The organism is Aquabacter sp. DMC10 (assembly GCF_056314145.1).
Genome location: NZ_JBQUYX010000001.1, coordinates 695,408 through 745,342 on the forward strand (window position 1 = coordinate 695,408; position 49,935 = coordinate 745,342).

A 49,935-nucleotide genomic window follows, 5' to 3' on the forward strand; every position below is an offset into this window, starting at 1 on the left:
ACATCTTCGACGGCTCGGTGGAAATCGCCCGCAAGGTGGAAGAGCTGAAGGAAGAGGCGCGTGCCGAGCTTGCGCGCATCGAGGCCATGGGCGGGGCCGTGGCGGCGGTGGAAAATTCCTACATGAAGCAGGCGCTGGTGGAATCCAACACCCGGCGCCTTGAGGCCATCGAGCGCGGCGACCAGGTGGTGGTGGGCGTCAATCGCTGGACCGAGACCGAGCCCTCCCCGCTCACCACCGGCGAAGGCGCCATCCTCACGGTGCCCGAACATGTGGAGCCCGAGCAGATCGAGCGCCTCAAGGCCTGGCGCGCGGCGCGCGACGGCGCGGCGGTGGACAAGGCCCTGGCGGACCTGAAGAGCGCGGCCCAGGAAGGCCGCAACATCATGGAGCCCTCCATCGCCTGCGCCAAGGCGGGCGTCACCACCGGCGAGTGGGGCACCTGCCTGCGCGAGGTGTTCGGCGAATATCGCGCACCCACCGGCGTCGGCCGCGCCGCCCGCACGGAGACGCAGGGCCTCGACGAGGTTCGCAAGAATGTGGAAGCGGTGTCCGCCAAGCTCGGCCGGCGCATCAAGTTCCTGGTGGGCAAGCCGGGCCTCGACGGCCATTCCAATGGCGCCGAGCAGATCGCCGTGCGCGCCCGCGATTGCGGCATGGAAGTGGTCTATGAGGGCATCCGCCTGACCCCGGCCGAGATCGTCAACGCCGCCCTTGAGGAAAGCGTCCATGTGATCGGACTGTCCATCCTGTCCGGCTCCCATGTGCCCCTCGTGCGCGACGTGATGGAGCGCCTGCGGGCGGAGGGGCTGGACGACGTGCCGGTGGTGGTTGGCGGCATCATTCCGCCGGAGGATGAGATCCAGCTGAAGGGCTTCGGGGTTGCGGCGGTCTATACGCCGAAGAATTTCGAGCTGAACCGCATCATGGCGGACATCGTGTCCATCGTGGACCGGGAAGCCCAGAAGGCGGCCTGAGCCGCCCTCGCTCATTCCCGCAACCAGAACCATGCAAAGTCCGGGCGCCCGAACGCCCGGATTTTTTCGTTTCGCGCCGGACGCTGCCTATTTCCGCACGATGATATAGCCGCGCGACTTGTGCACGGACCCGTCTTCCGTGTTCATGGCCGCAAACAGGCGCTCGGCGGGGATCCAGCTGGGCGGCAGCTTGTAGCGCGCAACATCCAGGAACAGGAAGGCATCGGCCTGCGCATTATAGGCGGCGATGGGCGAGAAGTGCCCGCCGCCATCCTGGCCGAGCGTCTGCCGGAAGACATTCACCAGCAGCACCGCAGTCTCGTCCGCCAGCACCTTGCGCGCGGCGGCCCGGAAGGCGGCGAGATCGGTGTCCTGGGCGTGCACGGCCTCCACTTTGGCGCCGCTGGCCGCCAGCAGGCGGGCCAGTTCATCAAGGGTCAGCCCCTCCGACTGCACGCCGATCACCGGCTTCACCTCCAGCGCGGCGCGGGTGAAGATGTTGTCCTGGTCCCAATAGGCGTAGGGGTACCATGCGGGCGAGAGCGGCGGCGGCACGCGCAGCGCGTTGAGCGCCATGACGGCGCTGGCGACGCCGCAATAGGCCTGGTTCCGCTCGGTCACGAAGGCCGACATCAAGGACCAGAAGCCGGCCTTCTCGCTCGCGGTGTCGAACAGGCGGGCGCTCGGCGCCGAGGGAACATAGACCAGCGGCTCCGCCGCGCCCACAGGTCCCGCCAGAAGCAGGGCCAGGACGGCGACACATATGCGAAGACAGGACTTCATGATCTCCCGCGCCTCATTCTGCCGCGCCCCGTTCTGCAGCGCGTCTTGGACGGGCGGGCCGGGATGGTCCGGGCCTCAGGCCATCGCACCCGCCCCCTCCCGGCTCCGATGCCCCTGTCATAGGGTTCGCTCGGGCAAAGCGGCAACGGCACAAAAGCGCTACGCGGCCGGCGGAGGGCCCACAGCCTCCCGCGCAGGACAAGGCCGGCCGGGTTTCCCACCCGGCCGGCGCCACATCAGAACTTCAGTTCGGGCGGCGGCATCTCGTTCGTCGGCGGCGCCAGATTGTCGAACTGCTGCTGCACGGCGTTCTGATCGAGCTGCACGCCGCCGCTCTTATAGTGTGTGACCATGCCCGGGAACACGATCACCAGCGCCACCATGATGAGCTGGATGCCCACGAACGGCACCGCGCCCCAATAGATCTGGCCCGTGGTCACCGGCTCCATGCGCTTGCCGGTGATCTTGTCCAGATAAGGCACCTTGGGGGCCACCGAGCGCAGGAAGAACAGGGCGAAGCCGAAGGGCGGATGCATGAACGAGGTCTGCATGTTCACCGCCAGGATGACACCGAACCAGATCAGGTCGATGCCCAGCTTGTCGGCAGCAGGTCCCAGCAGCGGGATGATGATGAAGGCCAGCTCGAAATAATCGAGGAAGAAGGCGAGGACGAACACCAGGGCGTTCACCACCACCAGGAAGCCCACCTGACCACCGGGCAGGGAGACCAGCAGTTCTTCCACCCATTTGTGGCCGTCCACGCCATAGAAGGTCAGCGAGAAGACGCGGGCGCCGAGCAGGATGAACAGCACGAAGGCGGACAGCTTGGCGGTGGAATAGGTGGCCTGCCGCAACAGGTCGAACTTCAGCCGACCGCGGCCCAGCGCCAGCAGCAGCGCGCCCACCGAGCCCATGGCGCCGCCTTCGGTCGGCGTGGCGACGCCGATGAAGATGGTGCCCAGCACGAGGAAGATCAGCGCCAGCGGCGGCACCATCACGAAGATGACCTGCTCGGCGAGGCGCGAGAGCAGGTTGAGGCGCAGCACCTTGTTGATGATCGCCACCACGAAGGCGAGGCCCACCGTGATGGACATGGCCAGCACCACATAGTCGGCGCCGAACTTCACCGACGTGCGGTTCATCAGCACGATGGAGGCGGCAATGGCCAGCGCCAGGGCGATGAACAGCGAGGCGGTGAGCAGCCGCGCCGCACCCGCCAGGATGAAGAATAGCAGCACGAAGGAGACCACCGCCCACACGGCCAAGTTCGCCACCCCGGGAATGAACCCGGCGGTGAGACCCGGCAGCGAGCCGGTGACGATCAGGAAGGCGAAGCCTGCCGCCGCAATGGCGCCCAGCACCCGCGTGGGCAGATGGCTCTGCTCGGGATCGCGCAGGGTCTGCGCCTCCAGCGGCAGGCCGGGCGCCACGCTCGGGAAGAAGGTGGAGACGAGGAAGATGTAGCCCGCGTAGAGGCCCGCCAGCAACAGGCCGGGGATGAAGGCGCCCGTATACATGTCGCCCACCGAGCGGTTCAGCTGGTCCGCCATGACGATGAGCACGAGGGAGGGCGGGATGATCTGCGCCAGCGTGCCGGAGGCGGCGATGACGCCGGAGGCAACGCGCCGGTCATAGCCGTAGCGCAGCATGATGGGCAGCGAGATGAGGCCCATGGAGATGACCGAGGCCGCCACCACGCCGGTGGTGGCCGCCAGCAGCGCGCCCACGAAGATCACCGCATAGGCAAGGCCGCCGCGGATGGAGCCGAAGACCTGGCCGATGGTGTCCAGCAGGTCTTCCGCCATGCCGGACCGTTCCAGGATGAGGCCCATGAAGGTGAAGAAGGGCACCGCCAGGAGCACTTCATTGTTCATGGTGCCATAGACGCGCTCGGGCAGCGCCTGGAGGAAGTCCGGACGGAACAGGCCAAGCTCGATGCCGATGAGGCCGAAGAGCAGGCCATTGGCGGCGAGCGCGAAGGCGACCGGGTAGCCCAGCAGCAGGAACACCACCAGCATGACGAACATGATGGGGGCCATGTTGTGGGTGAACCAGCCGCGGAAGCCGGGCTCGGCCGCGAAGGCAAGATCGCTCGACACGGTAAAGAGCAGGAGGGCGGCGGCGAGGATCGCGCCGATCTTGAAAATGCGGTTCATGAAGGGCCTCCCGCTCAGGACTTAGAGGTGGTGGCGGGGGTGACGCCGGTGCCGTCGATGGTGGGAGCATCCGCCAGGAGCCGGTCCACCTCGGCCGCCAGCGTGGCGTGGGTGCCGGCATCCTCGTGCGGGTCTTCCATCTTGCCGGTGAGGATGGCGATGCGCTTGATGAGCTCGGAAATGGCCTGGATGAACAGCAGCAGGAAACCGAGCGGCACCAGCATCTTGGCGGGCCACTGGGGCAGGCCGCCAGCGTTCAGCGACTGCTCGTTGATGCGGTAGGAATTCAGGAAGAACGGCCAGGACGTATAGAGCATCACCAGCGTGAAGGGCAGCAGGAAGAAGACGTGGCCGAAAATGTCGATGCCATCGCGCACCTTCTTGGGCAGGCGGAAGCTGATGATGTCGATGCGGATGTGCTCATTGTCCATCAATGTCCAGGGCGAGCAGCACAGGAACACCGCGGCGAACAGCACCCATTGCAGCTCCAGCCAGGAATTGGAGCTGGCATCGAACAGCTTGCGGATGATGGCATTGAGGGCGGACACCAGCACCGCGACAACAATGAGCCAGGCGACCGAGCGGCCGATGCGCGCATTCACGGCATCGATCGCGCGGCTGAGCGCGAGCAGAACATTCATGACGCAACCCCTCGGCGCGGTTTCCATACGGCACGGCGGCCTCATTGGATGGGCCGCCATTGGCCGGGCAACATACGTGCCCGGCCCACGCATTCAAGTGCGAAACGGCGCGGGGACTGGATTTACCGCTGTTTCCACCCCTCCCCTACGCCTTTCGTCTAAGGCCGGAAGGCCCCCTGACGCACCTGCGGCGGCAGAGGGCCGGCGAGAACGCCGGCCGCGGCGGAAGGGACTGCATTTTCCGGCGGCCCCGCAGCCATTTTCCTCAAGCCCTGCGGAATTTGCGTAACGAGAGTGAGAATATTCCAGGCTAGACTTTGCTCGAATCGCCTCCCTTCGGCCTGTCCGGGGCGAGAAGGCGTGCACAGTCGAGGACCCCGCCCATGATGTCCCTGCCCTTCTTCGGCATGTGTCTCGCGTTCATCCTCGTGATGGCGGGACGGCGCCTTGCCTCCATCACGGTGTTTGTCTTTTCCTTTGCGGCGCTGCTGGTGCTCTTCCGCCTGCACGCCACCGACGCGCTCAATCTCAATCTGTGAGCGCGCCATGACCCCGGAGATCTCCCGCACCCTGAATGCGCTCGGCCTCATCGCCGTCTGCGCGGTTCTCGGCTTTGCCTTCGCCGACCAGTTCCTGAAGAACGACCTGCCCTGCCCGCTCTGCCTGCTGCAGCGGGCCGGCTTTGTGCTGGCCGGCTTCGGCCTCGCCCTCAATGTCAAGTTCGGCCCCCGCCCCAGCCATTACGCCATGATGATCCTGGCCTCCTTCGGCGGAGGCGGGGTGGCCACGCGCCAGGTGCTGCTGCACATCCTGCCGGGCTCCGGCAGCTATGGCGACGCCTTCGCGGGTCTGCATTTCTACACCTGGGCGGACATCGTCTTCATCCTGATCGGGGTCGGCGGCGCCATCATGCTGCTGTTCGACCGCCAGTTCGAGGAGGGGGAGGCGCCGGTCTCCCGCGTCACCGGCCTTGGGCTTCTCGCCCTTGCCCTGGCGGTGCTGATGGCCTTCGCCAATGGGGTATCCACGGTGGCGGAATGCGCGGGCGGCCTGTGCCCGGACAATCCCACCTCCTATCAATTGCTCTCCCCGCCGGCCCCTGCGGCCCGCTGAGCCCCCCGTTCCCTGCCGGCGGCCGGCCTCTTGCCCGGCCGCCCCTGAAATCCCGTGATGGAAGGGGTGAGACCACGCCCCGCGCCCGGCTGCCGGGCGTTCCGTGCGGGACACCCGGATTCGCCATGCCTTCCTTGCCCCCCTCTGCCCCGCCGCCCTCCTCCTCGCTCCTGTCGCGCCTGTTCCGGCGCCTGTTCGACGCGCCCTATCTCCTTCTCTCTGCCACGGCCTTCCTGTGGGCGGCGAACATGGTGCTGGGGCGCTACGTGGCCGGGCACATTCCGCCCATCGCCCTGTCCACGCTACGCTGGACGGGCGCGACGCTGATCCTCCTGCCCTTTGCCTGGCGGCAATTGGTGGCGGACGCGCCGGTGATCCGGCGCTCGCTGCCCACCCTCATCCTGCTGTCGGCGGCGGGCATCGCCTCCTACAACGCGCTGTCCTATTACGGCCTGCAATATACGGAGGCGCTCCACGGCGTCCTGCTGCAATCCATCTCGCCGCTGCTGATCGCGCTCTGGAGCCTGATGCTGTTCGGCGATCGGATCACGCGCGGCCAGGGCATCGGCATCCTCGTGTCGTTCGTGGGCGTCATCATCATCATCAGCCGCGGCGACCTGGACGTGCTGTTGCACCTCCATCCCAATGTGGGAGACCTGTGGATCATCTTCGCTCTGGTGATCTACGCGCTCTATGCGGCCATCCTGCGCCTGCGGCCCCCCATGCGCCAATTGTCCTTCCTGGCCACCATCATGGCGCTGGGATCGCTGATGCTGGTGCCGGTCTCCCTGTGGGAGGCGGCCTCGGGCCATCACCTCACCCTGGACGGGGTGACCATCTGGACCTTGCTGTTCGTGATGACCGGGCCTTCGCTGGTGGCCTATCTGTTCTTCAACCGGGGCGTGGAACTGGTGGGGGCCAATCGCGCGGCGCCCTTCTTCCATCTCATGCCGGTGTTCGGCTCGGCCCTGGCGGTGCTGTTCCTGGGCGAAGCCTTCGAGTGGTACCACGGCGTCGGCTACGCCCTCGTGCTCGCCGGCATCTTCACCGCCACCCGCTGGGCGGGAAAACGGGCACAGAAGGCGGCCCCCGCGCGGGCCGATTAGCCGAAACCGCGCCCGACCGCCACGGCCGTCCCGCGCGACCCCGCACGCCGGCGGGCGCCGTCACACGCCCCCCACCGGGCGCGTGGCGCGGTGTGACTTTTGAGCCGACCCCACCGCCCGCAAAATACGGTATTAAAATACGGAACACAGGCAACGGAACCTCCAACGTTGCCGAGGCGTTCTTGCGAGCGAGTGCGGGGAGATTCAGGATGGAAATGGCAAACCGGGCCCCAGACCCGTCACCTTTGCCGGTGACCATATTGATCGTCGAAGACGAGGCCCTGGTCCGCCTGGTGTTGTCCGAGGCCCTGCGCGATGCGGGCATGCGCGTGGTGGAGGCCGCCAGCGCCGAGGAGGCGGAGGCGGCGCTGAAGGCGGGGCTGCAGGTGGACCTGGTCTTCACCGATGTGCGGATGCCCGGCTCCTACGACGGTCTGGAGCTGGCGCGCCGGATCAAGCGCGAGCGCGCCGACCTTCCGGTGCTGGTCACCTCCGGGCATCTGGATGCGGCGAGCGTCCATCCAATCGCCGTCTTCCTGCCCAAGCCCTATGTCCTCGACGACGTGCTGGACACCATCTCATCGCTACTGAAAAGGAGCGCGAGCCTATGAGAGCTGACGACCCGCAAAAGGACGAGCGACCGGGCATCCTGATCGTGGATGCCGATGTGGTGGTGCGGCACGTGCTGGCGGAATATCTGCGCGGCTGCGGCTACCTGGTGGCCGAGGCGGTGAGCGCCGACGAGGCCCTCGACATCCTCGCCCATCAGGCGGAGCGCATGGAAACCGTCCTCATCGACATGGACGCGCCCGGTTCGCTCACCGGCTTTAGCTTCGTGCGGCACCTGCGCACGACCTATCCCGACCTGACGGTCATGACCGCCGCCAGCCCCGACAGGGCCGCGGACCAGGCCTCTGACTTATGCGAGGACGGCCCCATGCTGGCCCGCCCCTACCATCCCCAGCAGGTCATGGACGAGATTCGCCGCCTCATCGCCCAGCGTGAGCGCAGCCGCTAGCACGGGTCCGTTCGGATCGCGTCAGGCCGGTTCAAACCGACGACGTCCGGCGCCCCGCCCCCCCGCTGCCGAGGTCAGGCCGCAACCCGCCGCAGCGCGTCGATGACCTCGTCCACCACATTCTCCACCAGGTCGCGGTCGTCGCCCTCGCCCATCACCCGGATCACCGGCTCGGTGCCGGAGGGACGGATGAGAAGGCGGCCATGATTGGCAAGGCGGCGCTCCGCGTCGGCGATGGCCACCTGGACCTCTTCGTGCTCCAGGGGCGCGCCGGAGCGATAGCGCACATTCTTGAGGATCTGCGGCAGCGGCTCGAACCGGTGGCACACCTCGGAGACGGGCTTCTCCTGCCGGGCCACCACGGCCAGCACCTGGAGCGCGGCCAGGAGGCCGTCCCCGGTGGTGGAATAATCGGACAGGATGATGTGGCCGGATTGCTCGCCGCCCACATTGTAGCCGTCCGCCCGCATGCGCTCGAGCACATAGCGGTCGCCCACCGACGTGCGCGCCAGGGACAGGCCGACATCCTGGAGATAGCGCTCCAGGCCCAGGTTGGACATGACGGTGGCGACAATGCCGTTGCGCGACAGGCGCCCGTCTTCCTTGAAGCTCTCGGCCACCACCGCCATGATCTGGTCACCATCGACCACATGGCCCTTCTCGTCGATGATGAGCACGCGGTCCGCATCCCCGTCGAGGGCGATGCCGATGTCGGCGCGAACCTCATGCACCTTGGCCGCCAGCGCGGCCGGCGAGGTGGAGCCTACGTCGCGATTGATGTTCATGCCATCCGGCTCGGTGCCGATGGAGACCACCTCGGCGCCCAGCTCCCACAGCGCCTCGGGCGCCACGCGATAGGCCGCGCCATTGGCGCAGTCCACCACGACGCGGAGCCCCTCGAAGGACTGGTCGCGGGGCAAGGTGCGCTTGGCATATTCGATATAGCGGGCATGCACGCCTTCCAGGCGCTTGGCGCGGCCGATCTCGGCGGGCTTGGCGAGCTTGCGCGACAGGTCCTGGTCCACCAGCTCCTCGATCTCCTCCTCGATGGTGTCGGAGAGCTTGAAGCCGTCGGGCCCGAACAGCTTGATGCCGTTGTCGTCGAACGGATTGTGCGAAGCGGAGATCATCACGCCGAGATCCGCGCGCATGGAGCGCGTCAGCATGCCCACCGCCGGGGTGGGCACGGGGCCGAGCAGCAGCACATCCATGCCCACGGAGGTAAAGCCGGCCACCAGCGCATTTTCGATCATATAGCCGGACAGCCGCGTGTCCTTTCCGATCACCACCCGGTGGCGATAGTCGCCCCGCCGGAACGCAAGGCCCGCCGCCATTCCCACCCGTAGGGCGAGGTCCGCGGTCAGCGTGCCATTGGCGCGGCCGCGCACACCGTCGGTTCCGAAATACTTGCGTGCCATGCTTGCGATCCCTCAACGCAACCCCGCCGCGCGCGGCGGCTGGCGGCCCTTGCCGCCGGCAAGGACCCGTCAGCGGGCATAGAGCGGGCAGCACGGACCGCTTTTCAAGTGGAATTTCATCGCAGCGCCCGCGCACCACAATCGGACATTGCCCTGTGTGGGCTGCCGGTGGTACGGCCAGGGAAATGACTTTCGAGCCTTCCACAGGATAGAGCGCGCCCGTGACCGCAGATCCCCTCCACACCCTGACCATCGGCAATGCCATCGTCGACGTGCTCGCCCAGGCGGAGGAAGACTTCCTCGCGGCCCAGGGCTGCCCCAAGGGGTCGATGACTCTGATCGACGAGGCGCGGGCGGAAAGCCTGTACGGCGCCATGGGGCCGGGGATCGAGATTTCCGGCGGTTCGGCCGCCAATACGGCCGCCGGCATCGCCTCGCTGGGCGGCAAGGCGGGCTTCATCGGCCTGGTGAAGGGCGATGGGCTCGGCACGGTGTTCGCCCATGACATCCGCGCCGCCGGCGTCACCTTCCAGACCCCTGCGGCCGAGGACGGCCCGGCCACCGCGCGCTGCCTCATCCTGGTGACGCCCGATGGCGAGCGCACCATGAACACCTATCTGGGCGCGGCGCAGAACCTGACCCCCGCCGAGATCGACCGCGCCTTGGTGGAGCGGGCGCAGGTGACCTATCTGGAAGGCTATCTGTGGGACCCGCCCCCGGCCAAGGAAGCCTTCCTGGTGGCCGCCGAGATCGCCCATGGCGCCGGCCGCAAGGTGGCGCTCAGCCTCTCCGACGCCTTCTGCGTTGACCGCTATCGCGACGAATTCCTGCACCTGCTGCGCACCGGCACGGTGGACCTCGTCTTCTGCAATGAGAGCGAAGTGAAGTCGCTCTACCAGACCGCCGACTTCGACGCCGCCCTCGCCCAGCTGCGGGCGGATGCCAAGGAAGCGGTGGTGACCCGCTCCGAGCGCGGGGCGCTGCACGCCACCACCGGCGCGCTGGTCACCGTGCCCGCCCATCCGGTCAGCCAGATCGTTGACACCACCGGCGCGGGCGACCTGTTTGCGGCCGGCTTCCTGTTCGGCCTCACCCATGGCCGCGACCCGGCCACCAGCCTGCGCCTCGGCGCGCTGGCGGCGGCCGAGGTGATCTCCCACATCGGCGCCCGCCCCCAGCGCAAGCTGGTGGACCTGGCCCGCGAGGCCGGCCTCGTTTCGTGAGCGTTCCGGCGCAACGCAGCCTCGGCACCGCGGCAGCGCTGGACCATATGGAGGCTGGCGCCAGCGTCATCATGGTGCTGGGCGGCGCGGGGACGGGCAAGACCACCTTCCTGCACGAGTTGCGCAAGCATGCCCGTGGCCGCCAGGCTTTCCTGGCGCCCACGGGGGTCGCCTCCCTGCACCTGGGCGGCCAGACCATCCATTCCTTCTTCGGCATCCCCCCGCGCATCCTCAACCCGGACGAGGTGAAGCCTCGCGCCCAGGTGCGGCGGCTGCTGAAGAAGCTCGACCGCCTGGTGATCGACGAAATCTCCATGGTGCGCGCCGACCTGCTGGATGCGGTGGACCAGGCGCTGCGCCTGTCCCGCGACGATCCCCGGCCCTTCGGCGGCGTGCAGATGGTGCTGGTGGGCGACTTCTTGCAGCTTCCCCCCGTGGTGCCCATGGCGGAGCAGGAAATGCTCTCCTACATGGGCTATGAGGGCCCCTTCGCCTTCGACGCCAAGTGCCTGATGGACCAGGACGTGGCCGGCGTGCCCTTCACCACGGTGCACCGCCAGTCGGACCAGGACTTCGTGCGGGTGCTCGGCGACATCCGCCGGGGCGTGGGCCTCGCTGAGGCGGTGGAGATACTGAACGAGGCTTGCATGCGCCCCCACCGGGCAGGCGTGCTGCCGGTCATCCTCACGCCCACCAATGCGCGGGCGGAAGCCTATAACCAAAGGGGCCTTGCCGCGCTTTCCGGCGAGCCGCGGTCCTTCGAGGGCACGCTGAAGGGCGAGTTCGGCCTGGAAGGCGACCGCCTGCCCGTGCCCGAGCGCCTCGTGCTGAAGGCCGGCGCGCGGGTGATGGCCCTGCGCAACGATCCCGCCCGGCGCTGGGTGAACGGCTCGGTGGGAACCGTTCTTTCCATCGGCGCCCACAGTGCTTTGGTGCGGCTGGATTCGGGACCGGCAGTGGAGATCGAGAGCTTCACCTGGGAACGCATCCGCTATGCCTGGGACGAGCGCACCGGCCGCATCGAGGCGCAGGTGGTGGGAGCCTATACCCAATTGCCGCTGGTGCCCGCCTGGGCCATGACCATGCACAAGGCGCAGGGCCTGACCCTCGAGGATGTGCGCCTGGACTTCGACAGCGGCGCCTTCGCTGCGGGCCAGGCCTATGTGGCCCTGTCCCGTGCCCGCTCTCTGGAGGGGCTCTCGCTCGCCCGCCCGTTGCGCCGCTCCGACATCCGCCATGACCGTCGGGTCGCCCAGTTCATGGCCGCGTTCGAGCGGGACTATCGGATCGCCCCGCCCGACCCATCGGCCGCAGAGGGCCGAACCGGCTGAAGGCGCGGGGTTTTCCCGTTCACGGTTCACAGATGTCGGGGCGCGTCTTCGGCGCGAACCGATCTTTGAGGTCCTCAAGAGCGCTATGACAGCGTCGGCTTCTCGAAAGTAAAGCTCCGCCCATGCATCTCTTCTCCGTACATGTGGCCAAGGCGGGCGGAACCGCGCTGAGCGCCGCGCTCGCCGACGTATATGGCGAGGCGCTTCATCTTCAGTATGACGACGGCCCCATGAACCCCGTGTCCCTGCGCAACCTCGATCCGGCTCGGGGGCTGGCGGGTCAGTTCCGGCCACCGGAGGGCGCCGCCTGCACACATGGGCACTACCATCCGGGACGTTTCAGGATCGAAAGCGGGGACATTCTCTTCGCCCTGCTGCGCCCGCCGGTGGACAACATCATCTCCATCTATTTCTTCTGGAAGACATTCCCGAACGAGCGCAATCCGCTGAACGTCTACGTCAAGCGCGAAGCACTGACCATTCGGGACTTCGCCCGCCTGCCGCTGGTGCGCAACCTCTATTCCTTCGCCTATTTCGGCGGCTTCGACATGAGCCGGTTCGACATTCTGGGGGACTATCGCAACCGAACGGCAGGGATCGCACGGCTGTCGCAGATTATCGGCTATCCGCTCACCAGCGAAGAACGGGTGAACGTGACGCCGCTCTCGCTGCAACGGCAAGCCATGGAAGCGGACGCGACGCTGAAGGCGGACCTCCAGGACATCCTGATCGAGGATGTGCGTTTCTTCGAAAAATACGCCGAGGGGCGCTAACCGCCAAGCAGCGCCCACCCCACGCCCTGCCCAATGCGCAGGCGTTTTCCCGCCTCTGTGACGCCAAGCTGTGCAACGGCCCCTTGCATCGCCGCCCCAACGGGCCTATCCCCATTGACGGGACACCTCCCCCCAACGGGAGGCGCCCATCTGTAAGGATGGATCACATGACGACGCATGACGCCCCGGCCACCCGCCCGGAGAACCCCAATTTCTCGTCCGGCCCTTGCGCCAAGCGCCCCGGCTGGACCCTTGATGCGCTGCGCGACGCGCCGCTCGGCCGCTCCCACCGGGCCAAGGTGGGCAAGGTCAAGCTGAAGGAAGCCATCGACCTCACCCGCGACGTGCTGGACGTGCCCGCCGACTACCGCATCGGCATCGTGCCCGCCTCCGACACCGGCGCGGTGGAAATGGCGCTTTGGTCGCTGCTGGGCGAGCGCCCCGTCGACATGCTGGCCTGGGAATCCTTCGGCGAAGGCTGGGTGACGGACGTCGTCAAGCAGCTGAAGCTCGCCGATGCCCGCCTGCTGAATGCCCCCTATGGCGAGCTGCCCGACCTCTCCCAGGTCGATTTCAGCCATGACGTGGTCTTCACCTGGAACGGCACCACCTCCGGCGTCATGGTGCCGGATGCGGAGTGGATCCCGGCCGACCGCCAGGGCCTAACCATCTGCGACGCCACCTCGGCCGCTTTCGCCCAGGCGCTCGACTTCTCCAAGCTCGATGTGGTGACCTTCTCCTGGCAGAAGGTGCTCGGCGGCGAGGCCGCGCACGGCATGCTCATCCTCTCGCCCCGCGCCGTGGCGCGGCTTGAGAGCTATAAGCCCGCTTGGCCGCTGCCGAAGATCTTCCGCATGACCAAGGGCGGCAAGCTCATCGAAGGCATCTTCGAGGGCGAGACCATCAACACGCCCTCCATGCTGTGCGTGGAAGACTATATCGACGCCCTGCGCTGGGCCCAGTCGGTCGGCGGCCTTGCCGGCCTGAAGGAGCGGTCCAACCGCAATTTCGAGGCCATCGCCCAGTGGGTGCACCGCACGCCTTGGGTGGACTTCCTGGCCAAGGACCCGGTCACCCGCTCCAACACCTCGGTGTGCCTGAAGGTGGTGGATCCGGACGTGACCGCGCTGCCCGCCGACGCCCAGGCGGCCTTTGCCAAGGCCATCGCTTCCGGCCTGGAAAAGGGCGGCATCGCCTATGACATCGGCGCCTATCGCGACGCCCCTCCCGGCCTGCGCATCTGGTGCGGCGCCACGGTGGAAGCCTCGGATGTGGCTGCCCTCACCCATTGGCTCGACTGGGCCTATGGGGTGGCCAAGGCGTCCCTGACCAAGGCGGCCTGACGCCCGCTTGCGCAAGGCTCCCTCTCCCGCTTGCGGGGGAGGGCCGGGGAGGGAGCGTGCATATCCCTCAGACTCCCCTGCCCTTTCATTGCGTCCTTCCCCCTCCCAACCCTCCCCCGCAAGCGGGAGAGGGCTTTCACAGCCCGGCCTGCGCGCACGAGCGCTGCGGCCGCTCGTGCAATCCCATTCCGGAGCCCCACCATGGCCCCCCGTGTGCTCATTTCCGACAAGCTGTCCGACGCCGCCGTCCAGATCTTCAAGGATCGCGGCATCGAGGTCGACTTCCAGCCCGACCTCGGCAAGGACAAGGACAAGCTGGCCGAAGTCATCGGCAATTATGATGGCCTTGCCATCCGCTCGGCCACCAAGGTCACCCCGAAGATCCTGGAAAAGGCCACCCGCCTCAAGGTGATCGGCCGCGCCGGCATCGGCGTCGACAATGTGGACATCCCGGCCGCCACCGCCAAGGGCGTGATCGTGATGAACACGCCGTTCGGCAATTCCATCACCACCGCCGAGCACGCCATCGCCATGATGTTCGCGCTCGCCCGCCAGATCCCCGCCGCCGACGCCTCCACCCAGGCCGGCAAGTGGGAGAAGAACCGCTTCATGGGCGTCGAGCTGACGGGCAAGACGCTCGGCATCATCGGTTGCGGCAATATCGGCTCCATCGTCGCCGAGCGCGGCGTCGGCCTGAAGATGAAGGTGATCGCGTTCGATCCCTTCCTCTCCCCCGAGCGCGCCTTGGACCTCGGCGTCGAGAAGGTGGAGCTGGACGATTTGCTCGCCCGCGCCGATGTCATCACCCTGCACACCCCGCTCACCGAGAAGACCAAGAACATCCTCTCGGCCGAGAATCTCGCCCGCACCAAGAAGGGCGTGCGCATCATCAATTGCGCCCGTGGCGGCCTGGTGGACGAGGCGGCCCTGCGCGCGGCCCTCGATAGCGGCCATGTGGCCGGTGCCGCTTTCGACGTGTTCGTGGAAGAGCCGGCGGTCAACAATCCCCTGTTCGGCCATCCCAATGTGGTGTGCACGCCGCATCTGGGCGCCGCCACCACCGAGGCGCAGGAGAATGTGGCCCTCCAGGTGGCCGAGCAGATGAGCGACTATCTGCTCTCCGGCGCCATCTCCAATGCGGTGAACTTCCCCTCCATCACCGCCGAGGAAGCCCCCAAGCTGAAGCCCTTCGTGGAACTGGCGGAAAAGCTCGGCTCGTTCGCCGGCCAGCTCACCGAAACTGACATCAAGACCATCCGCATCACCTATGAGGGCGCGGTGGCCGACTTGAAGGTGAAGGCGCTGACCAGCGCGGCGGTGGCCGGCCTGCTGCGTCCGGCGCTGGCCGACGTGAACGTGGTCTCCGCGCCGTCCGTCGCCAAGGAGCGCGGCATCGTGGTGGAGGAAACCACCCGCGCCGCCGAGGGCGACTATGACAGTCTGATTACCCTGACCGTGGTGACCGACACCTATGAGCGCTCCGTGGCGGGCACGGTGTTCGCGGATGGCCATCCGCGCATCGTCAACATCAAGGGCATCAAGGTGGATGCGGGCTTCGCCCCGGCCATGATCTACGTGACCAATGCGGACAAGCCCGGCTTCATCGGCCGCTTCGCCAGCCTGCTCGGCGATGCCGGCGTGAACATCGCCACCTTCGCCCTCGGCCGCGACCATGAGGGAGGCGATGCCATCGCCCTCGTGGCGGTGGACGACGTGGTGCCGGCGGAGCTGATCGCCCAGGTGCAGGCGCTGCCGCACGTGAACCAGGTCAAGCAGGTCACCTTCTGACCGCTGCGCACCGAAAATGAGAGGCCGCCGGGTCACCCCCGGCGGCCTTTTTCATGTCAGGGGCGCAGCGGCGGCGGCCAGTCGAGGCCCGAGCGGCCGGCATCGGCGGGCGGCAGCGCGGCGGCGATGGCGTCCGCATCCAGGCCCGCTTCGGCCAGAACTTCCGCCGTCCGGTCGGTGAAGTCGGTGTCCCGCGCAACCGAGGGGGTGCGGGACAGGCGCGGCACAGCGGGCACCTTGTCCGCCGCGCTGTCGGGATGGCGCGCCTTCACCTGCGGGTCGGACCAGATCTCGCCGGGTTCAAGCACGGGGGTGACACAGGCATCCACCCCGGCGAACAGCGTCGCCCAATGGTCGCGCGGCTGGCTGGCGAAGGTGCGGGTGAGCGCCTCCTCGATGCCCGGCCAATTGGCGCGGGACATGTGATCGGGCACCTCGCCCAGGTCCAGCGTGCGCCAAAGCTGCTCGAAGAAGCCGCGCTCCAGCGCACCCACCGCCACATGACGCCCGTCGGCGCAGGCATAGGTGCGATAAAAGGGCTTGGAGCCGGCCAGCAGCCCCTCGCCGCGCGCCGGCATGTGGGGCGAGCCCCAGAGCGGCAGGTGCATGGCCATGAGGGAGAGCGAGCCGTCGATCATGGCCGCATCGATGAACTGCCCCTTGCCGGAAGCCCGCGCCTCATACAGCGCCGAGACGATGCCCAGCGCCGCCACCAGGCTGCCGCCGGCAAAGTCCGCCACCAGATTGAGCGGCACCAGAGGCGGGCGATCCACCGGGCCCATGGCGCCGAGCACACCGGTGAGGGAGACATAATTGATGTCGTGCCCCGCCTCCTGGGCGCGGGGACCGTCCTGGCCATAGCCGGTCAGGGCGCAATAGACGAGGCGGGGATTGAGGGCGGACAGGTCCTCATAGCCCGCCCCGAGCCGCGCCGCGACGCCGGGGCGGAAGCCTTCCACGAACACATCGGCGGTCTTCACCAGCGCCTGGAGCGCGGTGCGGCCGGCGGGGGTCTTCAGGTCCAGCGAAATGTGCCGCTTGCCGCGCGAGAAGACGGGGATGGCCACCCCCGCGCGCCCGCCGCCCACCACGATCACCTCGGCACCGAGATCGGCCAGGAGCATGGTGCAATAGGGGCCGGGCGCGAGGCGCGACATGTCCACCACCCGCACGCCGCTCAAAGGTCCGCGCGGCGCCTGTGCCTCCACCATGATGGTCTCCCCTCCCGATCGGACACCTGGTGTGCCCTGTTCTTGTCGCCCGCTCTCACAAGGAACGGGCGATGACGATGCGCTGCACGTCGCTGGTGCCCTCATAGATCTGGCACACCCGAACGTCGCGATAGATGCGCTCCACCGGGAAGTCGGCCAGATAGCCGTAGCCGCCATGGATCTGGATCGCCGCCGAGCAGACCGCCTCGGCGGTCTCGGAGGCCAGCAGCTTGGCCATGGAGGCTTCCGTCAGGCAGGGCCGGCCGGCCTCGCGCAGTTCCGCCGCATGGAGCACCATCTGGCGGGCGGCGGCGATCTTGGTCGCCATGTCCGCGAGGCGGAAGGCGATGGCCTGATGCTCGATGATGGGCTTGCCGAAGGTGACGCGCTGCCGGGCATAATCGCGCGCCGCCTCGAAGGCGGCCTGGGCCATGCCCACGGACTGCGCGGCGATGCCGATTCGCCCGCCCTCCAGGTTGGAAAGCGCGATCTTCAGCCCCTCCCCTTCCGCACCGAGGCGCAGGTCGGCGGGGATGCGCATGTCGGTGAAGGCGAGCTGGCAGGTGTCGGAGGCGTGCTGGCCGAGCTTCTCCTCCACCCGCACCACTTCATAGCCAGGCGTGTCGGTGGGCACGATGAAGGCGGAGATGCCCTTCTTGCCGGCGTCCGGATCGGTGACCGCGAACACGATCACCACCTGCCCGTTCTTGCCGGAGGTGATGAATTGCTTGGCGCCGTTCAGCACATAATGGTCGCCATCGCGGCGGGCGCGGGTGCGCAGATTGGCCGCGTCAGAGCCGGCCTGCGGCTCGGTGAGGGCAAAGCCCCCGATCCATTCGCCGCTGGCGAGCTTGGGCAGGAAACGCTCCTTCTGTGCGTCGGTGCCGAACTTCAGGATGGGCATGCAGCCCACCGAGCTGTGCACGCTCATGATGGTGGAGCAGGCGCCATCGCCGGCCGCGATCTCTTCCAGCGCCAGCGTATTGGCCAGCACGCCCGCATCAGAGCCGCCATAGGCTTCCGGCACCATCATGCCAAGGAAGCCCAGTTCGCCCATTTCCTTCAATTCGGCGGCGGGGAAGGCATGGGCCTTGTCCCGCGCGGCGGCGGTGGGAGCGAGGCGCTCGCGGGCAAAGGCACGGGCGGCGTCGCGGATCTGTTCCTGGGTCTCGTTCAGGATCATGATGGCGTCCTCAGGACAGGCGCTCGATGGCGACGGCGGTGGCCTCGCCGCCGCCGATGCACAAGGAGGCCATGCCGCGCTTGAGGCCATGGGTCTTCAGCGCCGCCAAGAGCGTCACCAGCACCCGCGCGCCGGAGGCACCGATGGGATGGCCGAGCGCGCAGGCCCCGCCATGCACGTTCACCTTGTCGTGGGGCAGATCGAGGTCATGCATGGCGGCCAGCGCCACCACGGCGAAGGCCTCGTTCACCTCGAACAGGTCCACGTCCTTCAGGTCCCAGCCGGTGCGCTCGGAGAGCTTGCGCAGGGCGCCGATGGGGGCGGTGGGGAAGAGGTTGGGCGCCTGGGCGTGGGTGGAATGGCCCACAATGGCCGCGAGCGGAGTCAGGCCGCGCTTTTCGGCTTCCGAGCGGCGCATCAGCACCAGGGCCGCCGCGCCATCGGAGATGGAGGAGGAATTGGCGGCGGTCACCGTGCCGCCCTCGCGGAAGGCGGGCTTCAAAGTGGGGATCTTGTCCAGCTTGGCCTTCAAGGGCTGCTCGTCCTGCTCCACCACCTTCTCGGTGCGACCGGCCTTCACCGTCACCGGCACCACCTCGCCGGCAAAGGCGCCGCCGGTGATGGCCTTCTGCGCCCGCTCCAGGGAGGCGATGGCATAGTCGTCCTGCACCTTGCGGGTGAATTGGTAGCTCTGGGCGCAATCCTCGGCGAAGGTGCCCATGAGGCGGCCCTTGTCATAGGCGTCTTCCAGGCCGTCCAGGAACATGTGGTCGAGCACCCGGCCATGGCCCATGCGCAGCCCGGCGCGCGCCCGGTCGAGCAGATAGGGGGCGTTGGTCATGCTCTCCATGCCGCCCGCCACCGCCACATCGGCGGAGCCGGCGAGGATGAGGTCATGGGCCAGCATGGCCGCCTTCATGCCCGAGCCGCACATCTTGTTGACGGTGGTGGCCCCCGCCGAGAGCGGCAGGCCGGCGCCCAGCGCCGCCTGGCGGGCGGGCGCCTGGCCCTGGCCGGCGGGCAGCACGCAGCCGAACACGATTTCCTCCACCGCCTCGCGGGAGAGGCCCGCGCGGTCGAGGGCGGCGCCGATGGCGGCGGCGCCGAGTTCCGGGGCGGTGGCATCCTTCAGGTCGCCCTGGAAGCCGCCCATGGGGGTCCGGGCGGACCCGACAATGACGATGGGATCAGCACTCATGTCCGCAATCCTCCCGTTTCGGCTTCAGCGCGGCGGCATGCGCAGGGCGCCGTCGAGGCGGATGACCTCGCCGTTCAGCATGGTGTTTTCGCAGATGTGCCGCACCAAGGCGGCGAATTCCGGCGGCCGGCCGAGGCGCGGCGGGAAGGGCACGGACTTGCCCAGCGCGTCCTGCACCTCCTGCGGCATGCCCGCCATCATAGGCGTCTCGAAGATGCCCGGCGCGATGGTCACCACACGCACGCCGAACCGCGCCAGTTCGCGCGCCACCGGCAGAGTGAGGGCCGCGACACCGCCCTTGGAGGCCGCATAGGCGGCCTGGCCCACCTGTCCGTCATAGGCGGCGATGGAGGCGGTGTTCACGATCACGCCCCGCTCGCCATTCTCGTCCGGCTGTTCCTTGACGATGGCGTCGGCGGCGAGCCGCAGCATGTTGAAGGTGCCGATGAGATTGATGCTCACCGCACGGGCGAAGCTCTCCAGGCGGTGCGGCCCCTCGCGGCCCACCACCTTCTCGCCGGGCGCGACGCCGGCGCAGTTTACCAGGCCATGGAGATGGCCGAAGGCGTCCAGCGCGGTCTTCACGGCGGCGATGCCATCCGCCTCGGAGGTGACATCGGCGCGGGCAAAGCGAGCGGCATCGCCCAGCGCCGCCACGGTGGCGGCACCGGCCTCCGCATTCACATCCACCACCACCACCTTGCCGCCGGCTTCCACCAGCGCGCGGGCGACCGACGCGCCAAGGCCAGAGCCGGCGCCGGTGACGAGGAATACGCGGTCCTTGATCTGCATGCTCTGTGGTCCCGTCCGTGCGCGCGCCCGCCGGCGCGGCGCGCCAAAAATCTCATGCGTGCGGGGATCAGGGGCGTGCCGCCCCTCCTGCCGCTCCGGCGCACTTCCTCGTCCGCCCTCTGCCGGGGCGGTGGTGTTCGGCTGGATTAAGCGACGAAACCGTGTGGCAATCCAGGCCCAAACGGATCTCGCGTCGTGATCGTTTTTGCCACATGATCGCTCCTCATTCCGGGAGAGCCATGGACACGCCCGCCCCCAGCCCCGACCGGCGCATGATTTCGGCGAGCTTCGTCGCCGATGCGCTGGATTGCCTTGCCCGGCGCGGCATTGCGCAAGGACCGGTGCTCGCCGCCGCCGGCCTGCCGGCCCTGGTGCGCGAGCCGGTCTCGGCGGAGCAATATGGCGCGCTCTGGCTGGCGGTGGCGCGGGCCATGGACGACGAATTCTTCGGCCTGGGCGCCCGGCCCATGCGGCCGGGCAGCTTCACGCTTCTGTGCCACGCCATCCTCCATGCGGGCACGCTGGAGCAGGCGCTGCGGCGGGCGCTGCGCTTCCTCACCCTGGTGCTGGACGACCCGCGCGGCACGCTGGAGGTGAGCGAGGGCCATGCCCGCATCGTGCTGGCGGATGCGGGGACACCGCGCACGGCCTTCGCCTATCGCACCTATTGGATCATCCTGCACGGCATCGCCTGCTGGCTGGTGGGTCGGCGCATCCCCTTGCGGCGGGTGGATTTTCGCTGCGCCGCCCCCGCCCATGGGGCCGACTATCGCATCTTCTTCGGCGCCCCCGTGCGGTTCGCCCAAGCGGCGAGCCGATTGGAGTTCGACGCCGCCTATCTGAAGCTGCCGGTGCTGCGCACCGAGCGGGCGCTACGGGACTTCCTGCGCAAGGCGCCGGCCAACATCCTGGTGCGCTATCGCCATGATGCGGGCCTGGTGGCGTCTGTCCGCGCCATCTTGCGGGAGACGCCGCCGCCCGAATGGCCGGTTTTCGAGGACCTGGCTGCCCGCCTGCGCATCCCCGCCCCCACCTTGCGGCGGCGCCTCAAGGGCGAGGGGCAGAGCTACCAGGCCATCAAGGACGAAATCCGCCGGGCGCTCGCCACCCGGCTGCTTCTGGAGACACCGGAGGGCGTCGGCGAGATCGCCGCCCGGCTGGGCTTTGCCGAGCCCAGCGCCTTCCACCGCGCCTTCCGCAAATGGACCGCCCGCAGCCCCGCCGCCTTCCGCGCGGAGGGCGGGCCGGACTGATCCGGCCCGCCACGCCCCCTGGCTATTGCTTCTCGAACGGGAAGATGACCTTCCAGTCGGTCTTCATGTCCACCACGTTCCAGCCGCGCTTGGGGGCCTCGTCCAGCGCCTTGTCGAGGGTGCCCACCAAGGCGGTGCGGTCATAGGCCCATTCGCGCACCCCATCCGTGTGGTGCACCAGGAGAGCGAAGCGGGGACCTGAATTCAGCGTGGTCCATTGCAGCATCTCCAGGTCGCCGTCCGAATTGCCGGCGGCGAAGATGGGGCGGCGGCCGATGTTCAGCGAGATCGCCACCGGCTTGCCGGGTCCCACCGTGAACAAATCCACCCGATCGAGGCGCACGATGGACGGCGTGTTGCCCTCCAGATGATAGGCCACCCGCCCCGAGGAGCCGAAAATCTGTTCGGGCGGAATGCCATAGGCCTTGGGCATCCAGGGCCGCATGAAGGTGATGTCGCCGCCGGAGACGACGAAGGTCTTGAAGCCATTGGCCCGCAGATAGTCGAGCAGTTCCATCATCGGCTGGTAGACGAGATCCGTATAGGGACGGTTGAAGCGGGGATGGCGGGCGGTCTTGATCCACTCATTCACCCGCGCCTCGACCTCCGCGACCGTGCGGCCCGCATGGGCGCGGGTCAGCATGACCAGATATTGGCGCTCGGAAATCTCGCTGATGCGCTTGCGGTCATTTTCGAGGACCGCCTTGAAGGGTTGAACCTTCTTCCAGTCCGGGTGCTCCTTGGCCACCGCCTTGACTTCATCCACCGCGAAGACGGTGGGCACGTACATGGGCTGCTCGGCGATCAGCGTGCCGTCGCTGTCGAAGGTGGCGATGCGCTCCGGCACCGGCACGAAGTCCGGCCCGCCCTCGCGGGTGACGCGCGTGACAAAGTCGATGATGGCCGCCTTGCGCGGCCCCTCGTTCCAGGATGGGAGCGGATCGGTCTGCGCCAAGGCCGGCAGGGCGGCAAGCACCAGCAGCAGGCCCGCCAGGAGAGTGGCGAGACCGGCCGGAAGGCGCCGACGGCTCAGGCCGCGGTTGGATTGGATCATGTCATGTCCCCGCATGTGCCCCCCACAGCAGGGCGGCGGGCGCATGGTGCCACGCGCCCGCCGGGAGGCAAGGGGGCGCGCGCCTTACCGCCCGCCGGCAATGTCCATGAGCGCGCCGGTGACATAGGAGGCTTCGTCTCCCAACAGCCAGGCGATGGCCTCCGCCACCTCGTCCGCCCGGCCCGGCCGGCGCAGCGGCACGCCGGCCCCCAGCACCTGCGCCCGGTCCGGGCGGCCGCCGGAGGCGTGGATGTCGGTCTCGATCAGGCCGGGCCGCACCGCATTCACCCGCACCCCCTGCGGCCCCAATTCCTTGGCAAGGCCGATGGTCAGCGTGTCGAGGGCGCCCTTGGAGGCGGCATAGTCCACATATTCGTCCGGCGAGCCCAGCTTGGACGCCACCGAAGACACGATGACCATGGACCCGCCCGCCTGCAGGCGCCGCGCGCCCTCGCGGGCGCAGAGCACCGCGCCCATGACATTCACATCGAACATGCGCTTGAGGCGATCAAAGCTCATGTCGGCCAGGCGGGAGGCGGGGGCGACGATGCCGGAATTGATGACCACCCCCGAAAGCGGACCCAGCGCCGCCTCGCTGGCATCGAAAAGGGCGAGCACCTCGGCCTCGGCGGCAACATCGGCCTTCAGCGCCACCGCCTGCACACCGAGCGCCCTGGCCTCGCTTGCGGTCGCCTCGGCCGCCTGCGCATCGCGCACATAATTGACGGCCACCGACCACCCCCGCCGTGCCGCCGCCAAGGCCGTCGCCCGGCCGATACCCCGGCTGCCGCCGGTGATGAGAACCGCCTTGCCCATGGATGCCTCCCTTTGATCTCTTGTCCGAAGGTTAGCCCATGCCGGCGCGCCCCAGCCCCGCGCGGCGAGCAAGGGGGGCCTGCGCAATGCACTGCGGAAGGCGCGGCTCACACCTCGTTCAGATAGGCGCCGTCCCGCCGGAACACCTCGGTCAAATGGCGCAGCACGGCGCGCACGCGGCCCATGAATTCCAAATCCTCATGCACCGAGACGAACACGTCCCGCTTCACCACCACCTCCTCCGCCAGCACCGGGACGAGGCGTGGATTGGACTTGGCGGAAAACAGAGGCAGCAGCCCGATGCCCGCCCCCGCCGCGATGGCGTTCTGCTGGGCGTGCATGCTGGTGGAGCGGAAGGAGACGTTGGGCGGGTCCAGCACGTCCAAGAGCCAATGCACCGGCTGGATGGCGACGAGATCCTCCACATAGTCCACGAACACATGGTTCGGCAGGTCCGCGCGCGACGTGGGCAGGCCGCGGCGGCGGATATAATCGGGGGCGGCGTAGAGGGCGAGGCGGAACTCGCCCATCTTGCGCACCACCAGGCGCTGGCCGGAGAGCGGCACGAAGGAGATGGAAATGTCCGCCTCGCGCTTGGTCAAATTGATGAGGTGGCGCTCGGTGACCAGCTCCACCACGATGCCCGGCTCCTTCACCGCCAGCTCGGCAAAGCGCTCGGCCAGGAAGAAGGCGCCGATGCCCTCCATGGAGGCGACGCGCACCCGCCCTTCCGGCGCGCTCGGCGCGGCGCGGATGCCCTCCTCCACCTGCCCCGCCTCCTGCTCCATGCGCTCGGCGATGACAAACAGGCGATGGCCCTGCTCGGTCAGCACGAAGCCATCGGGCTTGCGGTCGAACAGCTTGACGGAGAGGTCCTTCTCCAGTTCCGAGATGCGGCGGCTGACCGTGGTGTGGTCCACCCTCAGGCGGCGCGCGGCCGTCATCAGCCGCGCCTGCCGGGCCAGTTCCAGGAAATAGACGAGGTCGTTCCAGTTGAACACGGGCAGACCCTGGCGACAGGAGGCTCCCGCGCGGGGCAGGAGCTGGGGCGGGCGGGACACCGCGGGGCACATCCCGGCGGCGGGGGCCCTCAGTCTAGCGCGACCGCGCGCCCCCCGCGCAAGAGGCGCGGGACGATTGCCTCAGGCGGCCGTGAGCTTGTCGACGCCGTAAACCGCGTTGAGCAGCAGCAGCGTGCCCACCGCGATCAGCATCTGCACCGTGCTGATGGCCGCGATGGACGGGTCGAACTGCGACTGCATGTAGCTCAACATCACCACGGGAAGCGTATTGGTGCTGGCGGTGCCGAAGAAGAAGGACAAGGGCAGATTGTCCAGCGAGATCAGCACCGCGAACAGGCTGCCGGCGAAGATGCCCGGGCGGATCAGCGGCAGCGTGGTGTAGCGCAAGGTCTGCCAGCGGGTGGCGCCCAGCACCGCCGCCGCCTCCTCGAAGTCCGGCGGCAAGGCGCGATAGACCGCCAGCACCGTGCGGCAGATATAGGGGATGGACACCACCGTATGGCTGATGAGCAAGGCGGTGAAGGAAATGCCGAACCCCATGGCCGACAAGAGATAGAGCAGAGAAAAGCCCAGCACGATGGCGGGGATGGAGATGGGCGCCAGCAGCAGATTGCCCACCATGGCCGCCGCCCGGCTGCGCGAGCGGGCCACCCACAAGGTGGCGGGCACGCCAAGCAGGATGGCGCAGGCGGCCGAGGCCAAGGCCAGCTGGATGGAAACGATCAGCGCATCAACGAAGGGCTGGTATTCCAGGATCCGCCAATACCATTGCAGGGAATAGCCCGGCATGGGGAAGGCGATGTAGCTGGCCGAGGAGAAGGAGACCACCACCACCGCCGCGATGGGCAGCAGCAGGAAGATCATGAACAGCACCACGAAGATGCCGAGCCCCCAGGCCAGGAGATCCACCCTGCGGCGGGGCCGGCGCATGGGACCGGTGGCGGGAACGGTGCTCATGACTTGATCCCCTTGCGGCGGACGAAGCGCATCTGGAGGAACAGGCAGATCATGGCCGTGACCAGGAGCACATTGCCCATCGTGGCCGCAAAGCCCACGTCCTGCGTCAGGTTGAACTGCTGGTAGATGAGCAGCGAGAGCGTCTGAACCTTGCCATCGCCCAGGAGCAGCATGGTCAGGAAGCTGCCATTGGTGATGACGAAGACCAGGATGCAGCCGGTGGCGATGCCGTCCAGCGTCAGGGGCAAGGTCACGTTGCAGAAGGCCCGCCAGCGGCTCGCCCCCAGCACGCGGGCGGATTCCTCCAACCTGAGGTCCACCCCCTGGAGCACCGCCGTGATGGACAGCACCATGAAGGGCACCATCACATGGACAAGGCCCATATAGACCGAGATGGGCTCGGACAGGATGGCGAGGGGACGCGAGATGATGCCAAGATCGGTCAGCCACACATTCATCAGGCCGCGCCGGGCAAACAACACCCGCCAGCCGAAGGTGCGCATGATGATGGAGGTGAGCAGCGGGGCGATCATGCAGAACACGATCAGCGTGTTCCAGCGCCCGGCATAGCGCACCATGAAATAGGCCACCGGATAGCCCATGATGAGGGTCACCACGGTCACAATGATCGCGACCTTGAAGGTCTCCAGGAAGATCCGGGAATAATAGGGATCGAAGAACAGCTTTTCGTAATAGACCCAGGTATCGGTGGCGGCAGCGCCGAGCGTCACCGAGCGCACCGCATTGGAGACGAGCGGCACCACCAGGAACAGGATGAGATAGGCCACCACTGGCAGCGCCCAATAGGGCGTCGCCAAGCGGAACTTGCCCCGGCGCATGGGCGGCGGATCGGGAGGCGCCATCACGGCGGCAGGGGCGGCCTGGTCGGTCATGCCCGTTCCTCGATCAGGACGGCGCTGTCCGCGTCCCAGCTGAGGCCCACATCCGTGCCCTTGGGAAGGGCGTGGCGGGTTTGGCTGTAGGCCACCAGCGGCACGTCGTGGGTGGCGCAGTCCAGTTCATAGGCCACATAGGGGCCGCGGAAGACCCAGTCGCGCACCCGCGCCTGCACGAGGCCCGCCTCCGGGGCGCCCAGCGACAGGCGCTCGGGCCGCACCACGAAGGAGACCTTGCGCCCGGCCGGCAGCGGCGCTGCGGCGCAGATGACGCCTTCCGCCGCGCCCGTGCCCAGCGAGACGCGGATGGCATTGGGATCGTCGGCGGCCAGCACCGTGCCCTCGAAGATGTTGGCGGTGCCGAGAAACTCCGACACGAAGCGGTTCTTCGGCCGCTCATAGACCTCGGTCGGCCCGCCGATCTGCACGATCTCGCCCGCCGACATGACGGCGATGCGGTCGGACATGGTGAGCGCCTCCTCCTGGTCGTGGGTGACGAGGATGGAGGTGATGCCGAGCCGCCGCTGGATCTCGCGCAGCTCGAACTGCATGCGCTCGCGCAGATTCTTGTCCAGCGCACCCAGGGGCTCGTCGAGGAGCAGCACCTTGGGGTCGGTGACCAGCGAGCGGGCAAGCGCCACGCGCTGCTGCTGTCCGCCGGACAATTGATGCACCTGGCGCTCCGCATGGGTGCCCAGCCCCACCAGCTCCAGCATGGCCCGGGCCTTGGTGTCGCGATCGAGGCGGGAGACGCCGCGCATCTTCAGGCCGAAGGCCACGTTCTCGCCCACGCTCATGTGCGGGAACAGGGAGTAGTTCTGGAAGACCATGCCGAGGTCGCGCTTGTTGGGCGGCAGGTCGGTGACATCGCGCTCGCCGATATGGATCGACCCGGTGTCGGGGATCTCGAAGCCGGCGATGGCGCGCAACGTGGTGGTCTTGCCGCAGCCGGAGGGGCCGAGCAGCGCCAGCATCTCGCCCGGCCTCACCTCCAGGTCGAGGGGTTTGAGCGCCTGCACCGCCTCATAGCGCTTGCTGATGCCGCGGATGGAAAGGGGCACGCTGCTCATGTCAGGCCTCCGGTCGGGCGCGAAGGGAGGAAAGGGAGAGGACCAGAAGGACCCGCGCGCCAGGGCGCCGGAACGGCTGCAGAGGACGGGGCGCGGGCCTCAGGTCCATGGGACGTCCTTAAAGATGTCGGTCGACGGAGATGGAGCCGATGATCCACAGCACTTTGGCAAGTTCCGTGCCGGGATTTGAGAAGGAATGGGGGATGGAGCTGTCGAACACGAAGCTGTCGCCCTCCATCAGGTGCGCTTCTTCTTCGCCCACCCGCAGGATGAACTCGCCCGATAGCACGAAGCCCGCCTTTTCCGCCGGATAGCGCATGGGCTTGTCGCCGGAGGAACTGCCAGCGGGAATGTGCAGGATCATCATCTGCAGATTGTGCGGCGTGCCGGCGGAGAGCAATTCCTTGCTGAGATAGCCGAGCTCCAGGCGCGGGCGCTGGTCCACCCGGCGCACGAAGGCGGGGTCTTTGGCCGGGGGCGGGGCGGTCTCGGAGAAGAAGGCGCTGGCGGGCAGGCCGAGCGCGTTGCGGATGGAGGTCAGCACGCGCAGCGAGGGATTGGCGAGGTCGCGCTCCACCTGGCTCAGCATGCCCACGGACACGCCGGACATCTGCGCCAGTTCCTGAAGCGAGACGCCTTTTTCCTTGCGGATGCGCCGGATCATGGCGCCCACTTCTTCGCGGCCGGACGTGTCCGATGCCGGCTCGGCGGACGGCTCCGTCGCGATGGCACTCTCCTCCGCGGACCCCAGCTTCACGGTCTTTCCTTCACTCAAGCCTGATCCCCTATATTCAGTATGTTAAAAATATCACGGACGCAACACGGGGAGCACCAGCTTACGACGGCCCGGTGTACCGGCTCAACACGACCGATGGCTGAGCGGTTGAAAATTCTTCATTTGCTCATTTTCAGAGCGCTTGCGGCACAATTTTTCCGCACCGCGGCACCGCCGGATTGTTCTCGCACCCGTTCAAACCTGTTGCGCCGTTTTTTAGGATAGTGAATAGTGATTGAAATTTTCCCGGTTCCAGACGGGCTCATTTCAGACAAAGGGGACGATGATGAGCGGACGTGCGGGTCAATGGCTTCACCTGGCGGTCGGCGCCGCCTCCATCGCCGGCCTCTGGTCCGGCCTCGCGGCTCCCGCGAACGCCGCCGACCTGGTGGTCGGCGTGTTCGGCGGCATCTGGGAGAAGGCCTATCGGGAATGCGTCGTCGCCCCCTTCGAGGCCAAGACCGGCAAGAAGGTGGATCTCGTCCTCGGCTCGCCGCCCCAGTGGCTGAACCAGATCGCCGCCAATCCCTCCAAGCCCCCTCTCGACGTGATGATGGTCACCGGCGATGTGGCCTTCGACGCCATCAACCGCGGCCTGGTGGACAAGTTCACCGTCGAGAAGGTGCCGAACCTCGCAAAGCTCGCCAAGCGCTTCACGGACGTGGGTGACGGCTATGGCGTCGCCCACAATTACGGCGGCATGGGCCTCATCTACAACAAGGCCACGGTGAAGAACCCGCCCAAGGACTGGAAGGACTTCGTCGAAGGCACCGCCTCCGGCAAGTGGCGCGCCGCGGCCCCCTCCATCAACTATACCGGCGGCGGCTCGCCCTTCATCGTCTATCAGCTCTCCACCCTCTATGGCGGCGGCCTCGACAATATCCAGCCCGGCCTCGCCCAGGCCAAGCGCATGTTGGACAGCGGCAATCTCACGCTGTGGACCGACCCCAACCAAGTGCTCAACGACCTGAAGAGCGGCGAGATCGACATGGCCGCCTATTGGGATGGCCGCGCCTGGGCCTTCATCGACGACAACAATTCCGGCTTCGGCTACACCACCCCCGCCCCCGGCGCCATGGCCGGCATCACCTGGGTGCAGAAGCCGAAGAACTCGTCGGACCTTGCCTGGGAGCTCATCAACTTCGATCTCGATGCCAAGCAGCAGGGCTGCTTCGGCTCCAAGGTGCGCTACGGCACGCCCAATGTGGACGCGGTCTACGACCCCAAGGTCGCCCACGAGATCACCAAGATCGACGAGATCATCATCCCGCCCTTCAAGGACCTGCCGCCCCGCCAGGCCAACTGGCTGGAGCAGTGGAACAAGACCATCGGCCGCTGAGGCCCCTTGCGGCGCGGCCCCTGAGCCGCGCCGTTGCCATGCGCCCTGGCGCGTATACCGACCTGATTTTACGTCATTTTTGATCCGGCCCGCGCGGCCGGCCGCTCGGAGATTGTCCCATGGGGTACCGGGTTGGGGTCGATATCGGTGGGTCCTTCACCGATTTTGCCCTGTTCGATGAAGAGACCAAGACCCTCCAGTCGCTGAAAGTCTTCTCCCGCCCGGACCAGCCGGGCGCCGAGGTGCTGGAGGGCGTGCGCTCCCTGAAGGAGCGCTACGGTATCGCGCCGCAGGACATCGTCTACTTCACCCACGGCACCACGGTGGGCGTGAACACGGTGGTGCAGCGCAAGGGCCTGAAGCTCGCGCTCTTCACCACCGAGCATTTCCGCGACGTGCTGGAATTGGCCCGGCTGAAGATCCCGGACATGTATTCGCTGCTCTCCAAGCGGCCCGAGCCTCTCATCAGCCGCGACATGGTGTTCGGCATTCCCGGCCGCATGCTGCCCGACGGCTCGGTGGAAACCATGTTGGACACGCAGGCCGTGGAAGCGGCGGCGCTGGCCGCCAAGGCGGCGGGGGCGGAAGGCATCGTCATCTCCTTCCTGCATTCCTATCGCGACGGCGCGCTGGAACTTGAGGCCAAGGCCATCATCGAGAAGGTGGTGCCGGACGTCCCGGCCTTCTGCTCCTGCGAGACCTGGCCCATCATCCGCGAATATGAGCGCACCATCACCGCCGTCATCGGCGGCTATGTGCAGCCGCGCGTCTCCCATTATCTCGGCTCGCTGCAGCAGGCGCTCAAAGATGTGGGCGTGCCCGCCGACCCGCGCCTCACCAAGTCCAATGGCGGCATCATGACCGCCGAGCAGGGCAAGCAGCAGTGCGTGCAGATGATCCTGTCGGGGACGGCCTCCGGCGTCATCGGCGCGAGCCATGTGGCGAAGCTCTGCGGCATTGACCGCTGCATGAGCCTCGACATTGGCGGCACCACCGCCGACGTCGCCCTCATCATGGACGGCCAGCCGCAATATGGCGTCGGCGAGCGCATCGGCGACTTCCAGATCTTCATTCCCTCGGTGTCGGTGAGCTCCATCGGCGAGGGCGGCGGCTCCATCGCCTGGGTGGACAAGCTCGGCGTGCTGAAGGTGGGCCCGGAAAGCGCCGGCTCGCGGCCGGGACCGGCCTGCTACGGACGCGGCGGCACGCGGGCGACCATCACGGACGCCTTCGTCTCCACCGGTCTCGTGGGCCATTCGGACCTCGGCTACAACGCCGTGCAGGTGGACAAGGACAAGGCCCGCGCGGTGGTGGGCGAGCTGGCCGACAAGCTCGGCCGCACGGTGGAAGAGACCGCCGAGGCCATCATCCAGATCGCTGTCTCCGGCATGTATTCGGAAGTCTCGGGCCTGCTCTCCCGCTTCGGCGTCGATCCGCGCGAATTCTCCATGCTGGCCTTCGGCGGCGCCGGTCCCATGATGGCCTGCTTCCTCGCCCGTGAATTGAAGATGCGCGAGGTGGTGGTGCCGCTCACACCGGGCGTGCTCAGCGCGCTCGGCGGCCTCATCGCCGACCTGAAGAACGACTTCATCAAGACGCTCTATCTGGACCTCACCCCCGAAGCTCCCGGCGTGCTCCAGGAGACTTACAAGGACCTCTCCAGCAGCGCGCTGTCCTGGCTGAAGGACGAGCAGGGCTATGACGGGCCTTATCGCTTTGTGCTCTCCGCCGAGATGCGCTATCGCGGCCAATCCTTCGAGCTGGACGCCCCCCTCACCCAGGAGATGGTGGATGCGGGCGACCTCGATGCCATCCGCGAGGCCTTCCACCTCGCCCATGAGCGCATGTACGGACACGCGGATCGCAAGGCCGCCGTGCAGCTTATCACCGCGCGCCTGGTGGTGATCGGCGAGACCGAGAAGCCGGACCTGCCCCGCCACGACCTCGTGCCGGGCATCGCCAAGGCCTCCGGCACGGCGGAGGTGTTCCTGGACGGGGCCAAGCGCACCGTCGATCTTTATCGCCGCAAGGATTTGAAGCCGGGCGAGACCTTTGCCGGCCCCTGCGTCGTCATGCAGGACGACTGCACCACGGTGGTGCCGGGCTGCTTCCTCGTCACCGTCGACGCCTATGCCAATCTGCGCATCGCCCAGGGAGACCTCGCATGATCATCGACAAGGCGGTCCTCCAGGTCCTGGCCAATCACTGCGCGGCGGCGGCCGAGAGCATGGGCTACACGCTCATGCGCACCGCCTACTCCACCTTCGTGAAGGAGACGGAAGACTTCTCCTGCCAGCTCATGACGCGCACGGGCGCCACGGTGGCCTCGCCCAAGAGCATGGGCGCCACCTGGTATACGGGCCTCGATTATGGCCCGGTCATCCGCATGTTCGATGACTACCAGGAAGGCGACGTCTACTGCACCAACGACCCCTATAGCGGCTATGTGGCCACCCACCCGCCGGACATGCACATCTGGATGCCGGTGTTCCACAAGGGGGAGCTGGTCTGCTTCGTGGGCAACCACATCCACAACACCGACATTGGCGGCGCGGTGCCGGCCTCGCTGTCGCGCACGCTCACCGAGGTGCACCAGGAAGGCATCCGCATTCCGCCCATGCGCCTCATGCGCGACGGGGTGATGAACGAGGAATTGCTGCGCATCCTCGCCCTCAATGTGCGCGTGCCCGAGCAGAATTGGGGCGACCTGAACGCCCAGCTCGCCTGCGTGAAGGTGGGCGAGCGCAAGGTCCATGACATCATCGAGCGGTTCGGCGTGGAAGCCTTCACGGACGGCCTCGACCAGCTGCTCGACTATGCCGAGGAACAGGCGCGTACCATCATCCGCTCCATCCCCGATGGCGACTACACCTTCTCCGACTATGCGGACGAGGATTCCGCCGGCGGCTATCCGGTGCGCATCTGCGTCACCGCGCGCATCCGGGGCGACAAGGTGGTGCTGGACTTCACCGGCACCGACCCGCAGCTCTCCTCCTCCCTCAACATGCCCACCGGCGGCAATCCCCACCACTCGCTGGTGACGGTGGGCCTCGTCTATGTGCTCTATACGCTCGACCCGACCATCATCCTGAATTCGGGCACGGTGCGCATGCTGGAGACCATTCTGCCGGAAGGCTCAGTGGTCAATTGCGTGCATCCGGCGGCGGTGGGCATGCGCTCGCTCCTGTGCAACGTCACCCAGACGGCGGTGATCGGCGTGTTCACCCAGGCCTTGCCAGACCGCCTGCCGGCCTCGCCGGGCAACGGCCTCAGCCTTGTCAACGTGAAGACCTCCACCCGCGACGGGCGCACGGTCATGGCCTCCATCGGCCCCATCGGCGGCGGCGGCGGCGGCGGGCCGTTCGCGGATGGCGCGGAGGGCAGCGGCGCCAACATGTCCTTCCTGAAAAACACGCCCGTAGAGATCAATGAGAGCGAGATCCCGGTGCGCGTGCGCAAATATGGTCTCGTGCCGGATTCCGGTGGCGCGGGCCTTTATCGCGGCGGCTCGGGGCTGATGATGGAGTTCCAGCTCTTCACGCCCCAATCCATGGTCACCGCCCGCAACCGCGACCGCTCCATCATCGGCGCCTGGGGCATCGTGGGCGGCAAGGCGGGGGCGGTGTCCTCCTTCACCCGCAACCCGGAAGGCCCCGCGCCCGAGGAACTGGCCAATGCCGACATCGTGCACATGCAGCCGGGCGACATCCTGCTGCTGAAGGGCCCGGGCTCCGGCGGCTATGGCCCGCCCCACGAGCGGCCGGTGGAAAAAGTGGTCCAGGACGTGAAGTGCGGCTTTATCTCCGCCGAGCGCGCCCGCGCCGATTATGGCGTGGCGCTTAACCCCGATGGGGTTGTGGACGAGGTCACCACCGCCCGCCTGCGCGCCGCCATGGCGGCCGAGCCGGTGGTTGGCCATTACGCCCATGGCGCCGGCCGCGTCGCCTTCGAGCAGGTCTGGACGGACGCCCGCTACGACCTCCTCACGCGCATCCTCGCCAAGGTGCAGGTGACCTGGCGCTTCTTTGTGAAGCACCAGCTGTTCAAGGCTCTGGACGGCCAGGTGGCCGGTCCCGACGGCGGCGTGAAGGAGCTGGAGGCGGCCTATTGCGCGCTTGCCACCCGCTTCGCCGACCTGCCGGCTCTCGACACCATCGACCCACCCGCCCAGGCGGGCGGCAAGGCCGCCGCACACTAAAGGCGGACCAAGCGAAATCCCGCCCCGACCCAGGGGCGGGACCTCGTCACCTGCGGATCATCATCGGCCGGAGGCCCCAAGCCGTCCGACCTCCTGAACGGGGAGCGCCTCATCATGTCCGCCGCCACTGCCGCAGCCGCCCCCGAGGGCGCGCAGACGCTGCTCTTTTCGCCCTTCACCTTGCGCGGGATCACCTTCCCGAACCGCATCGTCATCGCACCCATGCAGATGTACAAGGCGCGCCCGGACGGGCTGGCCACCGATTGGCATTTCCAGCATCTGGCCAAATATGCCATCGGCGGCGCCGGCACGGTGATGACGGAAGGGCTCATCGTCGACCCCATCGGCCGCAACACCTATGGGGATCTCGGCATCTGGGATGACGCGCAGATCGCGCCGCTCGCCCGCATCGTCGACTTCCTGCATGGCGAGGGCGTGATCGCCGCCGCCCAGCTCCATCATGCCGGCCCCAAATCCGCCCGCCAGCGCCCCTGGGAGGGCCTCGGCCCGCTGGGTGAGGCGGAAGCCGCCAAGGGCGAGCCACCCTGGCAGCCGGTCTCCTCCACCACGGTGGCGAGCGTCTCCAACTGGCACCAGCCCCGCGCCTTGACCGTGTCCGAGATCGAGACGCTGGTGGCCGCCTATGGCGCCGCCGCCCGCCGCGCCGATGCGGCCGGCTTCGACTGTTTCGACATCCATGCCGCCCACGGCTATCTCATCCACTCCTTCCTCTCGCCGGTGGCCAATAAGCGGGAGGATGCCTATGGCGGCGACCTCGCCGGCCGCATGCGGATCGCGCTGGAAATCGCCGAGGCGGTGCGGGCCAACCTGCCCGCGCACAAGCCGCTCTTTTTCCGCCTCTCCTGCGTGGACTGGCGCGCCGATCTCGACAGCCGCACGGACGGTTGGACCATCGAGGACAGCTGCATCCTGGCTCGGGAACTGGCCGCGCGGGGCGTCGATCTCATCGACTGCTCGTCGGGCGGCATCCGGGCGGAAAACTCCATGATGGACTATGCCCGCGAGCGCAAGAAGCTGAAGAAGGGCCACCAGGTGCCCTATGCCGAGCGCATCCGCGCCGAGACCGGCATCCCCACCATGGCGGTGGGCGTGATCCTGGACGGGCCGCAGGCGGAGGCCATTCTCCAGCGCGGCCAGGCGGACCTCATCGCCATCGGCCGCGAGGCGCTGGTGGATCCCCATTGGGGCCTCCATGCCGCGCAGGCGCTGAACGCCGATCCGCTCTGGCGCCACTGGCCGCCCTCCTATGGCTGGTGGCTGCAATTGCGCGAGAAGATCGGCGTCGAGGACTGACGCCTTCCCATTTTTCGTGTGCCGGATGCTCCGGCCCCGCCTTCCCGGAGTGCGCGCATGCGCCAGCCCCTCGACCGCATCGAAACCGACACCACCCTTCCCGACGCCGCCGACGTGGTGGTGATCGGGGGAGGCATAGCGGGCGTTTCCGCCGCCTACATGCTGGCCAAGCGCGGGCACAAGGTGGCGGTGCTGGAAAAGGGCATCGTGGGGGCCGAGCAGTCCAGCCGCAATTGGGGCTGGTGCCGCCAGCAGGGCCGCGACGTGGGCGAACTGGACCTCATGCGCCATGCCATCGGCCTGTGGCAGAGCCTGCCGCAGGAAATCGGCCGGGACCTGGGCTTCCAGCAGACGGGCGTGGTCTTCGTCACCGACAATCCCGCCGAACTTGCCTCCTGGGAGCGCTGGTCCAAGGTGGCGCGGGAGCACCAGGTCCATTCCACGCTCCTGTCGGCGGAAGAGGCGCGGGCCCGCACCCCCGGCAGCCGCAAGCGCTGGATCGGCGGGCTGACCACCCCCAGCGATGGCCGCGCGGAACCCGCCATGGCCGCCCCCGCCATCGCCGCCGGCGCCCGGCGCCTGGGTGTGCAGGTGTTCGAGAATTACGCCGCCCGTCTCCTGGAGACCACGGGCGGCAAGGTGAGCGCGGTGGTGACCGAGCGCGGCACCATCCGCACCGATGCGGTGCTGGTGGCGGGCGGCGCCTGGTCCTCGCTGTTCTGCCGCCGCCACGGCATCGACCTGCCGCAGGCGGTGGTGTGCGGATCGGTAGCGCGCACCACGCCGGGGCCGCAGGTGATGGTGGCCTCCACCTCCACCACCGGCTTTTCCGCCCGTCCCCGCACCGATGGCGGCTATACGGTCGCCATGAGCGGGCGCGGCACGGTGCACATCACGCCCTCGCTTTTAAGATACGGCCTCGCCTTCCTGCCCACCTTCCTCCAGCGACGGAAGGGGCTGAAGATCCGTTTCGGCCGGTCCTTCTTCGAGGACCTGTTCCAGTCCGCCGCCTGGGGGCCGGGCGACGTGACGCCCTTCGAGAAGACCCGCATCTGGGACCCGGCGCCCGACCCTGAGCTTCTGGCGCTGGCCATGGACGGCTTCAAGACCGCCTATCCCGAACTGGCGGACCTCGCCATCGCCGAGAGCTGGGGCGGCGCCATCGATTCCCTGCCCGACGCGGTGCCGGTCATCTCCTCCGTGCCGAAGATGGAGGGGCTCTATCTCTCCACCGGCTTCAGCGGCCACGGCTTCGGCATCGGGCCGGCGGCGGGCGTGCTGGCGGCCGATCTCATCGAGGGCCGCGCGCCGGTGGTGGACCCCCACCCCTTCCGCTATGCCCGCCTCGTGGACGGAACCCGGCTTTCGCCCGACAGCAAGCTGTGACGCTCACTCCATGAAGGTGTTGAAGCGGTTCCAGAGCTCCTGGCCCCGCTTCAATGTGGCCGGCAGGGTGTCGCGGCTGCGGCGGGCGGCGACCCCCACCAAGGCGCCCGCGAGGCTCATGAGGGCGGTGAAGGAATCGAACACCGACACGCTCACCGTCTCCACGATGAGGCGGTGGCGGGCGAGCGGCACCAGAGGCGACAGCGGGGAATCCGTCAGCGCCACCACCGGCGCGCCCAGTGCCTGGAAATGGGCCGCCGCCTTCAGCCCGTTGGGGCTGTAGCGGCGGATGGACACGCAGATGAGCAGGTCCTCGGGCCGCACCCACAGCAGCCGGTCCGCCAGCATGGCCTGCCCGGTTTCCAGCAGCACCACGTCGCGACGGCACAGATTGAGATGGGAAAAGATGAAATAGGCGATGGCATAGCTGTCCTTCTCGCCGATCACATAGATGCGCCCCCGCGCCGCCAACAGGGCGGCCACTACCGCGTCGAAGGCGGCCGGGTCCACCTGGCCGAAGGTGGCCTTCAGATTGTCGGTCTCGGCGGCAAGATGCCGGGCGAGAAACTCGGCGGTGGAGGCGGAAGGGTCGTCCACGAGGCCGATGCGGTCCACCGGGGAATTCAGCTTGGTGGCCACCTCGCGGCGGATCTCATCCTGCGCCTGGGCGAAGCTGTCATAGCCGAGCTTGGCGAAGAAGCGCACCACGGTGGCGGCGCTGATGCCCGTGGTGCGGGCGATGGCGGAGGCCGATTGCAGGATCGCCTGGGGATAGTTGCGGGCGAGATAATGGGCGATGTCCTGTTCGCGCGCGGTGAAATTCGCCTGCGCGGTCTCCAGGCGCTCCATGAGCGTCATGTGCTGTCTCAACCCCGTTCATCCCATGCCCGAACCACCTGTGGAGCCACGTTCGCCAACGTCCACATTTTGCGCAAGGGCTGCGAATGAAATGTTCTTTACACGAAACTGAGATTGAGAAACATTGGTTTCATCAGACTTCCTTCCGCTGTGTCTCGCCACGCGCCTGAAGGGAGCCTTCCGCTGCGATAAGAGGGCCCCGATGCCTCTGCCCGAAGATCCCGTCGCCATCGTCACCGGCGCCGCCCGTGGCATCGGCCGCGCTTGTGCCGAGGAATTGGCCAAGAAGGGCTTCCGCGTCGCCCTCGCCGATCTCGACAGCGACGATCTGGACGAGGCGACTCAGGCGGTGGGCGGCTTCGGCCCCGGCGCCATTGCCCTGCGCGGCGACGTGGCGGATTTCGATCAGGTGCAAATGCTCGCCGGCTCGGTGGTGGCCCGCTGGGGGCGGGTGGATGTGCTGGTCAACAATGCCGGCATCTCCCAGCCCAAGACCTTGCTGGAGATTTCCGAGGCCGAGTTCGACCGCACCATCGCGGTGAACCTGAAGGGCCATTTCAACTGGTGCAAGGCGGTGGCCGCCGGCATGGTGGAGCAGAAGGGCGGGCGCATCATCAACATGTCGTCGGTGAGCGCCGGCACGGGCGGCGCCCCCTCGGCGGTGAGCAAGTTCGCCTATGTGGCCTCCAAGGCCGCCGTGCAGGGGCTGACGCGGGGGCTGGCCAAGGAATTGGCGCCCTATGTGACGGTCAACGCCATCTGCCCCGGCTCCATCGAGACCAGCCTCACCCGCGCCCTCATCGACGCCCGGCGCGAGGCCATTACCGGCACCATCCCGCTCGCCCGCCTCGGTACGCCCTTGGACATTGCCGTGGTGGTGGCCTTCCTGGCGACGGTGGAGCCCAATTTCATCACCGGCGAGATCATCGATGTGGATGGCGGCCAGTGGGTCAACTGATGCCGTCCTCCTTCCCGCGACCTTGAGGATCATCCCATGAGCGCCGACGCCGCCGCCTCCCTCGCCCCCCTCGCCATCGTCACCGGCGCGGCGCGCGGCATCGGCCGTGCGGTGGCCGAGCGTCTTCACCAGGAGGGCTATCGCCTCGCCCTCCTCGACCGCGAAGCCGGCGAGGTGGAAAGCCTCGCCGCGACCCTGTCTGCCGACGGCCCTGTTGCGCGCGCCTACGCCCCTGACATGCGCGTAACGGCGGCCGTCGGCGACACCTTCGCCGCCCTCTCCCATGACCTCGGCACCCCCGATGCTCTCGTGAACAGCGCCGGCATCTATCCCGACGTGTCCGCCATCGACATGCGGGAAGAAGACTGGGACGTGGTGCTGGACGTGAACCTGAAGGGCACCTTCTTCGCCTGCCAGGCCTTCGCCCGCCTGCGGCGGGATGCGGGCGGTGGCGGCGCCATCGTCAATCTCGCTTCCACGGCGGCCTTTTCCGCCCGCGCGGGCGCGGTGCACTATGCCGCCTCCAAGGGCGGCGTGGTCATGCTCACCAAGGGCCTGGCCCTCGAATGGCGGGACCTCGGCATCCGCGTGAACGCGGTGGCGCCCGGCCTCATCGAGGTACGCGAGGGCCAGGTTTCCGGTGCCTATCGCCAGCAATTCCTGACCATGATCCCGAGCGGGCGCATCGGCGTGCCCGCGGACATTTCCGGCGTGGTGGCCTTCCTGCTCTCCCCCGACGCCGCCTTCATGAATGCGGAATGCGTGGTGGTGGATGGCGGCTTCCTCGCCGGTCGTCCCTTGCAGCGCGCCGGCACACCCAATCCCGCCGCCAGCTGAGCCCCATTTCAAGAGGAGCGCCCTCATGAGCGACACCCCGAAGCTCGAACCCTGGCAATGGCCGGAAGAGCAGTGGCGCCGCATCGTCAACCAGGTGCGCGCTGGCCGTGCGCTGCGCCCCACTGCCTGGCCCGGCGGCGCGCGCTGCGCCGTGGCGCTCTCCTTCGACAGCGACCACGAGACCTCCGAACTGCGCGACGGCGGCAAGTCCATCGGCCGCATGTCCTGGGGCGAATATGGGGCCCGCGTGGCCGTGCCGCGCATCCTCAATCTGCTCGCCAAATATGACGTGAAGGCCACCTTCTACGTCCCCGCCGTGGTCGCCCTCCTGCACCCCGACGAGCAGCGCCGCATCGTGGCCGAAGGCCATGAGATCGGCATCCATGGCTGGATCCACGAGCTGAATTCCGTGCTGCCCTATGAGGACGAGCGCGACCTCATGCTGCGCTCCACCGACACGCTGGAGCAGATCACCGGCGTGCGCCCGGTGGGCCTGCGCACCCCCTCCTGGGACTTCAGCCCCTCCACCCTGCGGATCGAGAAGGAGATGGGGCTCCTCTACGATTCCTCCCTCATGGCGGACGTGGATTGCTACGAGCTGCTGCTGGATGGTGAGCCGAGTGGCGTGCTGGAATTGCCGGTGGAATGGATCCGCGACGACGCGGTCTATTTCATGATGCACCGCTTCCAGTCGCTGCGGCCCTATACGCCGCCCACCGACGTGCTGGACATCTTCCGGCGCGAGTTCGACGGCGCCTATGAGGAAGGCGGCATCTGCCAGATCACCATGCATCCCCACATCACCGGCTATCGCTCCCGCATCTTCATCCTGGAAGAGCTGATCCGGCACGCCAAGGCGCGGGGCGACGTGTGGTTCGGCACCCACGCGCAAGTGGTGGAATGGGCGCGTGACCATGCGGCCTGAGACCCATCCCCGCCAGGCTTCTCCCCGAGGCCGGCCATGAGTGGCACCGGCGCCCTGGCGCACGCGGCGCGCCCTGAACGGACCGACGAGACACCGCCCCGGCGGATCCATTTCGGCCGGATCTTTTCGCTAGGCGCCTTGCTCGGGCCGGCGGTGCTGATCCTGGGTGTGGGCCTGGTGTGGCCCTTCGTCATGATGGCGCGCATGTCGGTGCTGGATCGCTTCCCCGATCCCACCGGACTGACGCTCGAATATTACCAGACCGTCCTCACCGACCCCTATTTCCTGCGCATCATCGGGCGAACCTTCTCGCTGGCCGTGGTGGTGACGGCCATCACCGCGGTGATCGGCTATCCCGTGGCCTGGTTCCTCGCCCGCTCCCGCTCGCGCTGGAAGCACCTCGTCTTCCTCGGGGTGATCTCGCCGCTGATGGTCTCCATCATCGTGCGCTCCATCGGCTGGACCATCATCCTGGGCAATGAGGGCTTCATCAACGCCCTGCTCACCGCGCTCGGGATCATCGATACCCCGCTCCGGCTCATGCAGAGCTTCTGGAGCGTGGTGGCGGGCATGGTGCACATCCTCATCCCCTTCATGGTGCTCTCGGTGGCCTCGGTGCTGGGCAAGATCGACCCCGCTTACGCGGAGGCGGCCACCGTCATGGGCGCCAATCCCGTGCGCACCTTCCTGAAAGTGACGCTGCCCTTGTCGGTGCAGGGCATTGCGTCGGGCTCGGTCATCGTCTTCTGCCTCACGGTGGGCGCCTATGTGACGCCGGTGATGCTGGGGCGCGGCAAGGTGGCGGTGCTCGCCATGACCATTCACGAACAGATGGTGGTGCTGGTGGACTGGCCCACGGGCGCGGCGGTGGCCATGGTGCTGACCTTCGGCACCATGGTGGTCCTCACCCTCTACGGCCTGTTCCTGCGCCGTCACGCACGGCGATAGGAGGCGCGCATGTCGGACCTCTCCCTCGATCCCCCGCCACCCCACGCCGCGCGCGCCCCGGCCAGCGAACGGCTGCTGAACGCCTATGTGGTGGCGGTGCTGCTCTTCCTGGCGCTGCCCATCTTCATCGTGGTGCCGCTGGCTTTCAGCGACGATGTCTCGCTGAGCTTCCCGCCCCACGGCTTCTCGCTGCGCTGGTTCGCCAACATCTGGGCGCGGCCGGAATTTGCCCGCGCCTTCGCGTTGAGCGCCGCCATCGCGGTGGTCGCCACCGCGCTCTCGCTGGTGGCGGGCACGCTGGCGGCGGTGGGGCTGGTGCGGCACCAGTTTCCCGGCCGCGACAGCCTCGTCACCTTCTTCATGACGCCGCTCATCTTCCCGGCCATCGTGCTGGGCGCGGCCCTGGCGCTGATGCTCGCCCCCATGGGCCTTTTGCGCAGCTTCTGGGGCCTGGCCCTCGCCCACACGGTGCTGACCTTCCCCTATGTGCTGCGCACGGCGGTGGCGACCTTGTCAGAGATCGACCGGGCGCTCGGGGAGGCCGCCTACACGCTGGGCGCCAACCGCTGGAAGACCTTCCGCCATGTGACGCTGCCGCTCATGCGGCCGGGCCTGCTGGCGGGGGCGACCTTTGCCCTCATCGTCTCCTTCGACGAGTTCACCGTGTCCATGTTCCTGGTGGGCCCGGGCATGATGACGCTGCCGCTCGAAATGTACAATTACGCCGAGTTCAGCCTCGACCCCACCATCGCCGCCATCTCCACCATCCTCCTCATCATCACCTCGGTGGCGATCCTCGTCATCGAGAAGCTGGTGGGGCTGGGCAAGCAATTCTCGTGACGCGTCCCCCCGCAACACGCACCAGAAGGGAAGACCAGATGAGCTCCGACGACACCAAGGACATCCTGCGGGCCTTCGCAGGCCAGGCCAGCCGCCGCTCCATCCTGAAGGGCATGGCCGCGCTCGGCGCGGGCGGCACCGCCTTCCTCCAGCTCGCCGAGGCCCTCGCCCAGGCCACCGACGCGGAAGTGGCCCAGCTCACCATCCTGTCCCAGCCGGGCGTGGTGCCGGAGATCCTGAAGGACGTCACCGTCCCCATGTTCAACAAGACCTACCCGAAGACGGCCGTGACCTTCGAGGCCGCCTCCAACGCGGTGGCCTACCCGAAGATGCTCGCCCAGCGGTCCAATCCCGTCGTCAGCGGCGCCATGGTGAACGATCTGTTCGCCCAGCGCGGCATCAACGACAAGATGTGGGACCATTTCGACATGTCGCTGGTGCCCAATGCGGCCAACCTGCCGCCGGACCTCACCACCCCCGGCGGCTTCGGCATCCCCTTCCACCTGTCCCCGTTCGGCATCATGTACAACCCCGACAAGGTGGAAGAGCCCAAGTCCTGGACCGACCTCTGGAACCCCAAGTACAAGGGCCGGGTCTCCATGTGGGATGTCTATTATGATGCCTACATCATGGCGGCGGTGGTCACCGGCAAGGGCCCGGACGTGGTGGCCGGCATCAAGGCCTGGGAGCCCTACAAGGAAAATATCGGCGCCTGGGTGAACTCGCCCACCGGCGAGGAAGACCTCGTCAGCCGCGGCGAGATGTGGCTTGCGCCGCATTGGGGCTCCTGGACCGCCATGGCCAAGTCGCAGGGCAAGAATGTCGCCTTCACCATTCCCAAGGAAGGCGGCGTGCAGTGGACCGGCCACATGCAGGTGTGCGCGGGCTTCTCGCCGGCGGTGAGCAAGCTCACCCAGATCTACCTGAACACCTGGCTGTCCGATGAATGCCAGCTCGCCTGGATCGAGCGCGGCTTCTATTCGCCCGCCAGCACCAAGGTGAAGATCCCCGAGGCGCTGAAGTCCAACCCGGCCATCGTCACCGCCGACGAGGCGCTGAAGAAGCTGGTGCGGCCCGACTTCGTGAAGCTGGCGGCGGAAATGCCGAAGCTCAAGGGCCTCATCGACCGCACGCTCAAGTCCTGACGGGGTCTTCATGGCCAAGCTGAACGCGACCGACGCCGTCGGCGTCGACCTGCGCGACGTGAAGAAGTGGTACGGCTCCGTGCTCGCCGTGCGGGGGGTGTCGCTCGCCATCGCGCCGGGGGAGATGGTCTGTCTCCTCGGGCCGTCCGGCTGCGGCAAGACCACCACTTTGCGCATGATCGCCGGCCTCGAAACGCCCGATGCGGGGGAGATCCGCATCGGCGACACGCTGGTCAACCAGGTGGCGCCGTGGAAGCGCAACATCGGCATGGTCTTCCAGAACTATGCCCTGTTCCCGCACATGAGCGTGTTCGAGAATGTCGCGTTCGGCCTTGCCATGCGCAACCGCCCCGCCGCCGAGACCCGGGCGGCGGTGGAGGATGCCATGGCGCAGGTGCGCCTCGCCGGCTTCGGCGAGCGCCGCCCCTCGCAACTCTCCGGCGGCCAGCGCCAGCGCGTGGCGCTGGCGCGCGCCATCGTCACCAAGCCCAACGTGCTGCTGCTGGACGAGCCACTCGCCGCCCTCGACAAGAAATTGCGCGAGCAGATGCAGGTGGAGATCAAGCAGCTCCAGCGGGCGGTGGGCATCACCACCGTCTTCGTCACCCACGACCAGGAAGAGGCGCTCACGCTGGCCGACCGCATCGTGGTGATGGAGGAAGGCCGCATCGTGCAGATCGGCACGCCGTCCGATGTCTATGAGCACCCCCGCAGCCGCTTCGTCTCCGACTTCATCGGCTTCACCAATGCGGTGGCGGGCAAGGTGGAAGACGTGACCGGCGGCACGGCCCGCATCCGCACTGCGTCCGGCCACAGCCTCGACGTGCCCGCCACCGAGGGCATTGGCGCGGGCGATGCGGTGGATCTGGTGGTGCGGCCGGAAAAGGTGGTCATCGACCCGCCCGCCCATGCCCGCTGCACGGTGCTGGAGGGGGAATTGGCGCACACGGTCTATTCCGGCGCCGTCACCTACTACCATGTGGACATCGGCCAGGGCGCCATCCTCATCGCCATGGCCCCCAATGCGGGGGAAGCCTCCCGCGCCGCCTTGCCGCCCGGCAGCCGGATGCGCCTCGGCCTTTATCCCGACACCCTCCTGACCTTCCCGAGCCGGGGCTGAGGCGTGCGCGCCGCCCGGCAGAAAGACCAGTCCGCCATGCCAGACCTGACCCCCGAGGAAGGAGCGGTTCTCCAGTGGCTCGCGGCGCGCCGCGACGCCATGGAAGCCTTGCTGGTCGAGGTGGTGAACATCGACAGCGGCAGCTACCACAAGGCCGGTGTCGATCGCGTGGGCGCCGTCTTCCGCGCCCATCTTGCGGCCGCAGGCGTGCCCACGCAGACGGTGGCGGTCGCCGAGCAGGGCGACAATCTCATTGCCGAGATCCCCGGCCGCACCGTGGGCGCCCATGCGCTGCTGCTGGGCCACATGGACACGGTGTTCCCCGAGGGCACGGTGGCCGCCCGCCCCTTCCGCCGGGAGGGCGATCGCGCCTTCGGGCCGGGGGTGGCGGACATGAAGGCCGGGCTCGTCATGAACACCTTCCTCATCGAGGCCTTCCATGCTTTGGGCGGCGCGCCCATGCCGCTGAAGGTGCTCTATTCCAGCGACGAAGAAATCGCCTCCCCCTCCTCCCGCTCGGTCATCCAGGCCTGCGCCGAGGGCGCGGCGCTGGTGCTGAACGCCGAGCCCGGCCGGCCCAACGGCAATGTGGTGATCGCGCGCAAGGGGGCCATCTTCTTCACCCTGGAAGTCTCCGGCCGCGCCGCCCATGCGGGCGTGGAGCCGGCCAAGGGCGCCAGCGCCATCGAGGCCCTCGCCCGCAAGGTGCTGAGCCTCCAGGCGCTGAGCCGGCCGGGTTCCGAGACCACCGTGTCCGTCGGCCTCATCAAGGGCGGGGAATCCGTCAACATGGTGCCGGCCTGCGCCAAGGCGGAGGTGGATGTGCGCTTTGCCACCATCGAGGCCATGGAAGAGGTGTGGCGGCAGATTCTCGCCATCGTGGATCGGGAAGAGCTGCCGGGCACCGCCGCGCGCATCACCCGCAAGCGCAATTTCCTGCCCTTCGCCCAGTCGCCCGCCAGCGAGGCGCTGTTCCACGCTTATGTGGCCTGCGCGCGGGACCTGGGGATGAAGGTGGGCGGCGAGGCCACCGGCGGCTCGGCCGATAGCGGCTTCACCGCCGCAGTGGGCGCCCCGACCCTCTGCGCCACCGGGCCGGTAGGGGGCGGGGCCCATTCGCTGGACGAGTTCTGCGACCTCGACACCCTGGTGCCCCGCGCCCAGGCGGTGGCCCTCACGATCCTCCGGCACGGCCGGGCCACCTGAGGGCGGCGCCCGCGTTGCCAGGGGGACGGCGCCTGCACTAGATTGCGCGCCCCGAACCCTATCCAGGCCGCCGACCCCATCATGGACGCGTCTTCCTTCCTGTCCCGCCTCGGGCCCCTTCTGGACTCCCGTGGCCTCGTGACCGCCCCCGACGACATGGCGCCCCATCTGGTGGACTGGCGCGGCCTGTTCCGGGGCGAGGCGCTGGCGGTGGTGCGCCCGCGCACCGCGCAGGAGGTGGCGGCGGTGGTGGCCGCCTGCGCCGAGGCGGGCGTCGCCGTGGTGCCCCAGGGCGGAAACACCGGGCTTGCCGGCGGGGCCGTGCCGGTGGGGCCCGCGCCCCAGATTCTCCTCTCCCTTTCCCGCCTCAATGCCATCCGCAAGGTCGACCGGGTGGGCATGCTCATGGAAGTGGAGGCCGGCTGCATCCTCCAGACCGCCCAGGAAGCGGCGCGCGCGGCGGGCCGCCTGCTGCCCGTGAGCCTTGCCGCCGAAGGCACCGCCCAGGTGGGCGGCGTCATCTCCACCAATGCCGGCGGCATCAATGTGCTGCGCTATGGTATGACGCGCCAATTGGTGCTCGGCCTGGAAGTGGTGCTGGCCGATGGCACGCTGGTGAATGCCCTGCGCCCCCTGCGCAAGGACAATGCGGGCTATGACTGGAAGCAGCTCTTCATCGGCTCGGAAGGCACGCTTGGCCTCGTCACCGCCGCCGTGCTGCGCCTCGTGCCCGCCCCCCAGCACAAGGTGACCGCCCTGCTCGCCGTCCCGAGCCCCGAGGCGGCGCTGGCCTTGCTCGGCCGCGTTCAGGACGAGATCGGCGACCAGGTGAGCGCCTTCGAGCTCATTTGCGGGCTGTCCTTCGACCTCCTGAAGCGCAATTGCGGCCTGGACCTGCCTTTGGCGCCCGCCCCCTGGCTGGTGCTGATGCAGGCGGATTCCAGCCTTGAGGGCATCGCCGACAAGGTGGAGGAGGTGCTCGCCGGGGCCCTGGAGGCGGGGGACGCCACCGACGGCGTGGTCGCCTCCTCCGAGGCCCAGGCGCGCCAGCTCTGGGCGCTGCGCGAGCACATCACCGAGGCCGAGCAGCGGGAAGGCCCGAGCGTGAAGCACGACGTGTCCGTGCCCATCGCCGACATTCCCGCTTTTCTCGCCGATGCGGAGGCGGCGGTGGCCGCCGCCCATCCCGGCGCGCGGGCCAACATGTTCGGCCATGCGGGCGACGGCAACATTCATTTCAACGTGCTGATCCCGCCCGGCACCGACAAGGCGGCGCTGAACCGCACCGTGCATGACGCGGTGGCCCGCTTCGACGGCTCCATCTCCGCCGAGCACGGCATCGGCCAGTACCGGGCCGGGGAATTGGCGCATTACAAGCCGGCGGCGGAACTGGCGCTCATGCGCCGCATCAAGGCGGCGCTCGATCCCGATGGCCGGCTCAATCCGGGCAAGGTGCTGGCCTGACCCTTGAGCATGTCCGGGCGACGTGGCACCGGTTCGCGCGAAGGAAATGCGCTAAAAAAGCGATCTAGCCTTCCAGCAACCGGCGGGCCCGCTCCGAGAGCGGGCAGCCCTTCTCGCTGAGGCGGCGGACGGCGGCGCGGGCCACGTCCCGATTGGCCGTATTGCCGGCGAAGCTGGACAGGGAATCGCGGAAGTCCAGCACCACATTGTGGGTGCCGATGGTGGTTCTGTAGTCCACCCGGGAGACAGCCCCATAGGGCTTTCTCCGCGTGCGGATCACCCGGCATTCCACATGATCGGGATGCAGCACCAATATGGGCTTCAGGGTGCTGGACGCCCAGCTCATCCAGGGCACGCCCTTCCAGCCGGAAAAGGCCGCCACCAGCGGCACGCGCGCGCCGTCCCCCTCCTCCAGAATGTGACCACGGCCGGCCGCCGCCAGCCGTGCCCGCACATGCAGGATGAGCACGGCCAGGATCGCGGCCAGGCCCAGCGCGAGGAGGGCGATGAAGAGCGCGAGGACGGGCGCGCCGCCCGGCTCAGTCATTCCGGCGGGACCTTCGGTCGGCGCACGCCCTTGCCGCACGCCCTTGGGTCGCCGTTCCATCCCTCGAAAATCCGACCCATGACGCACCCTTTCCGTTTGGGAAGGATGCACCATCGTCCCGTCAGATCAAGCGCCCGCGCCCGGTCCGCCGGTTCAATAGCTGACGGCGATGCGCCCCTGGAGCGTCACGTCGCCGGCCTGGGTATAGCCGGCATCGGTCAAGGCAACGCCCGCCACGAAGGAGGCGGTGACGTTGCGGGCCATGGAATAGTCCACGCCCACGCCGATGCCCGCCATGCTCACATTCTGGCTGCTCACCGGCCCCAGCACGCCCTGGTAGCCGTAGGAATGGCCCCAGCCCACATCGAGGAAGGCGAAGGGCGAGACCACGTCCGTCACATTGGGCAGGCCGAGGCTCGACAGCAGCGGGAAGGTGGGCGTGCGCAGCTCATTGCGCCAGAAGAAGCCGGTGTCCGCATTGCCGTCGTCCAGCGTGTAGCCGCGGGTGGCATACATGCCGCCGAGCGAAATCTGCTCGGTGTCCGGCAGGGCCTGGCCGGCGGCGATGCCGGAGAAGGCGGACACCCAGCTGAAGCCCGCCGGCAGCCGGGTCACGCGGGTGATGTCGGCGGCGGCATAGACATAATTCACATCGGTGACCCGCCCGCCGCTATAGGCGATCCAGCTTTGTGAATCGTTTCCACCCACGACGCCGCCGGGATTGGCAAACAGCTTCAAGTCGAGGCTGGTGAGGCCATATTCGTCCGGCTTGGAGATCGACCAGCCCACCACCAGCTCGAACAGGCCGGCCTGTGCCCCGCCAATGCCCTCGCCGGTGAAATAGCTGCTGCGATTGACGTTCTTGCCGGTGGCACCGAGTACCAGGTCGCCCAGATAGGTGCCCGGCAGGAGGTTGGAAATGGCGGTGCGGTAATAGACCGGCACTTCCAGCGTCTCGTAAGTGTAGGAGAAGGCCGGGATGGTCCCCGCCTGGCGCGTGGCCACATAGCTCGGCACGATCTCCAGGCTCTGCCGGTCGCCAAGACCCAGCACCACGCGGCCGGCCTGGCTGTAGTAGAGCGGCTGTTCCGGCCCGGTGCCCACACTGCCCGGATTGCTCCAGAAGTTCCAGCTCCCCGTCGCCTGATAGGACACATAGCTGTCCTTCAGGCCCGGAAGCAGGGCGCCGAAGCCGATGAAATAGCGGTCAAGGCTGGTGGCGTGCGTGCCGGTGTTGGACCACCCGCCAAACACCTGCCAGGGTTTTTCCTGCGTCACATCCAGGGTCAAGGTGGACAGGCCCACATCGGCGCCGGGCGAAAACACCCCCGAGACCGAGCGATAGGGCGTGCGGTTCAGCCAGGTCAGGTCCTCGTCCAGCGCCTCGGCAGAAATGCGCTGGCCGGGCACGGCGCGCACCTGACCGGCCAGGGCGGGATCGCCGCCCTGCACCTTCACGCCGCCGATGCGGAACTCAACCACCTGGAGGGTGAGCACGCCCCCCGTGATCTCCTGCGGCGGCAAGGTCACGGACACGAAGGGATAGCCGGCGGCCCGATAGACCTTGGAGACCGCCGCCTGGATCTCGCCGATCAGCTTGCGCGTGACGGGCCGCCCCAGGAAGGGCTGCATGGCCTGTTCCAGGCCCGCGCGGGGCAGGTCGCCGATGTTGCCGATGACGATGCCGGGGCGGGGGCGCGTGGCGAGGCTGTCCTTCGGCCCCAGGAGGCGGATGCCGCGCAGGGCGACGCCGAGCGGCGTCTCGTCCCGGCTCAAGGCGAGGTCCTGCGGGCCGATCACAAGGCGCCCCTGGCCGGAAACCACCGGCGGCAGGTTGCGCTCCACGGGAACGGCCGCGCGCTGTGCGAAGGCCGGGCCGCTGGCCGCGGTAAGGGCAAGGCCCGCGAGGGCGGCGGCGAGAGGGGAGAGCGGAAGCTGGCGCATGGGTCTCAGTTCCCGCTCATGGACAGCCAGAGGCCGTAGGTGAGGGTCCCGCGCGGGAGGGCGCTGACCTGTCGGGCCCGCTCCGCGGCCTTGAAGTCGGAGATCAGCCACGGAATATCCTCTGGCGCGGTCTGCACATAGGTCGGCTCATCGGCGATGGAGGCGACCAGGATGGCCAGGGGGGACACGCCGGTGACCGCAAGCACGCCCTCCACATAGGTCAGGCTGTAATTGGCGCTCGCCGCCAGCGTGCCCTGGGTGATGGGATAGGTCCCGGGTGGCGAGGCGGTCGTCGCCGGCGTCTCCAGAGCGCCGGAAAGGGTGTCGCCATTCACCAGTCCGGCCCCGCCGACCTGATAGGTGAGCGGCGGATTGGACTGCCCCACGGGCCGCACTTGATTGTCGGCGGTCACCGTGATCGCCCGCTGCGTCACATTCAGGCCCGAGGCATTGTTGGCGTAGGTGATGGCGTAATTGGACGCCGCCCCGGACGAGAAGACTGCGTCGGACGCCAGCAGATTATAGGTGCCCACGTTGGACGCCGTGGTCGCCGTGGAGCTGGTGGACGCGCTGGAGATGGTGTCGCCATTCACCAGCCCGTCGCCACCCACGCTCACGGCCCCGGATGTCGGGTTGGCATTGCCATAGGTGCGGGACTGGCCGTCCGCCGTCACCGTGATGGCCCGCTGCGTCACATTCAGGCCCGAGGCATTGTCCGTATAGGTGATGGCATAGTTCGACGCCGCGCCAGAGGAGAACACCGCGTCGGACGCCAGCAGATTATAGGTGCCCACGTTGGAGGCGGTGGTCGCCGTGGAGCTTGTGGACGCGCTGGAAATGGTGTCGCCATTCACCAGCCCGTCGCCACCCACGCTCACGGCCCCGGAGGTGGGGTTGGCACTGCCATAGGCGCGGGACTGGCCGTCCGCCGTCACCGTGATCGCCCGCTGCGTCACATTCAGGCCCGAGGCATTGTTGGCGTAGGTGATGGCGTAATTGGACGCCGCAC

The 49,935-nt window shown here is 67.9% G+C and carries 45 protein-coding genes (1 of these 45 running past the window's edge); 26 read left to right on the forward strand and 19 right to left on the reverse strand.

All coding sequences use genetic code 11. The features are described 5' to 3' along the window. A protein-coding gene (locus ACT54L_RS03165) for a methylmalonyl-CoA mutase family protein (RefSeq protein WP_476084079.1) crosses the window boundary here: on the forward strand, positions 1–977 show its 3' portion. 997 nt of this gene lie to the left of the window's left edge; the window shows 977 of its 1,974 coding nt (coding positions 998–1,974); its start codon lies off the left edge, out of view; it ends in the stop codon at positions 975–977. A gap of 87 nt (positions 978–1,064) precedes the next feature. Here ACT54L_RS03165 and ACT54L_RS03170 read toward each other — a convergent pair whose 3' ends face one another. The 3 genes from ACT54L_RS03170 to ACT54L_RS03180 form a co-directional block, all read right to left on the reverse strand. Beyond that, a complete protein-coding gene (locus ACT54L_RS03170) occupies positions 1,065–1,760 on the reverse strand; it encodes a phytochelatin synthase family protein (protein ID WP_476084080.1) in 696 nt (231 codons plus the stop codon). 236 nt (positions 1,761–1,996) lie between these two features. Beyond that, positions 1,997–3,799: a TRAP transporter large permease gene (locus ACT54L_RS03175; RefSeq protein WP_476084405.1), complete on the reverse strand. Its 1,803-nt coding sequence runs from the start codon at positions 3,797–3,799 to the stop codon at positions 1,997–1,999. Positions 3,800–3,930: 131 nt separating this feature from the next. Further along, entirely contained in the window at positions 3,931–4,557 is a 627-nt protein-coding gene (locus ACT54L_RS03180; RefSeq protein WP_476084081.1) for a TRAP transporter small permease subunit, read from the reverse strand. A gap of 383 nt (positions 4,558–4,940) precedes the next feature. Here ACT54L_RS03180 and ACT54L_RS03185 point away from each other — a divergent pair, with 383 nt between their 5' ends. The 5 genes from ACT54L_RS03185 (at position 4,941) to ACT54L_RS03205 (ending at position 7,794) form a co-directional block, all read left to right on the forward strand. After that, positions 4,941–5,096, forward strand: a complete 156-nt coding sequence (locus ACT54L_RS03185) for a DUF5993 family protein (RefSeq protein ID WP_476084082.1) — start codon at positions 4,941–4,943, stop codon at positions 5,094–5,096. Positions 5,097–5,103: 7 nt separating this feature from the next. Next, positions 5,104–5,670 (forward strand): disulfide bond formation protein B, encoded by a 567-nt coding sequence (locus ACT54L_RS03190; protein WP_476084083.1) that lies wholly within the window; start codon positions 5,104–5,106, stop codon positions 5,668–5,670. Between the two features lie 125 nt (positions 5,671–5,795). Continuing rightward, entirely contained in the window at positions 5,796–6,776 is a 981-nt protein-coding gene (locus ACT54L_RS03195) for a DMT family transporter (RefSeq protein WP_476084084.1), read from the forward strand. 260 nt (positions 6,777–7,036) lie between these two features. Further along, positions 7,037–7,387: a response regulator gene (locus ACT54L_RS03200; RefSeq protein ID WP_476084085.1), complete on the forward strand. Its 351-nt coding sequence runs from the start codon at positions 7,037–7,039 to the stop codon at positions 7,385–7,387. Then, positions 7,384–7,794 carry a response regulator gene (locus ACT54L_RS03205; protein ID WP_476084086.1) on the forward strand — a complete coding sequence of 137 codons (411 nt, stop codon included), beginning with the start codon at positions 7,384–7,386 and terminating at the stop codon, positions 7,792–7,794. The genes ACT54L_RS03200 and ACT54L_RS03205 overlap by 4 nt, the downstream gene beginning before the upstream one ends. A 74-nt stretch (positions 7,795–7,868) precedes the next feature. Here ACT54L_RS03205 and glmM read toward each other — a convergent pair whose 3' ends face one another. Continuing rightward, positions 7,869–9,212 (reverse strand): phosphoglucosamine mutase, encoded by a 1,344-nt coding sequence (gene glmM, locus ACT54L_RS03210; RefSeq protein ID WP_476084087.1) that lies wholly within the window; start codon positions 9,210–9,212, stop codon positions 7,869–7,871. Positions 9,213–9,433: 221 nt separating this feature from the next. Here glmM and ACT54L_RS03215 point away from each other — a divergent pair, with 221 nt between their 5' ends. From ACT54L_RS03215 to serA, 5 genes are all read left to right on the forward strand, one after another. Next, the gene (locus ACT54L_RS03215) at positions 9,434–10,435 is read left to right on the forward strand and encodes an adenosine kinase (RefSeq protein WP_476084088.1); all 1,002 of its coding nucleotides are present in this window, start codon (positions 9,434–9,436) and stop codon (positions 10,433–10,435) included. After that, on the forward strand, positions 10,432–11,766 hold the full coding sequence (locus tag ACT54L_RS03220) for an ATP-dependent DNA helicase (protein WP_476084089.1): 1,335 nt from the start codon (positions 10,432–10,434) through the stop codon (positions 11,764–11,766). Before ACT54L_RS03215 ends, ACT54L_RS03220 begins: the two co-directional genes overlap by 4 nt. 122 nt (positions 11,767–11,888) lie before the next feature. Further along, positions 11,889–12,539 carry a hypothetical protein gene (locus ACT54L_RS03225; protein WP_476084090.1) on the forward strand — a complete coding sequence of 217 codons (651 nt, stop codon included), beginning with the start codon at positions 11,889–11,891 and terminating at the stop codon, positions 12,537–12,539. Between the two features lie 167 nt (positions 12,540–12,706). Beyond that, positions 12,707–13,882 carry a phosphoserine transaminase gene (locus tag ACT54L_RS03230; RefSeq protein WP_476084091.1) on the forward strand — a complete coding sequence of 392 codons (1,176 nt, stop codon included), beginning with the start codon at positions 12,707–12,709 and terminating at the stop codon, positions 13,880–13,882. A gap of 201 nt (positions 13,883–14,083) precedes the next feature. Further along, positions 14,084–15,670, forward strand: a complete 1,587-nt coding sequence (serA, locus tag ACT54L_RS03235; RefSeq protein ID WP_476084092.1) for a phosphoglycerate dehydrogenase — start codon at positions 14,084–14,086, stop codon at positions 15,668–15,670. Positions 15,671–15,726: 56 nt separating this feature from the next. Here serA and ACT54L_RS03240 read toward each other — a convergent pair whose 3' ends face one another. From ACT54L_RS03240 to ACT54L_RS03255, 4 genes are read right to left on the reverse strand one after another with little or no spacing between them, the layout of a single operon-like run. Continuing rightward, positions 15,727–16,881, reverse strand: a complete 1,155-nt coding sequence (locus tag ACT54L_RS03240) for a CaiB/BaiF CoA transferase family protein (RefSeq protein WP_476084093.1) — start codon at positions 16,879–16,881, stop codon at positions 15,727–15,729. Positions 16,882–16,936: 55 nt separating this feature from the next. Beyond that, positions 16,937–18,064: an acyl-CoA dehydrogenase family protein gene (locus ACT54L_RS03245; protein WP_476084094.1), complete on the reverse strand. Its 1,128-nt coding sequence runs from the start codon at positions 18,062–18,064 to the stop codon at positions 16,937–16,939. 10 nt (positions 18,065–18,074) lie between these two features. Then, complete coding sequence (locus tag ACT54L_RS03250; protein WP_476084095.1) at positions 18,075–19,262, reverse strand: acetyl-CoA C-acyltransferase; 1,188 nt, start codon at positions 19,260–19,262, stop codon at positions 18,075–18,077. Between the two features lie 24 nt (positions 19,263–19,286). Continuing rightward, the gene (locus ACT54L_RS03255) at positions 19,287–20,054 is read right to left on the reverse strand and encodes a 3-hydroxyacyl-CoA dehydrogenase (protein WP_476084096.1); all 768 of its coding nucleotides are present in this window, start codon (positions 20,052–20,054) and stop codon (positions 19,287–19,289) included. A 239-nt stretch (positions 20,055–20,293) separates the two neighbouring features. Here ACT54L_RS03255 and ACT54L_RS03260 point away from each other — a divergent pair, with 239 nt between their 5' ends. Next, positions 20,294–21,307, forward strand: coding sequence for an AraC family transcriptional regulator (locus ACT54L_RS03260; RefSeq protein ID WP_476084097.1), 1,014 nt, complete (start codon positions 20,294–20,296; stop codon positions 21,305–21,307). Between the two features lie 22 nt (positions 21,308–21,329). Here ACT54L_RS03260 and ACT54L_RS03265 read toward each other — a convergent pair whose 3' ends face one another. The 7 genes from ACT54L_RS03265 to ACT54L_RS03295 all read right to left on the reverse strand — a co-directional run bounded on the left by ACT54L_RS03265 (position 21,330) and on the right by ACT54L_RS03295 (position 27,879). After that, the gene (locus ACT54L_RS03265) at positions 21,330–22,361 is read right to left on the reverse strand and encodes an HAD family hydrolase (protein WP_476084098.1); all 1,032 of its coding nucleotides are present in this window, start codon (positions 22,359–22,361) and stop codon (positions 21,330–21,332) included. 84 nt (positions 22,362–22,445) lie between these two features. After that, positions 22,446–23,177, reverse strand: coding sequence for an SDR family oxidoreductase (locus tag ACT54L_RS03270; RefSeq protein WP_476084099.1), 732 nt, complete (start codon positions 23,175–23,177; stop codon positions 22,446–22,448). 107 nt (positions 23,178–23,284) lie between these two features. After that, complete coding sequence (locus tag ACT54L_RS03275; protein ID WP_476084406.1) at positions 23,285–24,178, reverse strand: LysR family transcriptional regulator; 894 nt, start codon at positions 24,176–24,178, stop codon at positions 23,285–23,287. A 141-nt stretch (positions 24,179–24,319) separates the two neighbouring features. Continuing rightward, a complete protein-coding gene (locus tag ACT54L_RS03280; protein WP_476084100.1) occupies positions 24,320–25,156 on the reverse strand; it encodes an ABC transporter permease in 837 nt (278 codons plus the stop codon). Further along, positions 25,153–26,049 (reverse strand): ABC transporter permease, encoded by an 897-nt coding sequence (locus ACT54L_RS03285; protein WP_476084101.1) that lies wholly within the window; start codon positions 26,047–26,049, stop codon positions 25,153–25,155. The genes ACT54L_RS03280 and ACT54L_RS03285 overlap by 4 nt, the downstream gene beginning before the upstream one ends. After that, positions 26,046–27,122, reverse strand: a complete 1,077-nt coding sequence (locus tag ACT54L_RS03290; RefSeq protein WP_476084102.1) for an ABC transporter ATP-binding protein — start codon at positions 27,120–27,122, stop codon at positions 26,046–26,048. Before ACT54L_RS03290 ends, ACT54L_RS03285 begins: the two co-directional genes overlap by 4 nt. A 118-nt stretch (positions 27,123–27,240) precedes the next feature. Then, positions 27,241–27,879 (reverse strand): cupin domain-containing protein, encoded by a 639-nt coding sequence (locus ACT54L_RS03295; protein ID WP_476084103.1) that lies wholly within the window; start codon positions 27,877–27,879, stop codon positions 27,241–27,243. A gap of 304 nt (positions 27,880–28,183) precedes the next feature. On the opposite strand from ACT54L_RS03295, the gene ACT54L_RS03300 reads away from it, so the two are divergent. The 5 genes from ACT54L_RS03300 to ACT54L_RS03320 all read left to right on the forward strand — a co-directional run bounded on the left by ACT54L_RS03300 (position 28,184) and on the right by ACT54L_RS03320 (position 36,134). Next, positions 28,184–29,236 (forward strand): extracellular solute-binding protein, encoded by a 1,053-nt coding sequence (locus ACT54L_RS03300; RefSeq protein ID WP_476084104.1) that lies wholly within the window; start codon positions 28,184–28,186, stop codon positions 29,234–29,236. Between the two features lie 119 nt (positions 29,237–29,355). Next, positions 29,356–31,404, forward strand: a complete 2,049-nt coding sequence (locus ACT54L_RS03305; RefSeq protein WP_476084105.1) for a hydantoinase/oxoprolinase family protein — start codon at positions 29,356–29,358, stop codon at positions 31,402–31,404. Next, positions 31,401–33,434, forward strand: a complete 2,034-nt coding sequence (locus tag ACT54L_RS03310; RefSeq protein WP_476084106.1) for a hydantoinase B/oxoprolinase family protein — start codon at positions 31,401–31,403, stop codon at positions 33,432–33,434. Before ACT54L_RS03305 ends, ACT54L_RS03310 begins: the two co-directional genes overlap by 4 nt. 114 nt (positions 33,435–33,548) lie before the next feature. Continuing rightward, positions 33,549–34,748, forward strand: a complete 1,200-nt coding sequence (locus tag ACT54L_RS03315) for an NADH:flavin oxidoreductase/NADH oxidase (protein WP_476084107.1) — start codon at positions 33,549–33,551, stop codon at positions 34,746–34,748. Between the two features lie 57 nt (positions 34,749–34,805). Continuing rightward, entirely contained in the window at positions 34,806–36,134 is a 1,329-nt protein-coding gene (locus ACT54L_RS03320) for an NAD(P)/FAD-dependent oxidoreductase (protein WP_476084108.1), read from the forward strand. Positions 36,135–36,137: 3 nt separating this feature from the next. On the opposite strand, the gene ACT54L_RS03325 is transcribed toward ACT54L_RS03320, so the two are convergent. Then, positions 36,138–36,992: a MurR/RpiR family transcriptional regulator gene (locus tag ACT54L_RS03325; RefSeq protein WP_476084109.1), complete on the reverse strand. Its 855-nt coding sequence runs from the start codon at positions 36,990–36,992 to the stop codon at positions 36,138–36,140. 202 nt (positions 36,993–37,194) lie between these two features. Between ACT54L_RS03325 and ACT54L_RS03330 the strand changes: the two genes are divergently transcribed. The 9 genes from ACT54L_RS03330 (at position 37,195) to ACT54L_RS03370 (ending at position 46,435) form a co-directional block, all read left to right on the forward strand. Continuing rightward, entirely contained in the window at positions 37,195–37,950 is a 756-nt protein-coding gene (locus ACT54L_RS03330; RefSeq protein WP_476084110.1) for an SDR family NAD(P)-dependent oxidoreductase, read from the forward strand. Positions 37,951–37,986: 36 nt separating this feature from the next. Then, entirely contained in the window at positions 37,987–38,787 is an 801-nt protein-coding gene (locus ACT54L_RS03335) for an SDR family NAD(P)-dependent oxidoreductase (protein WP_476084111.1), read from the forward strand. A gap of 25 nt (positions 38,788–38,812) precedes the next feature. Continuing rightward, positions 38,813–39,712 carry a polysaccharide deacetylase family protein gene (locus tag ACT54L_RS03340; RefSeq protein ID WP_476084112.1) on the forward strand — a complete coding sequence of 300 codons (900 nt, stop codon included), beginning with the start codon at positions 38,813–38,815 and terminating at the stop codon, positions 39,710–39,712. Positions 39,713–39,748: 36 nt separating this feature from the next. Further along, the gene (locus ACT54L_RS03345; protein ID WP_476084113.1) at positions 39,749–40,660 is read left to right on the forward strand and encodes an ABC transporter permease; all 912 of its coding nucleotides are present in this window, start codon (positions 39,749–39,751) and stop codon (positions 40,658–40,660) included. Positions 40,661–40,669: 9 nt separating this feature from the next. After that, complete coding sequence (locus ACT54L_RS03350) at positions 40,670–41,500, forward strand: ABC transporter permease (RefSeq protein ID WP_476084114.1); 831 nt, start codon at positions 40,670–40,672, stop codon at positions 41,498–41,500. Positions 41,501–41,538: 38 nt separating this feature from the next. After that, a complete protein-coding gene (locus ACT54L_RS03355) occupies positions 41,539–42,645 on the forward strand; it encodes an ABC transporter substrate-binding protein (protein WP_476084115.1) in 1,107 nt (368 codons plus the stop codon). 10 nt (positions 42,646–42,655) lie between these two features. Beyond that, positions 42,656–43,765, forward strand: coding sequence for an ABC transporter ATP-binding protein (locus tag ACT54L_RS03360; RefSeq protein WP_476084116.1), 1,110 nt, complete (start codon positions 42,656–42,658; stop codon positions 43,763–43,765). Positions 43,766–43,801: 36 nt separating this feature from the next. Continuing rightward, on the forward strand, positions 43,802–44,971 hold the full coding sequence (locus ACT54L_RS03365; protein ID WP_476084117.1) for a M20 family metallopeptidase: 1,170 nt from the start codon (positions 43,802–43,804) through the stop codon (positions 44,969–44,971). 81 nt (positions 44,972–45,052) lie between these two features. After that, positions 45,053–46,435: an FAD-binding oxidoreductase gene (locus ACT54L_RS03370; protein ID WP_476084118.1), complete on the forward strand. Its 1,383-nt coding sequence runs from the start codon at positions 45,053–45,055 to the stop codon at positions 46,433–46,435. Positions 46,436–46,499: 64 nt separating this feature from the next. On the opposite strand, the gene ACT54L_RS03375 is transcribed toward ACT54L_RS03370, so the two are convergent. The 3 genes from ACT54L_RS03375 to ACT54L_RS03385 form a co-directional block, all read right to left on the reverse strand. Beyond that, positions 46,500–46,982 carry a hypothetical protein gene (locus tag ACT54L_RS03375; RefSeq protein WP_476084119.1) on the reverse strand — a complete coding sequence of 161 codons (483 nt, stop codon included), beginning with the start codon at positions 46,980–46,982 and terminating at the stop codon, positions 46,500–46,502. 153 nt (positions 46,983–47,135) lie between these two features. Continuing rightward, positions 47,136–48,926 carry a ShlB/FhaC/HecB family hemolysin secretion/activation protein gene (locus ACT54L_RS03380; protein WP_476084120.1) on the reverse strand — a complete coding sequence of 597 codons (1,791 nt, stop codon included), beginning with the start codon at positions 48,924–48,926 and terminating at the stop codon, positions 47,136–47,138. 5 nt (positions 48,927–48,931) lie between these two features. After that, positions 48,932–49,935: MBG domain-containing protein (locus ACT54L_RS03385; RefSeq protein WP_476084121.1), on the reverse strand; the 1,004-nt coding region annotated here is incomplete at its 5' end.

Coding starts and splice junctions, on each gene's coding strand:
- ACT54L_RS03170 (WP_476084080.1), bottom strand. CDS start 1,760: ATGAAGTCCTGTCTTCGCATATGTGTCGCCGTCCTGGCCCTGCTTCTG.
- ACT54L_RS03175 (WP_476084405.1), bottom strand. CDS start 3,799: ATGGCCCCCATCATGTTCGTCATGCTGGTGGTGTTCCTGCTGCTGGGC.
- ACT54L_RS03180 (WP_476084081.1), bottom strand. CDS start 4,557: ATGAATGTTCTGCTCGCGCTCAGCCGCGCGATCGATGCCGTGAATGCG.
- ACT54L_RS03185 (WP_476084082.1), top strand. CDS start 4,941: ATGATGTCCCTGCCCTTCTTCGGCATGTGTCTCGCGTTCATCCTCGTG.
- ACT54L_RS03190 (WP_476084083.1), top strand. CDS start 5,104: ATGACCCCGGAGATCTCCCGCACCCTGAATGCGCTCGGCCTCATCGCC.
- ACT54L_RS03195 (WP_476084084.1), top strand. CDS start 5,796: ATGCCTTCCTTGCCCCCCTCTGCCCCGCCGCCCTCCTCCTCGCTCCTG.
- ACT54L_RS03205 (WP_476084086.1), top strand. CDS start 7,384: ATGAGAGCTGACGACCCGCAAAAGGACGAGCGACCGGGCATCCTGATC.
- glmM (WP_476084087.1), bottom strand. CDS start 9,212: ATGGCACGCAAGTATTTCGGAACCGACGGTGTGCGCGGCCGCGCCAAT.
- ACT54L_RS03225 (WP_476084090.1), top strand. CDS start 11,889: ATGCATCTCTTCTCCGTACATGTGGCCAAGGCGGGCGGAACCGCGCTG.
- ACT54L_RS03230 (WP_476084091.1), top strand. CDS start 12,707: ATGACGACGCATGACGCCCCGGCCACCCGCCCGGAGAACCCCAATTTC.
- serA (WP_476084092.1), top strand. CDS start 14,084: ATGGCCCCCCGTGTGCTCATTTCCGACAAGCTGTCCGACGCCGCCGTC.
- ACT54L_RS03240 (WP_476084093.1), bottom strand. CDS start 16,881: ATGGTGGAGGCACAGGCGCCGCGCGGACCTTTGAGCGGCGTGCGGGTG.
- ACT54L_RS03245 (WP_476084094.1), bottom strand. CDS start 18,064: ATGATCCTGAACGAGACCCAGGAACAGATCCGCGACGCCGCCCGTGCC.
- ACT54L_RS03250 (WP_476084095.1), bottom strand. CDS start 19,262: ATGAGTGCTGATCCCATCGTCATTGTCGGGTCCGCCCGGACCCCCATG.
- ACT54L_RS03255 (WP_476084096.1), bottom strand. CDS start 20,054: ATGCAGATCAAGGACCGCGTATTCCTCGTCACCGGCGCCGGCTCTGGC.
- ACT54L_RS03260 (WP_476084097.1), top strand. CDS start 20,294: ATGGACACGCCCGCCCCCAGCCCCGACCGGCGCATGATTTCGGCGAGC.
- ACT54L_RS03265 (WP_476084098.1), bottom strand. CDS start 22,361: ATGATCCAATCCAACCGCGGCCTGAGCCGTCGGCGCCTTCCGGCCGGT.
- ACT54L_RS03270 (WP_476084099.1), bottom strand. CDS start 23,177: ATGGGCAAGGCGGTTCTCATCACCGGCGGCAGCCGGGGTATCGGCCGG.
- ACT54L_RS03280 (WP_476084100.1), bottom strand. CDS start 25,156: ATGAGCACCGTTCCCGCCACCGGTCCCATGCGCCGGCCCCGCCGCAGG.
- ACT54L_RS03285 (WP_476084101.1), bottom strand. CDS start 26,049: ATGACCGACCAGGCCGCCCCTGCCGCCGTGATGGCGCCTCCCGATCCG.
- ACT54L_RS03290 (WP_476084102.1), bottom strand. CDS start 27,122: ATGAGCAGCGTGCCCCTTTCCATCCGCGGCATCAGCAAGCGCTATGAG.
- ACT54L_RS03300 (WP_476084104.1), top strand. CDS start 28,184: ATGAGCGGACGTGCGGGTCAATGGCTTCACCTGGCGGTCGGCGCCGCC.
- ACT54L_RS03305 (WP_476084105.1), top strand. CDS start 29,356: ATGGGGTACCGGGTTGGGGTCGATATCGGTGGGTCCTTCACCGATTTT.
- ACT54L_RS03310 (WP_476084106.1), top strand. CDS start 31,401: ATGATCATCGACAAGGCGGTCCTCCAGGTCCTGGCCAATCACTGCGCG.
- ACT54L_RS03315 (WP_476084107.1), top strand. CDS start 33,549: ATGTCCGCCGCCACTGCCGCAGCCGCCCCCGAGGGCGCGCAGACGCTG.
- ACT54L_RS03320 (WP_476084108.1), top strand. CDS start 34,806: ATGCGCCAGCCCCTCGACCGCATCGAAACCGACACCACCCTTCCCGAC.
- ACT54L_RS03325 (WP_476084109.1), bottom strand. CDS start 36,992: ATGACGCTCATGGAGCGCCTGGAGACCGCGCAGGCGAATTTCACCGCG.
- ACT54L_RS03330 (WP_476084110.1), top strand. CDS start 37,195: ATGCCTCTGCCCGAAGATCCCGTCGCCATCGTCACCGGCGCCGCCCGT.
- ACT54L_RS03335 (WP_476084111.1), top strand. CDS start 37,987: ATGAGCGCCGACGCCGCCGCCTCCCTCGCCCCCCTCGCCATCGTCACC.
- ACT54L_RS03340 (WP_476084112.1), top strand. CDS start 38,813: ATGAGCGACACCCCGAAGCTCGAACCCTGGCAATGGCCGGAAGAGCAG.
- ACT54L_RS03345 (WP_476084113.1), top strand. CDS start 39,749: ATGAGTGGCACCGGCGCCCTGGCGCACGCGGCGCGCCCTGAACGGACC.
- ACT54L_RS03350 (WP_476084114.1), top strand. CDS start 40,670: ATGTCGGACCTCTCCCTCGATCCCCCGCCACCCCACGCCGCGCGCGCC.
- ACT54L_RS03355 (WP_476084115.1), top strand. CDS start 41,539: ATGAGCTCCGACGACACCAAGGACATCCTGCGGGCCTTCGCAGGCCAG.
- ACT54L_RS03360 (WP_476084116.1), top strand. CDS start 42,656: ATGGCCAAGCTGAACGCGACCGACGCCGTCGGCGTCGACCTGCGCGAC.
- ACT54L_RS03365 (WP_476084117.1), top strand. CDS start 43,802: ATGCCAGACCTGACCCCCGAGGAAGGAGCGGTTCTCCAGTGGCTCGCG.
- ACT54L_RS03370 (WP_476084118.1), top strand. CDS start 45,053: ATGGACGCGTCTTCCTTCCTGTCCCGCCTCGGGCCCCTTCTGGACTCC.
- ACT54L_RS03375 (WP_476084119.1), bottom strand. CDS start 46,982: ATGACTGAGCCGGGCGGCGCGCCCGTCCTCGCGCTCTTCATCGCCCTC.
- ACT54L_RS03380 (WP_476084120.1), bottom strand. CDS start 48,926: ATGCGCCAGCTTCCGCTCTCCCCTCTCGCCGCCGCCCTCGCGGGCCTT.